Genomic DNA, 56,282 nt, shown 5'->3' on the forward strand with positions numbered 1-56,282 from the left:
GACCGATCTGTTCGGCGACACCGGCGAGATTGGCGCCGAGAACCGGCACACCGCGTAGAATAGCTTCAGCGACCGTGCGCCCGAAAGCCTCTGGCCAGAGTGGTGGAACGATCAGACAATCTATACCGGCGAAGAAACTATCGGCGTCCACGTAGCCGGGAAATTCGACCGGAAGGTTGGCGGTTTTTTGCTCGTAGGCTTCGATGCCGCCCGGCGCGCGACCCGCCATGACCAGTCGCCAGCCCTTCGGCGGCAGGAGCGGCAGCGACTCGATCAGGAGATCTGCACCCTTGGGCGCCTCGATGCGGCCCAGATAGCCGAAAACAAGCGGGTCCCCAGGCGCGCGTGGAATGCGCTGTGTCTGTGAAGCTGGCGGCGCGATGGCATTCCAGATGACCGTGCGGCGGCTTTCCGGTACATGGGTGAAAAAGCCGGCCTGCACATGGCGCTCGACAATATCGTGGCCGACACCGGCGACAGCGTCGACGGCGCATTGGCAACGCCGGTGCAGGTAAGAGAAGGCGCGGCATTTTTTGCTGGTGCCGTCGCAGATGTGCCCGTCGTGAAACAGGGAGCCGTTGGTGCACATGCTGGTGAAATCGTGCAGGGAATGGACGAGCGGAATGCCGCGCTTGCGGATCATCGGCCAGATCAGCGGTGTCAGCTCCGACAGCGAATGGGTGTTGACGACATCAGGCCGGAAATCATCGATGACGCGGGCAAGCCGGCGCACGAGACCAGGATCCAGCTGCACGGCGATCTTGTAGTATTTTCGCTTCCATCCGGGTTGCTCTTCCCAGTCCCCGATAAAAAACGGCGTGGTATGTCCGAGGCGGTAAACGGCAAAATCATCCCGCAGCTCCACGGCCTGTTGTTTGCGTGAGATCGCCGCCACCGCTACCGTGTGTCCATTCTCCGCCAGCCCGCGCGCTAGGTCTTCCACGAATATCTCCGCGCCGCCGACCCGGTCCGGAGAAAACAGCGACGTTATTTGCAATATCCGCATGCCCAAATTCTCGCGTCTTTGTGTGGTTTGTAATCGTTACAACTATTGCGCATCAGCGAAATGATGGCTGCTGCCCATCCGGACTGATCTAGGCCGGCATTGCGGGATCGCTTGGAGATGGTTCGCGCCGCCGCGAACGGTCCCGTCCAACCCCTGGGGGGTTGAGACAAAGCGTGACGACGGGCGCAAGGAATACGGCGTAAGCCATTGCGAAGCCGGGGATCTGCAGCGAAAAATCGAGTGTCGAATGCAATGCGACGAGCAGCAGCCCGGCAAGCCCGAGATGGGAGGCGTAACGGTAGTTTTTGCGTTTGCGCGCCCCGCGAATAAAAATGGCGAGTTGGACGAGCACGAAAAAAGCCGCATAAAATGGAAATGCGAGGCCGAGCGTCAGCAGTCCCTCGGCATAGACATTGTGGGCGTGGGTGACGATGGCGTCCACCCCGCATTGCGCCGCATGATAGGGCGCGTAGGTTTCCGTAAAGCTTGCAAGGCCGGTTCCCCAAGGCCAGCTGTCAGAAATGGCACGCGCGATGCCCGGCATGTAGCAGAAGCGCATGTCGTCTTCCAATCGCGTTTCCATGCGAAGCGCCACGCGATTGGCGAAGAGCAGGAACAGGCCAAGCGTAATGGCGAGCACGATCGCCGCGCGGCGCTTCGTGCCGCGCCGCTTGCGCCGCAGGGCAGCCGCGTTGCGGCCTGTTTTGATGGGTGAGTTGAAGACGGTCAGAAGAATGAGGAAACTCAGTGCCGCAAAGCTTGATGCGATGCCGGCGCGCGATCCGGTCAGCATCAAGGCGATGAAGCAAAAGGCAGTGAGCACGCCGGTGAAGGCGGCCTTGCGGATGAGGCGTTTCTGGCCGACTGGAACGGTCAGGCGATTTGCCACCAGCGCCCTGATCATTCCCCAGTCTGGAGCTGTCAGCCGTTTGTGCAGCATCACGACGAGGGTCAGGAGAATGAGACCGAAGAAGGTGGCGGCGGTATTACGGTTGACGAAAAGGCCGGTCAGGCTGCCGAGATAGAAGCGCTTCTGAATGAAGCCGAGTGTTTCTGGAAAAAGCAGAAATTGCACGATTGACAACAGTGCCAGCCATCCGCCGGCAATTGCGAACCATCGCAGCGCTTTTGCCGCGCGCTCGTCGGTATCGAAAATGACGAGGCCGGCCATGAAGGCGCCGAAGGGCAGGGCGGCGCTTAACAGGCCGAGCCGATCATCCGCCGGGGTGAGCGAAACCGTGGCGTCGGGGGCGAACTGCACAAACATGGCGGCGGTCGACCAGGCGGGATTGGGTGGAGCAATACCCGGCACAGATGATTGCAGCCACATCTGGATGATGAGTGCCCCCAGCAAAAGGCAGGTCGCCACAAGCGCCACGCTTGCACCAGCCCGGGGCGGCCCGAACAACAGGATGGCGGGCACGAGCAACAAATAAATTGAAACGGTGACGACGATACGGCTCTCGATTTCAGTTGCGCCGCGATTGAGAAGCGCAAGCAGGAAGATAGCCCAGAAGATGACTATGGCGGCCGTCCGAAAATAGTCTGGAAACGCAACCGGTCGCGGTGGCGATAAGGATAGCGGTTCTGATTGGGCTTCGATGGACGACATTGGCTTTCGGCTTTGCAATAACTGTTGCTGCGACGATGTCTAAGGTAGAAGGACGAGGCGGGCCGCTATGTCACGGAAGCGGCAGGGTACGTTTCATGCCGGCCTGCGGCTGCTGCGGACAGATCTTCCGCAGGGTCCAGCGCAGGATTTCCCCCTCCTTCCCGCAGACCACTGCCGTGTCCGCATTGCGGGCCGCATCGGCCTGAGGCAGTGTGTCTTTTGGAAATTGCTGCCACATCACGAAGCGCCCGCGTATCAGGTTGGCGTCTGCAGGCCCGTAAAGTTGGGAAAAATTCATCAGAACGGCGATTTCCATTGGCGAGGCGTTACGCAGCGAACGAACCATGGCAAGACGCAGCCACACATCGCCATTTGCAGGCAAACAGGAGAGCGCGTGACGAATATAGCTTTCGGCAAAGCCGAGACGCGCCGCACCGGCCTCCGACGTCGCATCTTGGCCATTTGCATCGAGATCTGCGAGAACGAGCCGTAACCCGGCCTTGACGATATCCGAACGGCAGATTTTCTCCGCAACGACGGGGTGCAGCCCATCGACCGTCTTCGCCAGAAGATCGTGCGCCAGGCCGCTTTTGTCGTCGGCAATTCTTGCCAAGGCGACGACATCGGAAAACCGCCGGGTTTCGGAAAACGCCTGTGCGGCGACGGATAAAACAAACACGGAAAGGATGAGAACCGGCACGACCGCGAAGAATTTACGCAGGCCCGCCATTCCGTCCCGCCTAATCATGGTAATATCGCGTGTAGCGCGCGTGATAATATTCGCTTGAACCGTAAGCCCGGTAAAGCTTCAGCTTTTCCGTGTCCACCTTGTTGAGGATGACACCGAGACACTTCTTGCGGATCTGGACTTCGTTTTCAATCGTATTGCGTACCGCCCTGCGGGCGGTTTTGCCCCATTCTGTGACGAAGACGAAACCGTCGATCCGGCCGGCCATCGCGCGGGCATCCACCACCGGCCCGAGAGGCGGCAGGTCGACGATGATGTAGTCGAAGAGACCGCTCGCTTCGGCCAGCAGTTTGTACATTTGCGCCGATGTCAGCAGCTCGGAGGAGTGCGGTACGCGCTGCTTGACGACCGTTGGCAGGAAAGCGAGCCGCGTCTTTTCGTCGTGCAGCAGCACATCGCGCATATTGCGGCCTTCTAACAGCACTTCGAGCAGGCCTTCTGCAGCATGGCGCCCCAAAGCGCGCGTGGCGCCCGGGTTGCGAATATCCGCATCCAGCAGAAGAACCCTTGCTCCCTGTCCGGCCAGAAGCTGAGCCAGATTGATGGAGATCGTCGATTTGCCCTCGCTCGGCAACGCCGATACGACGCCCACCACCCGCGCGCCGGTTTTCGGGGGAATGCCGAGATCTATCGCAAGACGCGTGCTGCGCAGCGTTTCGGCGAAGGATGACAGCGGGTGATCGACAGTGTAGCGGGCAACGCTGGACGGGCGTGTGGCGGTAGGCGGCCCCTCCTGTCCCTTTGGCAACACATCCGTGCCCGGCTTGCTCTGGACGAGCGGGGTGTTGCCCAGAAATTCCAGCCCGAGAACGTCGCGAACCTGTTCTCCGGTGCGGAAGAAACGGTCGCGGAACTCGCGAAACATGGCGATGCCGCCGCCGGCCGCGGCGCCCATGATCATGAACAGCGCCAAAAGTAGCGGTTTGTTCGGTTTGCTTGGAATGTTGGGCGGAACTGCCCTCGAAATCACGCGTGCTTCCGTTACGGGGAAGGATTGCTGCTGCATCGCTTCCTGATAACGCTGCAGGAAGGTCTGATACATGTTCTTGTAAGTTTCCGCTTCACGCTGCAATTCGCGAAGCTGAACCTGGGTCTGGCTGGCCGAGTTGCTGACGCTGGTAGCCTTGGCAACGCTCTCCGCAAGTGATTTCTCTCTTGCTTCTGAAACCTCCAGATCGCTCTTGTAACTTTGCGCAATACGGCTGATTTCCTGGAACATCAGCCGGCGGTATTCCTGCATTTCGTTGCGCAGACGCACCGCCTGAACATGGTTGCTGCCAAGCCTGCGGGTGATTTCCGTTTCGATCTTCGAGGATTCGAGATATTTCTTGCGCAGATCGTTTGCAACCGAGCTCTCGAGAATATCGGTGACGACGGCGTCGACATCATCCGTGGCAAGGATATGTTCGATGCGTTGTACCCGCGCTCGCGACCTGGCTGTTTCCGACTGCGCCAGAATAAGCGCGCTGTTGGACTCGGCCAGTTGCTGATCGGAAAGCAGGCCGTTATTGCCGGTCTCGATCAAGCCGTGTTCGGCGCGAAATTTCTGTACGGCAAGGTCGGTGTCGAGTGCCCGCTGACGCAACTCGGCAATACGGTCGGACAACCAGTCGCTGGCCCGCTTCGTCGCCTCGTATTTGGAGTTCAGCTTGTCCACCAGATAGGCCGACGCCACCGCATTGACGATCTGGGCGGCGAGAACCGGTGATGTCGAGTTGTAGGTCAGTTCCAGCGCGTAGGTCCGGCCGATACGCTTGACGCTGAGACCGTCCAGCAGCCGGTCCGACAGCGCCCGCTTCAGGGTGCCGTCATCGATGACGGTCTCTTTCGCCGGTGAGAACCATTGCGAAACGTTGACGAGCGAACGGATGGTGCCGAATATCGAACTCAGAAGCGAGGCGCGGTTTGCCCTGAATTCCTGATTTTCCGTCAGGTTCAAACTGTCGACGACGGCAATCCCGATGGTTTCCGATTGCAGGACCTCGACCTGGCTGAGAATGGAAGCCTCGTCCTCCACGACGCCGCCGATCGTCGAAAGCTGCTCGACGACTTGGCTGTTGTTGCGGTCGATCAAAAGGGTAGCCGAAGCTGAATAGATCGGAACGGCCGTCGCGGCGTAAGCGAGACCGATTGTCCCGGCAATGGCGACTGCCGCGAGAACGACGCGCCACTGTCGGCGGACCGTGGCAAGAACGGCGTCTATATCGATAAAGTCGGCTGTAAATCCGCTTTTGTCGATATCGGCCATAGTCAGGGGATCGTGCCTTTGCAACAACTGTCAGCCTCGCTCTTTTTGGCGGGCGTGGCACCCGCCAAGTCTCGGTTGCATGGTAGGACAGGCGGCCGCCATTCCCGCAGGAAGGGCGGCAAAACCGGGTTCAAACGGGACTTGTGCTGACTGGCGTGCTGGTGCTGCCGGTTGAAAGGGGCGCGGCAAAGAAGTTGTTGGTTGTGGTGGTTCCGCCGCTGCCAGTGCTGCCACCGCTGCCGCCACCGCCAACCGGTGCGGCTCCGCCGCCGGCCTGTGCCGTACCGGCTGGTGAGCCCGCCGCTCCCGAGCCGCCAATGCTGTTGCCGCTTGCAGGTGAAGAGCCTGCGCCACCGATCGGTGAGGCAGCAGCTGCAGCTGCCGCAGGCGCTGCCGGACCGGCCGCCGTTCCCTGAACATTTTCGCTAAAGGCGATCAGAAGATCGGAGGGCACGCCGACACCCTTGGTCTGCAACTGGATTGCGGCGGCAAGTATCGTGTTGCCCCTCTGCATCGCCGTAGAATAGGCGAGTGCCAGACCTTCGCCGACAACTTCGGAGAAGTCCTTGTTGCCGACCTTCTGGGCCAGTGCGACGATGGTGGGCAACTGGCTGGAGTCGCTCAGGATCAGGCCAGAAAGCTGTTCGGAGAACTGCGCCGCGCTGGTGGAAACGGCAATGATCGGAAAGCCGTTCGTCACCTTTCCCGTCATGTCGGCGTTTGCCGCATCGGTGCTGGAAGCGATGCCGGCCAGATCCTTGACCGTTGCCTGCGTCGGAGACTGCTTGAACAGTTCCGCGGCAGCAAGGGAAACCGTGTCCGGATTGGAGCTGTTAACGCGAGCCAGAAATGCGGCGTTGGTTTCGTCGGCGGCCTTCACGGGTGTGCCAGTTGTCGCAGTCTGTACCGGCGGCGTCTGCTGCCCGGCAGCTGGCGGCGCTGGTTCCACGTTCTGGGCGTTGGCGACTGTGGAAAAAAGACCGAGGCTGGTGATCAATACCGCACCAGTGAGCGTCGAGCCAATACGAAGGCGGGACATCACAACTCTCCAAATTTTTAAAAAATACGATTTTAAGTAAGCTGAAATGCTGAATATGGTTATCCAACATCTAAAATTTTCTTTTTAAATCGCACAGCCCTAGCTAACGATCAAGTGCTAAAATAAACTTGTGAACGGAACTTCGGGGTATACTTAACAGCAGAAACGAGGACTTTTCTCTGGGCGTCAGGACACGGCGACTTTTCGCCGGGGTGTTATCAGCCGGTTGGCCGGAAATTTTCGCCCGCACGCCGTTCAGAAAACCTCCAGCACCGTAAGCTGGTCGCTGATGGAAAGCCGGTATTGCCCACCTTCCTTTGCGATCACCCGCTGGCTTACGGAACCGTCATCGCCGAACCGGTGCGCGATGACTTGGCTATGCGGGCCGGTTACCGAAAAGGCCGTTGCACGTTCGGCTGGCGGATTTTCGATCCGCGCCGGCCATTGCCAGCCGCGTATGCCAAGCCACACCGGGGCGAGCAGCGCGCCGTCTGGTCTTGTCAAGCGCAGGGAAAACCTTTCGGAATCATCGTTGAGGAAAGCGAGGCTGCGTTCCGCTGGCTCTGTTTGTCGACTTGCCTTGCAAAGTGCAAGAAGGGTACGAACGGCCCCGTAAGCAGGGGTCCGGCTCAGATCGTGGCGCAGCAGGCCGAAGGACGATTCCGGATTTGTTTCGTCTTCGGCAAAGCTGGAGACCATTTCATAGATGTAAGCCCGGCGGATGCCGCTGATGAAGGACCACAGGAGCGTGCGCGGCATGTAGCGCGCCTTGATGCCTTCGGTGACGGGAAAATGGAAGGTTTTCGTTCGCAGTGAGGTGTGGTACCCGATCTCGGTGGCGATCACTGGCCGGCCGGCTGCTATATGCGCCGAGGCGGCGACGGATTTGGAGAGCGCCCCCGGCCCGGTCGTTTCGGGATGTTCCATTCCGGCGTAGGGGTGAATATTGCCGAAGTCACATACGTTCTGCAGGTTTAGCGCCAGCGCCGTATTCGCCTGGATATAGCTTGGCGCGACAAGCGGTACGTTGCTCATGGCCGGAGTTGAGCGGATCGTTGCAAAAAGTGCAGCCTGATGCTCTGCCGAAATGCGCGGCGCATTGACCGGGTCTTTCGTCAGCATCGGTTCATTGCTGCCTTCAAAAACTTCGATTCCGCCGTCGCACCAGTCGTAGAAATCGGCAATCCTGTTCAGTGGTGTTGAGACGTAGGGGTTGAGAGTGTCGTAACAGATGATCGTGAGGCGAACGTTGGCCGCCACAATCCTGCGCAGGCGCTGGAAAGCCGGGCTGTTGCGGCTGTCCCTTGCGGTAATCAGTCCATCGTCACGCAGGTGGCCCACACCAAGCGCTTCCAGTTCAGGCAGGATGCGCTCGAAGCTTTCCGGATAAATGCCGTTCGTGCGGGCGAAATGGCCACACACGCCCACGCTGTCCACAAAAGCTTCTGTTCCTGCCGAAAAAACGGATTGAGTCTGCGCGAAAGCGCGGCGCACACCCGTGGCGGCAACCAGTGCGAAAGGTACAGCGGAAAGCAGGCCGCGCCGTGTCAGGTGGCCCATGGTGACCGGCTGTTTTCCGTTCATCTGCGTCTCCTGGTCATTCCGGCGAGATTATAAAAAGCAGCCGCGATCATATCGGCGGCGCCTCTCAAGATGTCAGATTGTCCTGGAAGTTTTTAGCATCTTCATTCGCCATCAAATCCATGTTTCTGAAATGAAATAAATATATAAATTAATGATATTATCTTCGGACGAAACAGAATTCACCGCTTCCGCCCGTACGTTTTTTCATATGAGAATGAAGCTAACACGGGACAGGTTCTTTTCGCAACACGGCATGACTTTTGTCGCGCCGCGAAAAAAAGCACTTGAAATGCCGTCAGTTCCCGTGCTTTTTGAAAGTGGATTTTTGGTTATTCATATTTTCAAGCGTTAAATCTGCTCTGCCTTTTGTGTTTTTTGCACATGTCTCATTGGTCCCGGAGTATCCGGCAACATGGGCGAGGCCAAGCGGAAGTCATAAATTTTCGATAAGGAAATAGAGCGTATCCGTATGCGAATTCTCCATCTCAGCAGCCTTTATCCGCCGCATATCGTTGGCGGGTGCGAACGCTCGGTCGAACATCTTGCCGAGGAACTCGTCTCCATGGGACATGAGGTCGGTGCCGCCTGCATAGAGCGGCAGGCCGAACCCAAAACGGTGCGCAATGGCGTCAGCGTCTACCGCATGTTCCACAATAACGATTTCTGGCTGGAGGACTGGCCACAATATACGCCGCAGCAAAGGCGTATGCAGAAGATCAAGCAGCAATGGAATTTCAACGTCGAGAAGCAGTTCGAAGCCGTTCTTGACGATTTCAAGCCGGATGTTCTCAATACGCACTCGCTGCTGGATGTGACGACGCTGGTGTGGCGGGCGGCGCATAAACGCAACATTCCGATCGTCCACACGATCTGCGAATATGATCTTCTGTGCGGTAACGCCGCCATGTTCAAGGGTGGCAAGCCCTGCGAACACATCCATCTCGGCTGTCAGGTGGTGAATTTCACCAAGAAATTCACGCAGCGCTACATCGGCGCGGTGGCAAGCGTTGGCACGGAAATCCTTAAAACCCATGTCGATCACGGGCTTTTCCATCACCTGCCGGAAAGCATGCGCCGTGTGATCTTTTATTCCTGCACGGTTCCGGAGGGCGACCCGGTCGCACGCAGGCAGATCGACCGAACCGGCAAGCCGATGACCTTCGGCTATATCGGCCGCATCAACACGGAAAAGGGTGTCGGCAACATGGTCGATGCCTTCAGGGAAATCGGGCACGGTAACTGGCGCTGTCTGGTTGCCGGCCACGCGATGGACGATTCCATCGAACGCTTCAAGGCCCAGGCCGGCGACCTGCCGATCGAGTTCGTCGGCTGGGCAAAGCCGAAGGAATTCTTCGAAGAGATCGATGTGCTCATCGTTCCCTCCTTCTGGGCTGAACCTTCGCCGCGCACCATCTACGAGGCTTACGCGATGGGGGTGCCGGTCATCGGCGCTGCCTCGGGCGGCATTCCGGAACTGATCGGCGAGACCAACCACGACTGGCTGTTCGAACCGGGCAACGCCACAGACCTTGCCGCACGCATTCGCCGGGTGTTGACGCTTTCGCGCGAGCAATTGCCGACGGAGGCCGATTTCGGAAATATCGTCGAGGAATCCACCTCACGCCGGGTGGGCGAGAACTATGTGAAGCTCTACGAGGACGTACTGGCGAAAAGCAAGGCCGCGGCTGCATGATGAGCTGGCGGTGGCCAAGCCCGGATTTCGCGGCCCGGGGCGAAGCGCGATCCAGTAGGCCTGGGCTCAGCAAATGGTGAGGTCGGACGAAAGCTCTCCCCGTCTGGAAAAACGCTCTATTACAAGCGCCTTGTGGAGTGCGGTTGGTAGCTATGGCAATGTCTTTTTGTCCTTCATTGTCTTTCTTATTCTCGCACGCCTCTTGGCGCCGGATGAGTTCGGCCTTGTCGCAATAGCTACGGTTTTCGTGGATATTATCCTCGTCATTGCTCGCGGCGGCCTGCCAGAGGCAGTGTTGCAGCGGCCCCAGCTTGACGAGGACTATGCCGATACCGCCTTCTGGTTCTCACTCCTATGGGGCGCTGTCCTGTGTGCCCTGCTTTCACTGGCGGCGCCGTTCCTTGCGGACTTGTTCAGAATTGCCGAACTCAGCCCGGTCTTGATGGCGCTTTCCAGCGCTCTCTTCATCATGGGCGCCGGCGCCATCCATGAGGCCAGGCTTCAGCGTGAGTTCGCTTTTCGCAAGCTTGCCATGCGCGCGCTTCTGTCCAATTTTCTTGCCGGTGTGGTCGCAATCGCGCTTGCCCTGAACGGTTGGGGCGTATGGGCCATGGTCGTTCAAAGGCTGATCGCCAGTCTTGTGACCACGGTTATGAACTGGATAGCCAGCGGGTGGGTGCCGCGCCTGCGTTTCGTGCGAGCATATGTCGCCGATCAATGGAGTTTCGGGTCGCGCATCTTTGCTGCAAACTTTTTGATGGGTCTGAATGTCCGTCTGCAGGAGTTGATCGCCGCGGCTTTTCTCTCCACTGCGGCTGTGGGATATATCCGTTTGTCATGGCGATGCATCGACCTCGTCAGTCAGCTGGCTGTCATTCCCCTGACATCTGTGGCGTTGACGAGTTATGCCCGCATCAATGCCGAGAACAAATCGCTCGAAAATGCCTATTTCGGTTTCATCCGGCTGTCGGGTGTCATCGCTTTTCCTTGTTTCCTCGGCCTCGCAGCCACGGCGCCGGTTCTTCTTCCCGTCGCCTTCGGCGAAAACTGGGCAGATGCAGCGCCGGTGACGCAATTATTATGTCTGACGGCTCTGCCATTTGTAGCAAATTCATTTGTCTGGCCGCTTCTAACCGCCATACGGCAGGGTGGTAGTACGCTCTTTCTGTCGTTTCTTCAGGTCGTTGTCGGTTGCGCTCTCGGTATCGCGGCTGCACCTTTCGGGTTGCTGCCGGTTACCCTGGCCCATGTCGTCAGGGCTTATCTGATATGGCCGGTCGCCTTGGTCAGTGTCAGAAACAGGACAGGCATATCGATAGGCGGCACCTTCCGCACATGCTTGCCGCCACTCGTTGCGGCTGTCACCATGGCGGGTTTAGTCAGCGGCCTCTCATGGCTAATGGGTGAACGTTTCTCCAGCCAGGTAAAGCTGTGCCTGCTGGTCTCCGCAGGGGCGGTGATCTATCCGGCTCTGCTTTTTGTCACCATGCCGCGGGATGTAAGAGGTGTGCTCAAGGAAGTCAGAGCGCTCTTTCCAAGAAAATAAAACCACAGAACGGCTTAATTTCAGGACGAGGTTCTTATGAAGACGATCACAATTCTCGATACAACCGTAGCCTCGGACAATCTTGGCGATCAGATAATTCTCGATGCCGTCAAGGATGTGTTGATTGAGGTGGTTCCTCAAGCCTATCCCTATCATGTGGCGACTCATGAATATATGACGAATGTCTCGAAGTCGCTGCTGCGTAAGAGCGAAGCCGCCTTCGTGGCCGGCACCAATATTCTCGCGTCGAACATGGAAGCCCGCGTGTTGTGGAAGTTGCTGCCATGGGACGCGTTTGCTTTCGGCGAGACCATTCTTCTTGGCTGCGGCTGGATGAATTACATGAAACAGCCGAACGGCTATTCACGTTGGATTTTAAAGAAAATCCTCTCGGATAAATTCACACATGCGGTGCGTGACAACTATACGGCCGAAAAGCTGCGATCCATGGGGAAACAGGTTCTGAACACCTCATGCCCCACCATGTGGAGACTTGACCCGCAACATTGCAAATCCATTCCCACTGGCAAGGCTTCCTCTGTAGTCACCACGCTGACCTTCTATCTCAATCGGCAGGAGGAAGACAAAAAAATGATCGAAATTTTGAAGGATCGTTACGACACCGTCTATTTCTGGCCGCAGCAACGCGAAGATACGGCCTATCTGGCCTCAATGAATATTTCCGGATTGAAGTTCATTGATCCGACTCTTGCAGCCTATAATCATTTTCTGGATAATGAGGATGTGGATTTCGTAGGCACGCGACTGCATGGTGGTATTCGCGCGATGCAGAAATTTCGACGCGCCCTTATCGTCAAAGTCGACAACCGGGCCACGGAAATTTCCAAGGATACCGGTTTGCCGACAATGGATCGCAAGGATTTCGACAGAATGTCGAACTGGATTTCCGGGAGCGACGCGCCGCCAATCAAGTTGCCTGTTGACGCAATCGAAACATGGAAACGGCAATTCAAGGGCGCGTGAAAACGTGCATTACTGTGCGGCTTCTTTCGGACGCACGACGTCCGTTTCCGGAACAATAGACCGATCGCTTACCTCATCCGATCAGGTGCAAGCCAGCATCCGAAAGTCTGAGGACAGTCAGCCTGCCCGTCGTAAACGCGCCGGTGTCGATGCCGATCCGTTGCGGACCTGTCTGTGGTTCCGGCGCCGGCGTATGGCCGTGAATGATGAGAAGGTCCAGTCCCGCCCCTTCCGACAGGAAGGGTTCCCGGATCCACAACATGTCCTCATCGGTCTGCGCCTCAAGCGGCACCCCGGGTTTAAGGCCGGCATGAACGAAAAAATAGGGTCCCATGCGGACGCAGATAGGCAGGCTGACTAGAAGTTGCCGATGGGCCTGCGGGATCGCGCCAATCAGCGCATCCCTGAACGGCTGGAGCCGCAGACGGCCGTTGTTCATGAAGTAGCTGATATCGACCCCGTAGGACAGAAGCGTCTGGCGGCCGCCGAAATCCAGCCAGTGCATGTTGTCTTGCGGATTTTCGAGGAAATCGCTGAAGAGCTGTTCGTGATTGCCGCAAAGCGAGATGCGGCGCAGGGGCGCCGGCGGTGGTTGCATCAGATGCTGGAGAACACCGCAGGAATCCCGGCCACGATCGACATAGTCGCCCAGAAGAATAACCAGAGCGGGGGATGGATTGCTTGCGAGATCGGCAAGGATTTTCTGTTCCGCCTGCAAAAGCAGATCGAGGCTGCCATGGACGTCGCCAATGGCGTAGATCGGAAAAGACGGAGATTTGTCGCCGAGGTCTATTCTGCGCCGCCTCCGGTCGTCGCGGGGGGCTGGCTGTTTACGACCGCGAATCCAGTTGAGCACTTTAGGCATAGATGCCGATACTGTCTCTCTTGCACGAGGTCAAGAGTGTTGAAAGCCAACGCCACAGAGCCCGTAAATCCTGGGTCCATGCAACGGCTGCGGCATCCGCCAAAGCCCTGCCGACAAAGCTATCCGGGGCAGGGAATTGCGAAAGCCGGTGTCGATTTTCGCAAGGCGCGCCGCGGCAATTGAAGAGGAACGGATCGCCCCTTTCCTGTTCGAAAATGACTATCCTGTGCGCGATAGACCTAGAGTTTCAGCCAGACACGCGGGTTTTCGTGTGACTGGATCTTGATCCATTTCAGGTCAACCGCTTTCCAAGGCTTGACGACGTTGGTGCGGTTGTCCAGCACCAGATCGCCCTGGCTGGTGCTGACGACCAGAACGGCGTGGCCTATGCCGGTGGGGGTGCGGGCGGTGGCAATGCGCAGGGCGCCCGAGGGCCAGCCGGCGCGCAGAAGGCGTTGCCGCTTGGTCACCGCGTAGTCGTCACAGTCACCGCTTGCGGGGTTCAGATTCCATTCGTCCTGTCCGTCCGCTTCGCTTGTATAGATTATCGATGTGTTGATCTCGGCGTTGATGCGCTGGAGTTCCGTGCGCTTCTGCTTGGTCAGTTCAACCGTGTCGCGATCGCCAATCCGGACACATTGGTCGGCGGCGTCGTCGCAAAATTTTGCGAAGGCGATGGGTGCAATTGTCGGGCGGCTTGTCGTCATGAACAGGCCGGGGCGCGATGCGGTCGGGTTCTGCGCCAGGCCGGCAAGCGGGGCAGCCGATGCCATCGTCGCGATGCTTGCCGCCACGCTGACGGCAACTGCCATAGTCTTTGCCAGACGGATTTGTCTCTTCGCCATGTCTCTGCCTCTGCCCGGTTGTTGTCTCTTGTGCATGGCAACATAGCGACCCTTCGTTGCGGGCCGTTTAAGTCGATAGATTGCTTTTTAGCGAAATCCAATTTTATTAAAGCGAGATAGAACAGCGGGGAAACCGGTGAGTTTTCGCTTACTTGCAGCGGGTGCGGCCCTCGGCATCTATGATACATGTCTGCTGTGGCACAGCGTTTCGGTACTCACGCCGCGTATCGGTTGAGTTGCTGCGATTTGCCGGCGGCCGGTCGTAATTGCGGTAGACCTCGAAATTGCGCCCGCCGATCGTTCCCTGCGCACCGCCACGGCCATCCGGCGTGACTTCGAAATTCTGATATTGCTGGGCAGAAGCGGAAGCGGGCAGGCCCATCAGCACGGCAAAGGCGCCAGCCGCCAGGCCCTTCCATAACGCTGCCGTTTGGTGCCTGCGCAAGATCATGGCCGTTTCCTTCCCTCGACAGAACGACAGATACGCATTCTGCTTTCCCAATCGTTCGTCGCGTTGACTATATCACTGATCTCGCATTGAGGGTGAGAACGAATATAGCGTTCGTCGGCAGGCGAATCGCTTCGGTACCGCTGGGGGCATCACCAGATAGTGGCCAGACGACTATCTCGCCGCCCGATTGTCCGGAACGCAAAAAAGACGTTTTTAGAGCTGAAAAATTAAGCTCTTCTCCGCTGCATTTATGGGCTTCACAATCCTGTAACAACGGACCTAATATACAAGTGCAGATGCCGAATCGATCAGGAGAAGCCCTTGACGATTGCAGTTTCACCACAGGCCCTGCCGGCGCTCGTTCTGAACGCAGACTACAGGCCACTGAGTTATTATCCCTTGTCGTTATGGTCCTGGCAGGACGCGATCAAGGCCGTCTTTCTAGACCGTGTGAACATCATTGCAGAATATGATCACGCGGTGTCGTCACCCAGCTTTTCCATGCGGTTGCCGAGCGTCGTCAGCCTCAAGACCTATGTCCAGCCCACCCGCAACCCGGCCTTCACACGCTTTAACGTGTTCCTTCGGGACAAGTTCGAATGCCAGTATTGCGGCACGCGGGACGACCTGACCTTCGATCACGTGATTCCCCGCGCCCATGGCGGCGAAACCACGTGGCACAATGTCGTGGCGGCCTGCTCTCCCTGCAATCTTAGAAAAGGCAGCAAGCTTCCCAAGCAGGCGGGCATGTTCCCGGCGCAGAAGCCCTTCCAGCCGACGGTTCAGGACTTGCACAATAACGGGCGGCTGTTCCCGCCCAACTACCTGCACGAAAGCTGGATGGACTATCTTTACTGGGATACCGAGCTGCAGCCCTAGTGCTTTGAGGACTGCAACGCGGCTTTTCCGTTTAACGGCTTTTCCGGCTCGCGCCAAAAAAGGCAACGGCCGCAAGCGCAACGCTTGCAATGACATTCCAACCGGCAAACGAAAGGCCGAGCACCCGAAGTGCAGCGTCGTTGCAGGAGGGTGCCTTGATGGCATTCAGATTGCCAAGCAGGTCACCGGCATTGGTGGTGATGGATGGCGCACCCGTGGCGCAGGTGATAGGCCCTGCCCAGAAACCCCATTCCACACCAGCGTGATAAACACCAAGCCCGGCGCCGATCAGCATCGCCACGCCAATGAGGGCGAGAAGCAGCCGCGTGATCTGAACCGGCAGCTTGAAGATGCTGGTCGCTATGGCCAGAATACCCAACGGAATGGCGTAGTAATAGGGATCGCGCTGCAAAAGGCACAATGCGCAGGGCGTATAACCGCCGATATGCTGGAAACCGAGGGCGGAGCCGACAGTAAAGATCATTCCCGCCGTTACACCAAGAGCGGCGAGCGTGCGGCTGTTGTCGGCGGTTGTTGCAGTGGCCATGATGTTTTCCCCAAACTTCACGAAGAAGCAGATATCCCGAACGGGCTTTCAAAAAGGCGGGCGTGATGGCGAAATTAAGTCGCCGGTTCAACGGTGTATTCCCGGATTCGTCTAATCCAGTCCTTTGCATCTGGCAAATGAAAGCCCGGTAATATTCGGGGGGCGAATGAGCAAAGTTTCGTGAGTGTCTCGATGGCCGCGAAGCAATCGACCGGTCTTTTTGAAAGACCGGAATAAAACGAAGAAAATCAATGCGGTTTTGGAAATGGTACCCCAAGCCGGGATCGAACCAGCACTCCTTGCGGAACCGCATTTTGAGTGCGGCGCGTCTACCAATTCCGCCATTGGGGCAACGGTGGTAATGCCACGGCGTCTATCACGGCCAATGGCATGCGTGCAACCCCAAAGCTGATTTTTCCTGTCTAATGACGTGCGTTTGCAGCCTTCATTTCAGAGCTTTTACCGGGCGGGGAATGAAAGGAGAGTGGCGTTTGTCCGTCCCGTATCGGTACACCGACGGTTGTGGCGTTAAAGCAATATTAGATACCACTAATAAATTAGAATATACACAATTGCTAATTGAATTATGATGTCTGCGTGGAGTTTCCACGCGGGGCGGGAGAAGCCAGAACTCATAGGAGGAAATTATGAGGGCGCTTTCTCGCAATTTGTTACTGTCTGCCTGTCTGATTTTACCGGTCAACGCCCACGCGCTGGATATCGGGATTGGCGGTGAGAACGGGGTGAATGCCAGTGTGGGCGGCAATGGCAGCGGTGGGCTCGGTGTCGACGCTTCCGTTGGTGGCAGCAATGGCGTCAATGCCAGCGCTGATGTCGGCGGCAGAAGCAGTGGCGGACTGGGCGCGGATGTCAACGCGTCGGTCGGTGGTAGCAGCGGGGTCAATGCGGATGTCAACGCATCCGTTGGCGGCTCGAGCGGTGTCAGTGCGGGCGCCAATGCTTCGGTTGGCGGCTCCAGCGGCATCAATGCCAATGTTGGTGCGAATGTGGGCGGATCGAGCGGTCTCGGCCTTGGTGTCGGGCTTGGCATCGGCGGCTCCAGCTCGCCAGGCAATCCGGGGAACCCCGGTAATCCGGGCAATCCTGGAAACCCCGGCAACACGGGCCCGGTATCGCCCGGTGGCATGCGCAATGCCATACAGGCCTATAACGACATGTCGCGAAACGAGCAGATCAAGCTTGCCCGTCGTTGTGTCGATATTCTCGGCGGCGGATATGACGCAGCACTGACGCAATTGTGCAAGATGATCCGGACGGCCTCGCGCTGACGCAGCGTCAGCCCCGTGGATAGTCCGATACCAAACCGAAGGATGCTGCGGCATCCTTCGGGATTAACTGTTCTTGCGCCCGAAGGAGAGGATTTTCTGGCGCAGGCTGCGGGCGAGGTTGCGGGTGTTGCGATACATGTCCACCTGCGTGGAAACCTGTCGCACGTCACGGTCGCTGTTCTGCGCAAGCCCGACGACCAGAGTGCCCATTTCCTGCCGTTCCTGCCAGAAGCGGCTCATGATCGGATGATCGGGCACTGCGCAGCTGTCGCTGCGCAGAATATTGGCGTCGTCCAGCTGCCAGTCGGTCAGTTTCTGCACCAAAAGTTTGCCGGGTGAAAACCGCGAGTAGGATTCGTCAAAGGCGGTCTTCCATGTATAGGCCTCGCCAGCCGTCATGAAGACGATCATGGAGGCGATGGCGCTGCCATTGAGATCGATGGTGTGAATGCGCACTGCATCCGCTTCGGCCAGATTGGTGATTGCCTCGCGGGCGAAGGCGGCGCGATAGCGGTCGTTCACCAGCGCGCTGCGTTTGCGGCCTTTCCAGCCACTCGCTTCCAGCGCCAGGAATTCCTCCATGCGGTAGCGTATGTCCTTCGGTTGCCGGGTAACGGTGTAGGAAAGGGCCCCGAGTTTTTCGAGCTGTCGCCACTGCCTGCGCATTTCCCGCAAATGATGCGGCGCAAGTGAATTGCGCAGATAGGCTTCGCCGTCCAGAAGGCTCTCCAGCATCGGCCGCTGATAGTTACCAGTCGTCGTCACCGGCAGGTTGCGGCTGATTGCTATGGCCTTGAACATCCGGGCAAAAGGCCCTTCAAGCCGTACATCCGGCAGTACCAGAACATTCGGCAGGCGCATTTCCCGGTCGGAAAGCGCATCGAAAAGATTGTCGAGCGTTTCTGCGGCACCTTCGGTATCGACCAGCGGCGTGCCGAGAGGGCCGAAGGGGTTGGCCCAGCCACGGATGATGGAGGGACCGATGGAAAAACCCGGCTTTTCCACGGTGAAGGGCATCAGAAACCGCATGCGGCTTCTAGCGCCGTTCTCGTCGCGAATAAGGGCGAAGCGCACGGACTTGTCATCGATACGCGGCATGGCGGGTGCAAGAAGCCGCCCTGTGAAGAAGACATTTGCCTCCATGACGCGGTTGGACAGGAAGTCGAGTTCTTCCTGCATGTCGTAACCGAGCCGGCCAGGATAGATGCAGAATTCGCGGCCGTCGCGTCCCACGCGCCGGCTGCTGTCGGCCACGGGGCGGTCACGCTCCGTAGACGCAATCAGCGCAGCGATGCGCGGGTCCTGAAAATCCGGATTCTTTGGGTCGCTGGACATGCTTATCGTTACACCGCCTTCCCAGTGTCTTGACCCGCCCGGGGATCGTTGAAGGCAAAAAGGACGATCCCGAGTGTGCGGCGAATGGCAACATGCAATAGCACAGCTTCTATGCACATTGCTATCGCGACAGCTGCCGCAGCGCCTGTCAGACCATAGACCGGAATCAACACCATGTTGAGTATAATGTTACAACCGAAGATAATAATATAAAGAGCTACGCACAATTTTTGTTTGCCGGCCATATTCAGCAGCGTTTCTCCCGGGCCGATCAGTGCTTTTGCGAGGAAGCCGGCAAAGAGGAAGAACATCAGCTTGTAACCCTGTACGAAGCCGGGACCGAACAGGGACAGCAGAAACGGCCCTGCCAGAAGCACGAGACAGCCAACGGCAAGCGATGGCCAGAAGGCCCAGCGCGCCGCCTGGCTGGCGAACCCGGCCAGCCCCTGCCTGTCATTGGCAGCAATGAGCGCGGCCAGACGTGGGGCCGCAGCCGCCTGCACGGAAAAAAACACGAATTGCATCAGCACGATGGTTTTTGCCGCGGCAAAATAGATGCCGACCTGATCCGGCGGCAGATATAGACCGACGATTACTACATCTGAATTGGTCATCAAAAAACCGATGCCGTCGATCAGGAACATCGGAAAGGCAAACCGTATCCACGGACGGAAATGCACCCTGCGGGCAACGCTGCGGAAATGCCGGTTGAGCCGGCGGTTCATGAACACGAAGTGGAAAAGCGTTGTGGCATAGGTGGCCAAAAGGGCCGCAAGCATCGCTGTCGTCGCGGTTTTCTCCGCGCCGAGACGGATCGCCACCAGCATGAACAGCAGGATCAGCACCGGGCGGATGATATAGGTGGGGCTGAGGGCTGAAACCGCCCAGCCGTTGGCACGAGCTGTCCCGTTCAGCACATCGCCAAGCGCCACCATCGGCAGGGTGAAAAGCGCCAGCGAAACCGGAATGAGGTAATAGGCGGAGATGCGCTCGCCGAAGAAATACAGGAAGACGAAACCGAAAAATGCAAGCGCGCTGGCCGAAAGCATGGCGAAGAGGCGCGCTGTCGAGGTTAGACCCATGATCTTGTCATGGGCATCCTCCAGGCGGTAGCCGGGCAGAAAGCGGATGACGGTGGTGTGAAAGCCGAGACAGGAGAGGTTGCCGAACAGGATGACCAGAACCCAGACAAAAGCGAACAGGCCATATTCGAATTCGCCCATCAGGCGGGCAAGGATGATCTGGGAGATGAAAGCGATACCGGCGCTGATGATGCGCACCGCAAAGGCGACGAGCGCCATGCGCTGGGCCCGTGAGACATCGTCTCTGCCGGAAACGACGACGGCGATTTTTGCCCCCAGCGGCGCCAGTTTAGCGCGCAGGCCTGCGGGTAAGGCTTTTTCCGCCGTGTTGAGGATAGCCATAATCCACACGCCATCATTTCCAGTTGAGTAGGCAACTGGATTATAAGCACCTTATCATTAACGAAGGGTTTGGGAGACAGGCACCTGTGTGCCGATATTGGCCACCTGCCTCGGTTTGCGGATCCCGTTGAAGAGAAAAAGGGCAAGCGGACTACGGCGTGTCGCCTGATGCAGCAGATAGGCCGTTATCGTGGTGGCGACGACGATGATGGCGAATTCCAGGATCGGCGGCAGCGAGATCAGGATGAAGAGGGTGCCGAAGGCATAAATCAGCGGGTGGTGAACCAGGTAAATGGTGAAGGAAGCGTCGGTCATTCTCCTGACATGCCGGCTTGGCCGGTCGAAAAAGCGGCAGGCGATATCGATCAGCAGGCGGCTTGCCGCCACGGCGGCGATTGTGGAGACGAGTACCAGCAGGGCCGAGTTCGAAAAAGGATATTCCAACCGCAGCGTGACCGCTGCCGCGATCGCGGCAAACGCGATGACGCCCGTGAGGATGCCCGTCTGGCGGAAGCGGTGAAAAAGAGCCCGGTCGCGATGAAGCAAAGCCCCGATAAGGAAGAACGGTACGTAACGTGCGTAAGGGTCGGAGGCCCGTTCGTAGAGAACGAGAAGGCTGTTCCCATTTTTGCCAGCAAGCAGGCCCGAACCGTAAACCGTCAGCTCCCATAAAACAGGGAAGGCGCAGAGCGCTGCGAAAAACGCGGCTGGATATTGACCCCGCATCCTGCCGAACCAGTCTCTTGCATAGGCGAGGGGCGGGCGCCCCGCCAGAAATAGCAGGCCGGCAAGCAGACCCGAATAGGCGATAAGGGCGGGTAGGAACCATAGATGCATGATCCATTGCTCACCCGGCAGCAGCAAATCCGGCAGGTTCGCGAGCAGCCGCTCGGCGGGAATATCACCTTTGGCGATACCTGCCAGTTTCAGCAGGAAAAGCTGCGATGGCCCAAGCAGGAGTACGGCCACGATGAAAGGGACGCCAAGGCGAAGGAAGCGCTTTCTGAGCCATGGCATCTTGCCCTTCCTGCCGATGACCATGGTGGAAAAATAGCCGGCCACCAGAAAAAACGAAGGCATGCGGAAGGTGACGAGCGCTGCCCCAAGCGCGGTCAGGACTGGGCTGGTCTCGAAATCCTTGATGTCCCAGGGCAAAGCATAGCTGTAGAGCAGGGAGGCGTGATAGGGTATGCCGAGCAGCATGAGGAGTGCCCGCAACGGGTCCCAATAATGCTCATAGTCTGATTTGCCCGGTTGCATTTTCCCCTCGCGTGACGAACGCGATCTCGCCTGATCCGTAACGATCAACACGACTATTGGTGGAAAACGCTAATAAACCCTTCATGCACCCGACGGGGTGGGCGGGGCCTTTTTCTTGGGCATGAGGTCAAGCACCAGTGCGCAGCCCAGAATGATGATGCCGGCACCGAACAGCTGGGGAAGCGACAGGGGTTCGTCGAGCACCAGGGCGCCAACAAGCACCGCCACAACGGTGACGGCAAATTCCACGCTGATCGCCTTCGTTGCGCCGATCGAGGAGACCAGCTTGAAATAGGTGATGTAGGTCAGGCCGCTCATGACGACCGCCTGTATCAGAAGATAACCGTAATCGACGAGATCGGGCGTTCCGGGCAAGGGCACCGCGAAAAGAAGCGGCAAGGTCATCAGGCCGCCTGTCAGGAAGGACCCGATGGTTATTTCCCAGGATCCAACCCCTTTGAGGTGCAGGCTAGCAAAATTGCTGCCATAGGCGGCACAGATGCAGGCGGCGACAGCGGCAGCACAGCCAATGACAAAGCCGGATGTGACAGGAACAGCGGGAAAACCAACGAGCAGGACGATGCCGGCAAAGCCGATGACGAGACCGGCAATACCCTGCCGCGTCAGGCGTTCCAGACCCCAAATCTGCGAGATGAGCATTGAAAAAAGCGGAATGGTCGCCACCAATATGGCTGCCATCGCAGTACCGATCTGAGGCGTCGCGTAGGACAGGCCGATCAGTTGCCCGGCGACCGTCGTTGCGCCGACGATTGCGAAAGCGCGCCAGCTTGCGGAGAATGCAAGCTTCCGGCGTGCCGCACGCGCAATGAGAAAGAGTGCTACAGCGGTTATGAGCGAGCGAAGCGTGACTGCGCCAATCCAGCCGAAGGCTGCGACGACATGTAGAAGCAGCAGGAAAGACACGCCCCACGTAATCGCGAGAAAAATATAGGCGGCAAGATCGCGAGGGGCCATGAAAGCAGTTTCCGCAGGATGATCCGGCTCCCATATGGAAAGTGCCGATACCAGTCAACACCCCGACCAGCAGCAATGATCCTGCCCAAACAAAATCGCCCGTAACGCAGGTTACGGGCGATCGATTGCTGGCATAAAGCCCTGGCCTTTTACGCCTGTTCGTAAACGCCGTGGCAGTGCTTGTACTTCTTGCCCGAGCCGCAGGGGCACATTTCGTTGCGGCCGATACGGCCCCAGGTGGCGGGGTTGTTCGGGTCGCGGTCCTCGGCCGGTACGAAAGCGACCGGCACGCCCTGCGCCATCTCATCTTCCCCGGTGACGGGGTCGAGGTGATGCGCGGTCATTTCCGGCAGCTCCGGCTGCTGCGGTTCCTGCTGCACCAGTTCCACGCGCATCAGCTGCGCGGTGACGGCTTCACGCAGGTTGGTAAGCAGCGACTGGAACAGCTCGAAGGCTTCCGCCTTGTATTCCTGCAATGGATCGCGCTGGGCGTAACCGCGGAAACCGACGACGGAACGAAGGTGATCGAGGTTGACGATGTGTTCGCGCCACAGATGGTCGATTGTCTGAAGCACGACCGAGCGCTCGACATAGGTCATGATCTCCGGGCCGAAACGTTCCGCACGTTCAGCGGCGTACTTGTCCGCGGCCTCGGTAACGCGCTGAAGAATGTCGTCCTCGGCGATGCCTTCTTCCTTCGCCCATTCCTCCACCGGCAGGTCGAGGTTCAGGAACTGGGCGATACCGGCCTTGAGACCGGCGATATCCCACTGTTCGGCATAGGCATTTTCAGGAATATGCTTGGTGACGAGCGCTTCGATCACTTCGTGGCGCATGTCGGCTGCGGTTTCACCGATATTGTCGGATTCCATCAGCTCAAGGCGCTGCTCGAAGATGACCTTGCGCTGGTCGTTCAGCACGTCGTCATATTTCAGCAGGTTCTTGCGGGTCTCGAAGTTACGGGCTTCGACCTTCTTCTGGGCGCGTTCCAGCGCCTTGTTGATCCACGGATGGACAATGGCCTCGCCGTCCTTCAGGCCGAGCTTCTGCAGCATGCTGTCCATGCGCTCGGAACCGAAGATGCGCATCAGGTCGTCCTGAAGCGACAGATAGAATTTCGAGCGGCCGGGGTCGCCCTGACGGCCGGAACGGCCACGCAGCTGGTTGTCGATACGGCGGCTTTCGTGGCGCTCGGTCGCGATGACGTAGAGACCGCCAGCGGCAAGCGCCTTTTCCTTGAGAACCTTGATCTCTGCGCGGATGGCCGCTTCCTTCGCATCACGCTCCGGACCCGGCTCCATGCCTTCCAGCTCGCGCTCCAGACGCATCTCGACGTTGCCGCCGAGCTGGATGTCCGTACCACGACCGGCCATGTTGGTGGCGATGGTGACCGCACCGGGAACACCGGCCTGCGAAACGATATAGGCTTCCTGCTCGTGGTAACGGGCGTTCAGAACCTGGAAATCGGTAAAGCCGGACTGGCGCAGCATGTGGGCCAGAAGCTCGGATTTCTCGATGGAGGTCGTGCCGACGAGAACCGGCTGACCACGATCATGCGCCGCCTTGATCTCGGCGATGATGGCGAGGAACTTCTCTTCGCCGGTACGATAAACCTCGTCGTCCTCGTCGATACGCTGGATCGGCAGGTTGGTCGGCACCTCGATGACATCGAGACCGTAGATGTTGCCGAACTCTTCCGCTTCCGTCGACGCCGTACCGGTCATGCCGGCAAGCTTTGCATACATGCGGAAGTAGTTCTGGAAGGTGACGGAAGACAGCGTCTGGTTTTCCGGCTGGATCTGCACCTTTTCCTTGGCTTCCAGCGCCTGGTGCTGGCCTTCGGAATAACGGCGGCCCGGCATCATGCGGCCGGTGAATTCGTCGATGATGACGATTTCGTCGTTGCGGACGATGTAGTCCTTGTCGCGGGTGAAGAGCTTGTGGGCCTTCAGCGCATTGTTGATGTGGTGAACGATGGCGACGTTTTCGATGTCGTAAAGCGATTCGCCCTTGAGCAGGCCCGCCTGCCGCAGCAGGTTTTCGAGCTTCTCGGTGCCGTCTTCGGAGAAGTTGGCCGAACGCTGCTTCTCATCGATTTCGTAATCTTCCGGCGACAGAAGCGGAATGAAGGCGTCGATGGTGTTATAGAGATCGGAGCGGTCGTCCAGCGGGCCGGAGATGATAAGCGGCGTGCGCGCCTCATCGACCAGAATGCTGTCCACTTCGTCGACGATTGCGTAGTTGTGGCCGCGCTGCACCATCTGGGCGCGATCATATTTCATGTTGTCGCGCAGATAATCGAAGCCAAGCTCGTTATTCGTGGCGTAGGTGATGTCGCAGCCATAGGCCTCGCGGCGCTGGTCGTCATCTAGCCCGTGCACGATCACACCGGTCGTCAGACCGAGGAAACGGTAGAGCTTGCTCATCGTGGCCGCGTCGCGCTGGGCGAGGTAGTCGTTGACGGTAACGACATGCACGCCCTTGCCGGCCAGCGCATTGAGGTAGACCGCAAGGGTCGCCACCAGCGTCTTGCCTTCACCGGTCTTCATTTCAGCGATGGCGCCCTGGTGCAGGATCATGGCACCGGTCAGCTGCACATCAAAGGGTCGCATGTGCAGAACGCGGCGCGACGCCTCGCGGGCGACGGCAAAAGCCGGGATCAGCAGATCGTCCAGCGATTTGCCGTCCGCAAGCTGCTGGCGGAACTCCGCCGTCTTTGCCGCCAGCGCGTCGTCGGAAAGAGCCTTGGTGGCTTCCTCCAGCGCATTGATGGCTGCGATCTTGCTTTTATAGGAGCGGACGCGGCGTTCATTTGCCGAACCGAACAATTTGCGGGCTATTCCGCCGAGGCTGACCATCTTACTGGCCCTTTCTGAAATTCCGTTTTCGCAGGCGGTTTTTTCCATCACGCCGATTTCGGCAACAAATGACGGACTTCGCCCTTCAACGTATCTGGACGCGAGGTTGCGTGACAGATAAGAGGGGGGGCAAATGATGTCAACGGTTCTGCCCGTTACAGAATGGCCACAATCCGGTGTTTGGAAGTTTTTTCAGAGCCGGAAACCATGTCTGGAGCCGGCATTGTCCCCGAAAGGTTCAAAATGTTGCGCTATAATAAAATTGCGGCTGCGGTGATTGTGGCCACGCTCGGCCTCCAGTTTCCTGCCTTTGCACAGGAAGACAAGGTTGTCGCCAAGGTCGGCGATCTGGAAATCCACCAGTCCGAACTCGACCTTGCCATGGGCAATCTCGATCCGCAGCTCGCACAGCTTCCCGACGAGCAGAAAAAGGTCGCAGCCCTTTCCGGCGCGATCGACGTCAAGCTCCTCGTGAAGAATGCCAGCGCCGAAGGTCTGGAAAAGACCGAAGACTTCAAGAAGCGCATGGAGTTCATTCAGGACCGTGAGCTGCACAACGCCTATTTCCGCAAGCATGTGGTTGATGCTGTCACCAATGAAGAGGTGAAGGCGCGCTACGACAAGGAAGTTGCAGCCTTGCCGAAGGAAGAAGAAATCAAGGCAGCCCATATTCTGGTTGCAAGCGAAGACGAAGCCAAGGACGTCATCAAGCAGCTTGATGCGGGCAAGGATTTCGCAGCACTCGCCAAGGAAAAGTCGACCGACTCCAACAAGGATGATGGCGGCGATCTCGGCTGGTTCGGCAAGGGCCGCATGGTTCCGGAATTCGAAGAGGCCGCTTTCGGTCTCGAAAAGGGTGCCTACACCAAGACGCCTGTCAAGACGCAGTTCGGCTTCCACGTCATCAAGCTGGAAGACAAGCGCATCGCACCGCCGCCGGCTTTCGAGCAGGTCGAGCCGCAGGTTCGTCAGCTTGTCATGCGTGACAAGTACGTTGCCCTCATCGAGAAGGCAAAGGCTGACCAGAAGATCGAAATCATGGATGAGACGCTGAAGAAGGGCTACGACGAAGCCACGAAGGAACAGCAGGCACAGCCGCAGCACTAATAAAACCATGTTACGGGGCGGCCACAGGCCGCCCCGCTTCATCTCAGGCACTTTCAAACCTTCCCCGTTTCCAGAATCTCAGGCGCTTTCCCATGTCCGTTGCCGTTTCCCCGCTCGCTCCGAAATCCTATCCCGACATGCCCGCGCTGCGTGGTGTTCGCATGGCGACGGCTGCCGCCGGCATCAAGTACAAGAACCGGACCGACGTTCTGTTGATGGTGTTCGACAAGCCGGCAAGCGTGGCTGGCGTTTTCACAAAATCGAAATGCCCCTCGGCCCCCGTTGATTTCTGCCGCGCCAATCTCGGCGGTGGCGTGGCGCGCGCCGTGGTGGTCAATTCCGGTAACGCAAACGCCTTTACCGGCGTCAAAGGCAAGGCCGCGACCGAATTGACGGCGAAATCCGCAGCCGCTGCAGTCGGCTGCTCTGAAAATGAAGTGTTTCTGGCATCGACCGGCGTAATCGGCGAGCCGCTTGATGCCACCAAGTTCGCCGGGGTTCTGGGCGACATGCAGGGCATGGCCGAAGCCGATTTCTGGCAGGAAGCCGCCAAGGCAATCATGACGACCGACACTTATCCCAAGGTCGCGACCCGCACGGCCGAAATCGGCGGTGTCGTGGTCACCATCAACGGTATCGCCAAGGGTGCCGGCATGATCGCGCCCGATATGGCGACGATGCTTTCTTTCGTGGTTACGGATGCCGATATTGATCCGGCCGCGCTGCAATCACTGCTTTCCGCCGGTGTCGGCCCGACCTTCAATTCCGTGACTGTTGACAGCGACACCTCCACCTCCGATACGCTGATGTTGTTTGCGACAGGTGCGGCGGCTGAGGACGGTCAGGTCAAGGTGACGCGCGCCGATGACGAGCGGCTTTCCTCCTTCCGCGCCGCCTTGAACGATCTCCTGAAAGATCTGGCCCTGCAGGTGGTTCGCGATGGCGAAGGCGCACGCAAGATGGTCGAAGTCACCGTTACCGGCGCGGAAAACGATGTCGCTGCCAAGAAGATCGCCCTTTCGATTGCCAACTCACCGCTGGTGAAGACCGCGGTTGCCGGCGAAGATGCAAATTGGGGTCGCGTCGTCATGGCTGTGGGCAAATCCGGTGAAATGGCCGACCGTGATCGCCTTGCCATCTGGTTCGGCGGCGTGCGCGTTGCCGTCAATGGCGAACGCGATCCGGATTATTCGGAAGCGGAAACCACCGCCGTGATGCGGCTGGAAGACATCCCGGTGAAGGTTGACATCGGTCTCGGTAAGGGCAAGGCCACCGTATGGACGTGCGACCTGACCAAGGAATATGTTGCGATCAACGGCGACTACCGGAGCTGACCGTTGGAGCCGAAGAGAATGCAGGACAATAAAATCGTCAATCTGCCGCTGGTTCGCCGTCTGGAAGCAGTCAGCTTTCGGGCATGGCCGGCCTCGTCGGTGATTTATGACGGTAGCTGGCAAATCCGCCTGACGGGGTCGCATCCATCCAAACGCATCAATTGCGTGGTGCCGCTCGATCCTTCCGATTATGGAAACTGCGCGGTGCGGCTGGAAAAGGCGCGCAAGCGCTTCGAGGATTTCGGCCGTCCGCTGGTGGTGCGCGAAACGACGCTGATGCCGCCGCAGCTCAAGGATTTTCTGGTAAAGGACGGCTGGTCCATGGTTGAGGAGGTCAAGGTCATGACGGCCGATCTCGCTGGCATGGAACTGCCGGAAACGCTGGTCAGCCTGCCGAGCCACGATATTGGCCGTTTTGTCGAGGCGAGCATCAAGGTCAGCGATGGCGACCCGACCCTGCGCCCGGCGATCGCTGAAATCCTCAGTTCGATCAAGCCGACCCTTGGCCTGTTCATCAACGAAGAAGCAGGGGGCAGCGCACTCGCCACCGTTATCTGCGTGCAGGATAACGATCTTGCCGGCATTCTTTCCCTCGATGTCGAGAAGTCGCAGCGGAAAAAGGGCCTCGGCACGCAGCTGCTGGCGTCAGCACTGCGCTGGGCCCGCATCAGCGGCGCCAAAAGCGCCTGGTTGCAGGTCGTCTCCACAAATGCGCCCGCGATTGCACTTTATGAAAAATTCGGCTTCACCGAGGCCTATTCCTATCGCTACTGGCGCAAGGCTGGTGAAGAATGAGCGAAGCGGGCAAAAAAATCCTGCTGGTTGCCGCCTGCGCCCTTCTCGATCAGGACGGCCGTATTCTTCTGGCGCAACGACCTGAGGGCAAGTCGCTTGCCGGCCTGTGGGAATTTCCAGGCGGCAAGGTGGAACAAGGCGAAACACCGGAGGACACCCTTGTCCGCGAGCTCGACGAGGAGCTGGGTATCAAGACCAAGATAGCCTGCCTTGCGCCGCTGACGTTCGCCAGCCATACCTACGAGACTTTTCACCTGCTGATGCCGCTTTACGTGTGCCGTCGTTATGAAGGCATGGCCCATGGGCGCGAAGGACAGGCAATTAAATGGGTAAAGCCGCAGGCTCTGCGTGATTATCCGATGCCGCCGGCCGACGAGCCGCTCATCCCCTTCCTTCAGGATTTGCTTTAAAGCGAACTTCCTGGCGGGTTCGATCCCCTCGCGCAGCCTGTTGAAAACATCCCATAACTCCGCTTTACCGTGCCAAAACGAGGCTGTGTTAACAGATCGTTCAGCACCCTCTGGCAGATTGTTAAGCTAAAGAAGCGGTAAACTGCGCGTATGAGGTTGGCTATGAACGAGGATTTCTGGAAGACGGTGGAAGGTCGTCAGTCTTACTCCAACAAATCCCGTCGCACCGGCGTTCTTAATGTCGCGCTGCTTTTCGGGACGGCTGTGATTGCTCTTTCCTTGATCGTCACCCCCATGCTTGCCGGAAAATCATCAACGCGCGTCGCGCAGTTCTCCGACAATTACGACATGATAAGCACCGGCTCCATCAAGAAGACCGATGCTGGCAAGACCTATTCCATCCGCCGCAGCATAACCCAGCCGATGCCCGAGATGCCCTGTGTCGTGACGGGCTATAGCAGCGAGAGCGGTTGCTGATCGTTTACCATCATCGGTAACGGATTCCTCAAGCCATGAGTATAGGGTGAGTGCGGCTTAGTAATTGTGCCGGCTCACTCATGGCGCGCTGAAGATAGGGACGCTCCTTTGCTGCATTCTCTTGTCAATCTTTGGAAGAATGAAGACGGTGCTACCGTAGTCGAATATGGCCTCGTTATCGCGGTAATTTCAGCAGCTATGATTGGCGGAGCAACTCAAGTCAGCAGCAGCATCAACGCTGCTTTTCAGGTTATCATTGATACGTTTAGCAATATAAATATCTGAAGCCGCTCCGAGGCTGGCTCAAGACAGCTTAACCTCTGTTGTCTTCAATGCATCCGCCAGCCGCATTTTGGCGGAACCAGGTTTCAGCGGTTTCTGCTGGCTCTCGTGCGGTGCCCAGCCTGAGACATAGATGATGGAAAACGTGGCTCTGATCCGCCCGTCCGGATCGGAATAACGTTCGGCGTAAAGCTCCGCTGCCCGCAGGAAAAAAGCGCGATTGAGCGGTTTTCTGCTGCGGCTTGCCAGCGGATTGGCCATGCCCATGGCGCGCAGATCGCGCATCAGTGGAAAAATCGAGTCGTAACGCACCGTATAAGTTTCCGCGTCGGTGACGGGAAGCGCAAAACCGGCACGCTGCAACAGTGCGCCAACATCGCGCACATCGGCAAAGGGAATGACGCGCGGGCTGGCGCCGCCGGTCAACTCGGCTTCTGCCGTCAACAGCACATCGCGCAGTTCCTGCAATGTGCCGCTGCCGGGGATGGCTCCGAGAAACAGCCCGTCCGGCTTTAGCGCCCGCCTTATCTGGATCAACGCACCGGGGGTGTCGTTGGTGAGGTGGAGGGCAAGCGGGGAAACAATGAGATTGGCGGAGGCTTCTTCGAGCGGCAGATGCTCCATGGAGGCCACCTGCGGCAGATTCCCATCCGTCGCAAAGGAGGTATCCGTCTCGATACGACGGATAGCATCCACCTTGCCCGTCTCGGTCAAGCGCTGGGCGGTGATGCCCGTCCCGCCGTGCAGTTCGATTGCGGTCTCGAAACGGCGCTCGACGATGGCGAGCCTGTCGGCAAACTCGTCGGCGGCCATGTCGAGAAGAAACAGGGCCTTGTCGTCACGCCGGTTCCACGCCCGGCGGCGATTTTGTTCGATCAGGGCCTGGTCAAAGAGAATATCCATCGTCGTGCCTGCTCGGCCTGTAGCGCCTTTGGGATCGGCGGGCCGCATCGTTGCTGTCATGCCGCTTCGGGCATTGTTTTTCCGGTCAGAGGCCGAAACATATCTCTCTCGCAAAGGCACCCGTTCGGCGCTAAAGTCAACCTCATGGGCGCTGGTGAAGATCTGTTTTCGGGATTGCTGTCGAAGTCCGCGACGGTGTCGATGGCGGCACGCAGCGTGTTGCACTCGGCCTTCCGCGTGGTCTATCCGCCCACTTGCGCAGGCTGTTCCCGCATGACCGGCGGCGAGGGTGCCATGTGTGCGGATTGCTGGCGGGATGTGGCCTTTATCGATCGGGCTTTTTGCGAGGTTCTGGGCATTCCCTTCTCCCGGGATCACGGCGCGGGTATTGTGAGCGCACAAGCCATCGCCGACCCACCGCCTTTCGACCGTTTGCGTGCTGTTGCCAGCCATGAGGGAACCGCGCGTAAACTCGTACACCGGCTGAAATATCAGGACCGGACCGATCTTGCGCGTTTCATGGCGCTGTGGATGCTGCGGGCAAGCGACGGAACGGTTGATAGCTGCGACTGTATCGTGCCGGTTCCGCTGCATCGCCACCGCTTCTGGCGTCGCCGTTTCAACCAGTCCGCTGAGCTCGCACGGCATCTGGCCAAGGCCACCGGCAAACCGCTGCTTGCCGGCACGCTGTTGCGCGTGAAGCCGACCGAGCGGCAGGTGGGGCTTTCAGCGCTTGCCCGGCAGGACAATGTGCGGGGTGCTTTTGCAATAGCGCCCGGCCGAAAAACCGATGTTTATGGCAAGCGAGTGGTGCTGGTGGATGATGTTTATACCACTGGTGCGACGGTGGGCGCGGCAAGTCGCGTCTTGCGGAAGGCGGGTGCTACGGATGTGACCGTTTTGACCTTTGCAATGGCCATTTCCGGCCCTATATGAAGCCTGAATGAAACGAGGATATCGTGCGTTTCAGCACACGTTTGCGAGGCTTCGAAATACATGGCACCGGTAACGATCTATACACGGGATTTTTGTGGTTATTGCGCGCGCGCCAAGGCGTTGCTGGACAGCAAGGGCGTCGATTACGCCGAATATAACGCGACGACGACGCCGGAATACCGGCAGGAGATGATCGAGAAATCCGGCGGAACCACCTTCCCGCAAATCTTCATCAACGGCCAGCATATCGGCGGTTGCGACGATCTGCATGCACTGGAGCGTGCTGGCAAACTCGACGTTATGCTGGCCGCTTAATCGGCTCGATTTTCGATACGGAGGACGTGATGATTTTCAAGGCTGCCGCCATTCAGATGCGCTCGGGTGTCGATACGGTGAAAAACGCCGCCGATATGGAGCGCCTGGTGCGTGTTGCTGCGGCTGCGGGCGCTGTCTATGTTCAGACGCCGGAAATGACCGGCGCTCTCCAGAAGGACAGGCAGGCGCTTCGCGCCCAGCTGCGTGACGACGATGGCGATATCATCGTTGCGACCGCCGCGCGGCTGGCACGCGAACTCGGCATCCATGTCCATGTCGGCTCGACAGCGATTGCCCGCCCGGATGGCAAGATTGCCAATCGCGGTTTTCTGTTTGCGCCTGACGGTTCGCGTATCTGCAGCTATGACAAGATCCATATGTTCGATGTCGATCTGGACAATGGCGAAAGCTGGCGCGAAAGTGCGGCTTACGAACCCGGTGCTGTCGCTCGCGTTGCCGAACTGCCGCTGGGGAAATTCGGCTTTGCGATATGCTACGATGTGCGCTTCCCGCAGCTTTTCCGGGCGGAGGCACTCGCCGGCGCCGAGGTTCTGACGGTTCCGGCCGCCTTCACCCGCCAGACGGGTGAAGCCCACTGGGAAATTCTGCTGCGTGCCCGCGCCATTGAAAACGGCGCTTTCGTCATTGCCGCCGCACAGGCCGGCCTGCATGAGGACGGGCGGGTCACGTTCGGCCATTCCATCATCATCGACCCCTGGGGCAAGGTGCTGGCAATGGCCGGCGGCGCCGGGGAAGAGATCATTTTCGCAGAGATCGACACGTCTCTCGTGGCTGCCGCGCGCGGAAAAATCCCCAATCTGCGCAATGCCCGCGAGTTCGGACTGGACACGGTTATTCCTGCTGGAGGTGAGGCGGCGTGATCCGTTATGCGTTGGCCTGTGAAAAGGGCCATGAGTTCGAAGGCTGGTTTTCCGGGAGCGACGATTTCGACAATCAGTTGCAGCGCGGCTTCCTGTCCTGCCCGATGTGCAATTCCCCGCAGGTTTCCAAACTTCTGATGGCGCCCTCGGTCTCCACCGCCCGCAAAAAAGACGAACGCCAGTCGCTCGCCATGGACACGGCCAGAAAAGAAGCTATCGCAAAAATCCGCGAGGCGGTCGCCAATATCCGCGCGAATGCGGAAGATGTCGGCGATAAATTTCCCGAAGAAGCCCGCAAAATCCACTATGGCGAGGCCGACGAACGCGGCATCATCGGCCACGCGTCTGCCCAGGACGCGAAGGCCTTGATTGACGAGGGCATCGAGATCGCACCGTTGCCAGTGCTGCCCGATGATGTGAATTGAGTTTGCCTACGATTTTGATGACGTCCACCACTTAGGGCGACGTCATCCGTCGTTCATGACCGGCGAATTGGGTGCGCTGGCTTTATGCGGGTCTTTTCGCCAGCATCATGTAGTTGACTTCCATGTCCGGCGAGAGGTTCCAGCGGTCCTGCAATACGTTGTAGAAGACGCCGGTACGGTGGACGATATCCATGCCGCTGGCCACCAGCGGCCGTTCAAGCTCATCCGGGCGAACCAGCTTCTCATATTGGTGGGTGCCGCGCGGCAGCCAGCGCAATACGTTTTCGGCGGCGAAGATCGCGAGCGCGCGGGCTTTCAGCGTGCGGTTGATGGTGGCGGCGAACATCAGCCCGCCGGGGCGCACCATTTTCGCGCAGGTGGTGACGAAGAGATCGACATTGGCCACATGCTCGACCACTTCCATGTTGAGGACGACGTCGAAGGTTTCGCCCGCCTCCAGCAACTGTTCGGCGGTCACGGCGCGGTAGTCGACGCTGACACCGCTTTCACGGGCGTGGGTGGAGGCGATGCCGATATTCTTTTCTGAAGGGTCGGCGCCCACCACGTCCGCGCCCATGCGCGCCACGGGTTCGGAAAGCAGGCCGCCGCCGCAGCCGATATCCAGCACACGCAGCCCTTCAAGCGGGCGGTGCGCCTTCGGGTCGCGGCCGAAATTATCGCAGATGCGGTTGCGGATATATTCAAGCCGCACCGGGTTGAATTTGTGCAGCGGCCGGAACTTGCCCGTCGGGCTCCACCATTCCGCAGCCATCGCGGAGAAGCGATCCACTTCGCTCTGGTCGACGGTCGTCTGTGCGGTTTCGCTCATGGTTATGCTCCATATTGCTGTTGCATTGAAGTCGGATGATTGATCCCCGAAGTCAAGACCGGCGGCACATTCCGTCGGCAAATTCCCGGGTGCTTCATTGCCGCAGGTGGAACTGAAACGGGTTGCAATTTGTTTCATGCTGCGTTCATGGAACACGGCGTATTTTCCAGTCATGGCAGTATGTGGAACGCATGCTCGTCCATCGAAATCGATGGACGCCGACAAGGGCAAAGCGGGCTTTTGCTTGAGGAGAAGTAAGTGAAGAAAAAACTGTTTGGCGCAATTGCGCTGGTGGCCATGCTCGCCGCGCCGGCCCTTGCCGAAGCTGCGACTCGCGGCTTTGCCACCGCGAATGTGAATATGCGCTCCGGTCCGAGCACAGCCTATCCGGCCGTGGTCGTGATCCCGGTCGGCGCACCATTGACGGTACATGGCTGCCTGTCCGATACGCCGTGGTGCGACGTCTCTTTCGTCAGCGGTCGTGGTTGGGTCGCCGGTCGTTACATCCAGACGACGTTCAGGCAGAACCGGGTCTACGTTGAGCCGCGTTATTACCGCGATCTCGGCGTTCCCGTGATCACCTTCGAAGCCGGTCGTTATTGGGACCGTTATTATCGTGACCGTGACTTCTACCGCGAGCGTGACCGCTGGCGTCGTCCGCCGCCATCAGGCGGTTACTGGAATGCTGCGCCTCCGCCGCCGCGCGGTGACTGGGAACGCCCGCGTCCGCGCGACGAATGGCGTGATGGCCGCCGGGATGAATGGCGCGATCCGCGTCAGGGCGGTGGACCGAATGATGGCCGCTGGGAGCGCCGTTACGGCGACTGGAACCAGGGTGACAGAAACCGGGGCGATGGAAACCAGGACAGGCCGCGTCGAGATGGTGACCGTCCTCGGTTCGAGGAAGAAAATCGCGACCGCAATCGCGATCGCCAACCAAATCAGGACGAAGGCCAGCGTCGTCCGGAGCGCCGCCAGTGGGATGATCCACGCCGCGCGCCCGCTTCGGAAAACTTTCAGGGCGGTTGCCGGGTCGGTGATCCCGGTTGCGATCCGCGATAAACAGACAAAGCCCGGCGAGATTTCGTCGGGCTTTTCATTTGCCGGTTCAGATTGTCACGAGAGTACTTTTATTTCGCGGTTGCGGCCTTGCGTGCGCGGGCCTTGGATTTTGCGGGGGCTTGTGCCTCCGGCTCCGCAGCAGCGGTCTTCGGCGCTGCTTTCTTGCGCTGGGCAGGCTTGGTCGCCTCCGACGTCTTCAGCAGCGAAAATTCATGCTTTGCCTGTTCCCAATGGTCCGCGTCACGGCCATGAGGATGGCCTTCCTTTTCCCAAAGTGTATAGGCCCGTTTGCTGATCCACTCTTGTTCCGAAACCTGCATGCTCGTCTCCCGTTGCTGTTGACAACGCCTTTGACAAGGCGACATTCCGCTTGGTCCGGCACACGCTCGACAGGAATCAATGCCGGCATTTCAAACTCCATTACATGCCATGATTTTCCGGGCGTCAAGCAAACATGCTGCATTGCGAAAGCGGATTTCAGGCATTTTACGCGGGTGAAAGCGGTTTGAGCGAAAGACGTTCCTGAAGGACAAGATCAACGTTGCGTGATCGCGCCCGGACCTCCAAGATGGGCTGGTGAACGGTAGCGGAGGAGGCGACCTTGGAAGTTGCAACGGAAGCGGAGACGCAGGTCGTCATCGAGAGACGGGTAGGGGCGGGCATCATCCACCTGAACCGTCCGAAAGCCATCAACAGCCTGACGCTGCCGATGGTTCGTGCCATGCTCCAGGCGCTTCACCGTTTCGAGGATGACCCTGACGTTTCCTGCGTGGTGCTGACAGGAGAAGGCGACAGGGGGCTGTGTGCGGGGGGTGACGTTCGCATCATTCACGATCTCGGCAAAGCGGGCGATCCGCAGGTGCTGGATTTCTGGCGCGAAGAGTTTCCGCTGAATTATCACATTGCCCGCTTTGGTAAACCTTATGTCGCGTTGATGGACGGCATCGTCATGGGTGGCGGCGTCGGCATTTCCGCCCATGCCAGCCACCGCATCGTCACCGAGCGGACGAAGCTTGCCATGCCGGAAACCGGTATCGGCTATTTCCCTGACGTCGGCGGTTCCTGGCTTTTGCCCAGAGCGCCGGGCGAATGCGGCACCTGGCTGGGGCTGACAGGCAATGCGGTCTCTGCTGCCGATGCGATCTATGCCGGTTTTGCCGATTATTTCGTCCCTTCTGCGCGCCTTACAGATTTGGTGCAGAATCTATCACAAGCGCTCGATCCTGATGGTGTCGAGGCGGTAATCGGAACTTATACCGTCGAAGCTGGTGAGGGGGGCCTGTCGGCACACCGTGAGATCATCGACGCGGCATTCCGTTTCGACACGGTCGAGGAGATTTTCGCAGCACTTTCGGAGCGTGACGATACGTTTTCGCGCGAGACTCTGGAAATTCTCAAAAAACGCTCCCCTACCAGTCTCAAACTAACCCTGAAGCTGCTGCGTCTGGGGCGGGAAAGCGCCAGCCTCATCGAATGCCTCGAACGGGAATTTGCCGCCGGCACGGAGATATTGCGGGGTCATGATTTTTATGAGGGCGTGCGTGCGGCCCTGGTCGACAAGGACCGCAATCCGCGCTGGCGACCGGCACAGCTGGAAGAGGTGCGTGAAGAAGACCTTCTGCCATATTTTACCAAACATTCCGGTAATCTCTTTCCCGAGCACCGCCTTTAGATTGCGCAACGCAAAAGAAATCCGGCTTGCGGAGATATATGAAATCATCACCTTTTGAATTGCTGTTGCTTGGGTGAAATTTCTAATACGCTTCTGCTTAACGCACGGCTGTTGCTCGCAGGCGTTGTCGCCCCCCGTTATGTTGACGACCATTCGATTTTCCGGGGGTATTCATGAAACGTCTTCTCATCGTCGGCACTGCCATTGCCGCTCTTTTTGCAGGTGCGGCGCAGGCGCAGTCTCCGACCACCATTCTCAACGCCTCCTACGATGTTGCCCGTGAGGTTTTCGCAGCCGAGAACGAGGCTTTCATCAAGCTGCATCCGGGTATCACGGTTGATCAGTCGCACGCCGGCACCTCCAAGCAGGCGCGTGCCATCGTTGAGGGTCTGGAAGCCGATGTCGTCACCTTCAACCAGGTAACGGATGTCGATTTTCTGGTGAAGCAGGGTTTCGTTTCCGCCGACTGGCAGAAGGATTTCGCAAACGACGCCTCGCCGTTCTATTCCTTCCCGTCTTTCCTCGTGCGTGCCGGTAATCCCAAGCACATCAAGGACTGGGACGATCTTGCCCGTGACGACGTGAAGGTGGTTTTCCCCAATCCGAAGACCTCGGGTAACGCCCGTTACACCTATCTCGCCGCCACGGCCTATGCCAAGGAGAAGTTCAACGGCGACGAGAAGAAGGTTCAGGAATTCGTCAAGAAAATCTTCGACAACACCCCTGTTTTCGACACCGGAGGCCGCGCCGCCACCACCACCTTCGTGGAACGTGAAATCGGCGACGTGCTGATCACCTTCGAAGCCGAGACCCGCGGCATTGCCAAGCAATATGGCGCCGACAAGGTTGAAGGCGTGGTGCCTTCCGTCAGCCTGCTCGCCGAATTCCCGGTCGCCGTGGTGGACAAGGTGGTCGACAAGCGCGGCTCGCGCGAGCTGGCGAAGAGCTACCTCGATTTCCTCTATACCGAAGAGGGCCAGCGCATTGCTGCCGAATTCGGCCATCGCGTTCACAACGAAAAGGTTGTCGGCGAGTTCAAGGACAAGTTCCCGGCCATTCGCCTCGTCAATGTCAATGACGTCTTCGGCGGCTGGAATAAAATCCAGAAAGAGCATTTTGCGTCCGGCGCGACGCTTGATACGCTCTACGGCAGCCGTTAATCACGACGATATGCAACAGGTAAAAGACCCGGCGGGAAACTGCCGGGTCGCTTTATGATGAATTGGGGGCGGGGTTTGAAGCGGAATGTTCTGCCGGGGCTTAAATTGTCCCTCGGCGTTACCCTCACTTACGTCGCCATCATCGTGCTTCTGCCGCTCTCGGCGCTGGTGTTCAAGGCGGCGAGCCTCGGGCCAGCCGAATATTGGGCCATTATCTCTTCGCCGCGCGCTGTTGCGAGCTATCGCGTCACGGTGCTCTGCGCTCTCGCCGCGACCTTGTTCAACGTCGTTTTCGGACTGGCGCTCGCCTGGGTGCTGACGCGTTACCGTTTCCCCGGCTGGCGCCTTGTCGATGCCATTGTCGATCTGCCTTTTGCGCTTCCCACCGCCGTTGCCGGCATTGCGCTGACGACGCTGTTTGCGGGTAACGGCTGGTTCGGCTCGGTGCTTGCGCAATTCGGCATCAAGGTTGCCTATACGCCGCTCGGCATCATGGTGGCGATGGCCTTTACCAGTCTACCCTTCATCGTGCGCACCGTGCAGCCGGTGCTCGAAGACCTCGATCCGGCATTGGAGGAGGCGGCGCAATCGCTCGGCGGTTCCGATCTAGAAATCTTCCGCAAGGTCATCCTGCCGCTTCTGACGCCAGCTCTGCTGGCCGGTCTCTCGCTCTCTTTCGCGCGCAGCCTCGGTGAGTTCGGCGCCATCATTTTCATTGCCGGCAACCAGCCGTTTTCAACGGAAATTACGGCACTGCTGATCTTCATCCGGCTGGAGGAATATGATTATCAGGCCGCCGCCGCCATCGCCTCCGTGCTGCTCATCGCGGCCTTCGTCATGTTGGCGGTGACCAATTACCTGCAGGCGCGTGCGCTTCGTTATACGGTGAGGAGCTGAGACATGAGCGCCATTTCCTCGCATCGCAAGCCACCGCGCGTCGGTGACGCGCCCTGGGTTCGCCGTAGCCTGATCGCTTTTGTGCTCGTCATCGGCGCGTTCCTGGTTGTCGCTCCTCTGACCATCATCGGGGTCGAGGCTTTTTCGCAGGGGTGGAAGGTCTATTCAGCGACCATCACCCACCCCGATACCCGCCACGCCATCATGCTGACGGTGCTGACGGCGCTGATTGCGGTGCCGATCAACACGGCCTTCGGCGTCGCAGCCGCATGGGCGATCACTAAATTCGATTTTCCCGGCCGGCGCTTCCTGCTGGTGCTGATCGAGATACCCTTCTCCATCTCGCCGATCGTCGCCGGTGTCGCCTATCTCTTCGTTTATGGGCTGCAGGGGCTGTTTGGGCCGTTCCTCGATGCGCACAATATCAAGATACTCTTTGCACTACCCGGCATCGTCATCGCGTCGATGTTCGTCACGGCACCCTTCGTGGCGCGCGAGCTGATCCCATTGATGCAGGCGCAGGGCCGCGATCTGGAGGAGGCGGCCACCTCGCTTGGCGCATCCGGCTGGCGCACCTTCTTTTCGGTGACGCTACCGAATATCAAATGGGCACTGCTCTACGGCGTCGTTCTGTGCAACGCCCGCGTCATGGGTGAATTTGGCGCGGTGTCGGTCGTGTCAGGCAATATTCGCGGCCAGACCAACACGCTGCCGCTGCATATCGAGCTGCTTTATCACGATTACCAGACGGCGGGCGCCTTTGCGTCGGCCTCCATCCTCGCTCTGCTCGCTGTCATCACCATCATCGCCAAGGTGGCGCTGGAACGGCGCGGCGCCGGGCGCGGGGCCAAGAAGACCAGCGGCGGTGCCGCCATCGCCACGGAGACCTGATTCCCATGAAAATCCGCCTCGAAAATGTGGTGAAGACTTTCGATACCTTCCGCGCGGTGCGCGATGTTTCGCTCGATATTGAAAGTGGCGAGCTTCTGGCGCTGCTCGGCCCCTCCGGTTCAGGCAAGACGACGATCCTGCGCATGGTCGCCGGTCTCGAATATAGCGATGGCGGCCGCATCTTTTTTGGAGACGAAGACGCCACCAATATTCCGGTGCGCGATCGCGGCGTCGGTTTCGTGTTCCAGCACTACGCACTTTTTCCGCATATGACGCTGCATGAAAACATCGCGTTCGGCATGAAGGTGTCGAAGGTGAAGCGCGACAAGGCCGCGATCGATGCGCGGGTCAGGGAACTGTTGAACTTGGTCAAGCTTGACGGTCTGGGCGACCGGTTCCCGGCGCAGATTTCCGGTGGGCAGCGGCAGCGTGTGGCGCTGGCCCGTGCGCTTTCGGTCGATCCCAAAGTGCTTCTACTGGATGAGCCCTTCGGCGCGCTGGATGCCAATGTGCGCCGCGACCTGCGCCGCTGGCTGCGTGAAATTCACGGCGCGCTGGGCATTACCACGATTTTCGTGACGCATGATCAGGAAGAGGCACTGGATCTCGCTGACCGCGTCGTCATCCTCAATCAGGGCGAGATCGTGCAACAGGGCACGCCGAAGGAAGTCTGCCGCCAGCCGAACAGCGCCTTCGTCATGCGCTTTCTCGGCGATGCCAACCGTGTGTCCGGCGTGGCGCGCGGCGGAAAGGTCTATGTCGGTGACAACGAACTGCCTTTCTCCTACGGTCAGGCAGATGGCGCCGTCGAGATCTATGCCCGTCCCTCCGACCTGGAATGGGAAGATCTGCACGAGGGCATTCCAGCCTCGGTTTCGCGGGTTCTCGACCGGGCAGGCGAGCGGCGGGTGATCGCCAGCACAGATGGCGGCGATCTCCTGGAATTCGACGTGCCGCCGGAAAATGATGTCGCGGCAGGCGATCGCGGTTCCGTCATCATCCGCCGTGCGAAGATTTTCCCGGCGGCTTGAGGGACGCTCTCGCCAGCTTCATATCAGCAGTTCGAAAGAGGCCTCGGCCGCCAGCCTGCCGTTGACCATCAGGTCAACCTTGTGAACACCCGCATAGTGCTTGCGGGTGGTGAAATCACGCATGGCGCGGCTTATCGAGAGCGCGCATGTTTCGCCCGGCTGCAACTCGATTTCTTTCCACTTGAAGACTTTCGCGGAGGCGTCACCGCTCTTTTTCACGTAATGCACGGCATAATCGATCACCAGCTTCTGCGGGCTTTCTGCCGTCGAGGTGAAAGAAGCTGAAATCCGCACCGGATTACCGAGAGCGACCCTTTCAGGAGAAACCTGAAACGCCGAGAGTGCGATCTGAGCCTCCTTATGGGCACCGAAATGGGCGAGCGCGGCAGCGTCACCTTTCTTGACCAGAGTGCGCAAGGCCTGCCGCACGATCCAGCGTGTATGCGGGTTTTCCTTCGGCCATGTGTCGATGAGCGCCAGCACGAAAGCGGGATTGTCCTTGGTGATGTCGTTCAGATGATTGGCGACGGATTTGCGCACGTAAAGCGCCTCGTCAGCTTTCATGGCATCAAGGATCGCGGTGACCGGTGAGGGATCATCGATCAGGGCTTTGAGCTGGAACGACCAAGGCAGGCGCGGCCGGCAGCCTTCGCTCGCCAGCCTCCGCACATGCTCGTTGTCATGTTGCGACCATGTTTCCATCACGGCAAGTGTTCGGGCCAGATCCCTTTGCAGGAAATGGCGGATGGCAAATTCCGAGGAGCCGAAACGGGTGAAATATTGCAGCGCCTGCATGGAAAGATCGAAATCGTCGAGACCGTAAAGCGCCACATATTCTGGCAGCGAAATGGATGCGAAACCGTTGCCTATTCCGGGTGCTGCGGCTGTCAGAATTTCGATGTTGCGGGCATAGTCGCCGGGAAGCGTGGCGTGCAGGCTGGTCGCCACCTGCCGCATGCGCTGCATGATGCCCAGCGCTTCGAGATTTGTCGTGGCAAGCGCCATGAAGGCGGGAACATCGAAAGGCGCATGAACGGCTTTGGTCTGATCGGCGATGTGTCGCAGTTTTTCGTGGTTGAAGATTTCCTTCAACGCGGGTGCCGCTGTCTCGCTCATAGTACCTCTCTAAGTTCACTTTTTGTTCTTTTAGGGCATGATGAGGACGGAGGCAAGGGAGGTGGTACTACCGAAGAAAAGACATAGCAGATCTTGCTTCTTCACAGATTGACGAAGGCCTTTCACTCCGTCATTCCGGGCTTGACCCGGCATCCGGCCACTGGGCGCCTGCGCGGTGAATAGTCTTTTGCGGTCAATGACTTGATCGCGCTGGACCCCGGATCTAGTCCGGGGTGACGACGCGTGGAGATTCCGAGTTCGCCAAATTCAGGCTCAGGGCGGATATTGTCATCCGCCCTGAGCTTGCATCCAAAGCTTCAGCTCATCTGGCTGACGAATTTCGTCTCCAGATAGGCCTGAACCGCCTCCGAACCGCCCTCCGTGCCATAACCGGAATCCTTGACGCCGCCGAAGGGGACTTCGGGAAGCGCAAGGCCGTTGTGGTTGATGGTCAGCATGCCCGCCTCGACCTGGTGGCCGAGCGCATGCGCTGTCTTGACCGAGCTGGTAAAGGCGTAGGATGCAAGGCCAAAAGGCAGGCGGTTCGCTTCGTTGATGGCATCATCGAATGTCGAGAAGCGGTTGATGATGGCGACGGGACCGAAGGGCTCGTCGTTCATGATCTTGGCTGTCACGGGCACGTTGGCGAGTACCGTGGGCTCGAAGAAGTTGCCCTTGTTGCCGATGCGGCGGCCACCGGTCTTCAGTTCCGCGCCATGGGAAACGGCGTCGTTGATCAGGCCTTCCAGCGCTGGGATGCGGCGCTCATTGGCGAGCGGCCCCATGACGACACCTTCTTCCAGGCCGTTGCCGACCTTGATCGCCTTCGTGGCTTCCACGAAACCTTCAAGGAAGCGATCCGCCACACCCTCCTGCACGAGGAAGCGGGTGGGAGCGACGCAGACCTGACCGGCATTGCGGAACTTGGCAAGCGAGGTCACCTCGATCGCTTTTTCGATATCGGCATCGTCAAAGATCATCACTGGCGCATGACCGCCGAGTTCCATCGTGGCGCGCTTCATGTGCTTGCCGGCAAGGGCTGCCAGATGTTTGCCGATCGGCGTGGAGCCGGTGAAGGAAATCTTGCGGATGACCGGATGCGGGATCAGATATTCCGAAATCTCGGATGGCACGCCGTAAACGAGACCGATGACACCCGCCGGCACGCCCGCATCCACAAACGCTCGGATCAGTTCCGCCGGCGATGCCGGTGTTTCTTCCGGGGCCTTGACGATGATGGAGCAGCCCGTGGCAAGGGCAGCCGAAAGCTTGCGGACGATCTGGTTGATCGGGAAGTTCCATGGCGTAAACGCTGCGACGGGACCAACCGGCAGCTTGATGGCAAGCTGGGAAACGCCGGTTGCGCGCGCCGGGATGACCTGGCCGTAGGTGCGACGTGCTTCTTCGGCGAACCAGTCGATCGTATCGGCGGCGCCCATGATTTCGGTTGCCGATTGCGACAGCGGCTTGCCCTGCTCGCGGGTCATTATATAGGCGATCTTGTCCTTGCGCTCGCGCAGGATATCGGCTGCCCTGCGCATGATCTTGGAACGCTCGAAGGGCGAGGTGTCGCGCCAGACCTTGAAGCCACGCTCGGCGGCGGCAAGTGCCAGATCGAGGTCCGCCTTTTCGGCATGAGCGATCGCGCCGATGATTTCGTCGGTCGCAGGGTCGGATACGGCGATCGTCTTGCCGGAAACGGCGTCTCGCCATTCGCCATCAATGAGAAGTTTGATGTCGGGATAGGTGTGCATAGGGACTACCTTCATGATGCGGCCGATACGGCAGGGTGCCGTCCAGCCCGGAGACGTGAACAGAATTTTCCTGACCGGACTATATCCGGTATCGCCGCTTGCGCTGCGCGGAACGGGCGTCTGGGCATTTCCGGCAAGAGGAAGCTGAAAATGCCGGAAACGGAAATGACAGCTCTTATATTAAGTTGCGTACGGTATGTTTCAACCGTTCGCTCTGGCAATCGCCATGATTTTTCTGTGATGCGAAACTTGTCTCTCGGCTTTCCTGCCTGACAGGCAGGCGGATGCCGAACGCGCATTGGTCTTGTCCGATACGCGCGAATCATGTGTTGCTGTTGTTAAGCAATCACGCATATGCCGCAATTTGGCCTTTGTCGCACCAGACGGATTGATACGAAGACGTAACTTGTAGTGTTGCTTGCGTCATAACAGGGCGTGAAGTGTAAAAAAGTACAATAAGACGGAAAAATTATCCAAACGGTTTACTCAAAACCTAGAGAAAATACGGATAAAATCTCACTAAGGATATAACATTCATTCCTGATATATATTGCGAGCGTCGGTTCCCTTGACCCTCAGAGGTTGGCGAAAACCCCTCGACCTGAACGCTAGATGGAGAAAGAGTATGAGTTTCGCCCGGGTACTTCTCAGTGCGTTTCTGTCGCTCATGTGGCTTTCCTGTGCCGAGGCCGGGACGATCGCCAAGCCGCAAGGCAAGCCGATATTGACCATCTCCGGAAACATCACCAACACCAATGCCGATGGCGCTGCGGTATTCGATCGCGACATGCTGGAGGGATTGGGCATGGTGACGGTGGAGACCACGACGCCTTGGCACGATGGCCGCGTTCGTTTTGACGGCGTGTCACTGGCAAAGTTGATGGATCTCGTCGGTGCAAAAGGCACCAGCGTAACGGCAGTTGCACTCAACGATTATGTGAGCACCATACCGGTTGAGGATTTTAAGAAATTTAACGTTATCCTCGCGATCAAGCTGGATGGCAACTACATGACAGTTCGCGAAAAGGGTCCGCTGTTTGTCATCTATCCCTATGATAGCGACCCGGAATTGCAGAAGCAGACCTATTATTCGCGGTCCGCATGGCAAGTTGCCAAATTGATAGTGGAATAAAGGTGCCGTTTGCGAAAACTTGTGGCGGTGATCATCTGTTGCTTCGTCCTGGCAACGGGCTATATCGCTTTCGTCATTGCCGAGCGTCAGACCGCTCTGCAGAAATTTGCCCGCTATAACGATTCGTGGGCGGTCAGTCAGACCGTGGCGGAGTATCTCCGCCTTCAGAACAAATTGGCCGTTTTTGCGCTCAGTCCCGGTGTCATAGACCGGGACGAATTGCAGCTGCGCATGGACATCATGCTAAGTCGCTTGGAGCTCTTGAAGCAGGGTAACCTCGGCGCTTTCATCAATGAAAAACAGCAATGGCGGGATCTTGTAACCCGCCTTGACGCGGTTCTGGCCCGCCTGGAACAGCAGATGAACACCCTGGAGCCAAGGGATGTTCCGGATCTGCTCTCCGAGATGAGCTCGCTCGATGCGCCGATGACGACGCTGGCTTCGTCGTCGGTCGCCTATGACGTCAATCTGATCGATACGGCCCATGAGGACGTGCGCAAGCTGCATATCGTCTACACCGCGCTTGCGGGCGGATTGATCCTGTGCGGCATCGCGCTGGTGATATTGCTGCTTCGCCAGAACGATCTGTTGAACCGCGCGCAGAAAAGCATGCGCGGGCTGACGGATGATCTGCGCGCCGCCACGCTTGAATTGCAGGCCAAGAATGTCCGGCTGGAGCATGATGCCTATCATGATGCGCTGACGGGCCTTCCGAACCGCTCGCTGTTCCGGCAGGAACTTATCGAGCGGTTGCGCCGCTCTTTCGGCGGCAATGGAACGACGGCCATTCTTCTGCTTGATCTCGATGGGTTCAAGGACGTCAACGACACGCTTGGCCACGATTCGGGCGACGCCCTGCTTCAGGCCGTGGCACAGCGCCTTTCGGGGATCGGCGGTGATTACGACATGGTTTGCCGCCTTGGCGGCGATGAATTCGCTGTCGTGTCCGATGATCTCAATGAGGACACGGCGCGCCGTCTCGCCTCCAAGCTTATCGAGCAGATCAGCCGGACCTACCAGCTCGGCGAGCAGGAGGTCAAAATCGGCACCTGCATCGGTATCGCCATATCGCATGGTACCGTCGATGCGGATGAATTGTTCAAGCGCGCGGATTTGGCGCTTTATGAAGCCAAGGCCATCGGCCCTGGCCGGGCGAGTGTTTTCAAAGTCCGCATGCAAAAGCAGCTGACCGAAAAGAAATCCTTCGAGGCTGATCTGCAGACTGCGCTGCAGAACGACGAGATGGAGGTCTATTACCAGCCGCAGGTGGCGACGCAGACCCGCAAGCTTTGTGGCTTCGAGGCACTTTTGCGCTGGAAACATCCAGTGCGCGGCGATGTTCCGCCCAGCGTGTTCATTCCCGTTGCAGAACGAACTGGCCTTATCCATTCGCTCGGAAAATGGGTGATGGAGACTGCCTGCCGCGAGGCGATGCGATGGGATGAGGACATGAAGGTGGCGGTCAATCTCTCGCCGGTTCAGTTCCACAGTACCAACCTCATTCAGAACGTGATGGGTGCCCTTGATAAAAGCGGGCTGGAGCCGAGCCGGCTCGAGCTTGAGATCACCGAATCGATCCTGCTGAACAAGAGCGACCAGACGATCAACACGCTAACGCGGCTAAAGGCCGTCGGCATCCAGATCGCCATGGACGATTTCGGCACCGGTTACTCCTCGCTTGCGAATTTGCGCGGCGTGCCGTTCGACAAGATCAAGATCGACCGGTCATTCCTGCGCGATATCACCAGCGACCGCGACGCGCTGGCGATCGTCGAATTCGTGGTCGGCGTCGGGCGCAGCCTCCGAATGACCACCATAGCCGAAGGCATCGAGACGGAGGAGCAATATGAGCTGGTCAAACGTCTGGGATGCGATCTGGTACAGGGCTATCTGATCAGCAGGCCGTTGCCGGCCAAGGAGCTTGTGGCCTGGAGTTCCGTTTGAACGGGTTTGCTTTCGAACAGGGCAAGCCATGTTAAATTTCAGTGGGATACATCGTTGACGGCGAAAACCAATACCGGTTGTCGCACCGATACTGTAGAGCATTCGCGGTCTATGCGGGATCGTTCTGTTGACGAGACCGGGTTTTGAGAAAGGGCTTGGGAAATATGGAAATTCTGGATGTGCATGGAGTAGCCCTGCCTCTTTCTTCCGATGAGGTATCGCCCGTCATATGGCAGGCGCTGACCGACGGCAGCTATGAGGCGAAAGAGGCCCGCAGCGTCCTGAAAGCCATCAAGCCCGGCGACCGCGTATTGGAACTGGGGTCCGGCATCGGCATCATAACCTCGATCATTGCCGGTATTCAGGATGTTTCCGTTTGGGCATTCGAGGCCAATCCGTCCACAGCGGCACTGGCGGAACGGGTGATCAAGGCAAATTGCCGTGGCAATGTCGTGTTTTCCCAAGGACTTCTCACGGCCGACGAGCCGCGTACCTATCCCTTCTATGTCCGCAAGGATCTCTGGATGTCGTCCATGGACGAAAATCAGGGTCCTTATGAAAGGCGCATCGAAATCTCGTCCGAGAATATCGATGCGTTTGTCGCCAGCCGGGGCATCACGGCGCTCGTGATGGATATCGAGGGCGCGGAACGCGATCTGCTCGGCAATGCCGAGCTTGCTGGCGTGGAGCGGATATTCGTCGAGCTGCACGATCACCTTTATGGCCTCGAAGGTGTTCGCGACATCATGCAGGCACTGACCGCCAAGGGATACGCCTATGATCCGCGCGGTTCACGCGGCCCTTGCGTGTTGTTTTCCAAGGACGACAGCCCGAGGGAATACGATCCCGACGTGGATTGAGAGTTCGAACAACTTAGCGAGTTTCGTTTCCGGCGGTGTGCAGTCGCGACCGCGCCCGTGCGCCGTTGATTACAATTTAAAACGCAACTTATCCGGTTTGTTATTTCAATCCGTTTGCGTCTTCTGTCGCAACTTTTCGGTCGCGGTGCCGTTTAGCGCCGGTACCGGGGCGTAAGACAGCGGGCGGCACGGCCATTATTGCCAGATCAGCAATTCATTCAGAATTATTGTTGCAATTGTTGCGGATGTTTTCCTGCGTCATCATCCCTCCATCAAACCGGCGCACAACATAGATCGCACCGGAAGATGCCAACGCAACCGAAGGAGAAACGATCATGGGCTTTGTTAAGACGACAGATGGAACAGACATCTTCTACAAGGACTGGGGCCCGAAGGATGCTCAGCCCATCGTGTTTCACCACGGCTGGCCACTCAGCTCCGACGACTGGGATGGACAGATGCTGTTTTTCCTCTCGAAAGGGTATCGTGTCGTCGCCCATGATCGCCGTGGTCACGGCCGCTCCGCGCAGGTTTCCGAAGGTCACGATATGGACCATTATGCCGCAGACGCCTTTGCGGTTGCAGAAGCGCTGGACCTGAAAAATGCCGTGCATATCGGCCATTCCACCGGCGGTGGCGAAGTGGCGCGTTATGTTGCCAGACACGGTGAACCCGCAGGCCGCGTCGCGAAGGCCGTTCTGGTTTCCGCCGTGCCGCCGCTGATGCTCAAGACCGAGGCCAACCCCGAGGGCCTGCCGATGGAGGTTTTTGACGGCTTCCGTTCAGCACTTGCCGCAAACCGCGCGCAGTTCTTCCGCGATGTGCCCTCCGGCCCGTTCTACGGCTTCAACCGCGATGGAGCGACCGTTCAGGAAGGCGTGATCCAGAACTGGTGGCGGCAGGGTATGATGGGCAGTGCCAAGGCGCATTACGATGGCATCAAGGCATTCTCGGAAACCGACCAGACCGAAGACCTGAAGGCCATCAGCGTGCCCACACTCGTGCTGCACGGTGAAGATGACCAGATCGTGCCGATTGCGGACTCTGCGCTGAAATCGGTGAAGCTCCTGAAAAACGGTACGCTGAAGACCTATCCCGGCTTCTCGCACGGCATGCTGACCATCAATGCAGACGTGCTCAACGCCGATCTCTTGGCCTTCATCAAGGCTTGATCCTTTTGCAAAACGGAATGCGGCTGGATACCCGGCCGCATTTTGTCGTCTTGCGTCAAGCCAGACGGGCCTGCCATTCGCTGCGATAGGCGGGAAGCCCTGCAATGGCATCGGGAGCGAAATGACGCTCGCGGCCGGCAAGTGGTTTAATACCGGTGAGGAGTGCTGCCCCGGCACTGGTGCCCGTGGAACCGCTGACGGCGATGACCTCAGTTTCGGCTAAACCTGCCAGCGCCTTGAGATAAAGCGCATTGCTGGCGAATGGCCCTTCGACCAGTATCGGGCCTTTCCGCCCGATGAGCGATAGGCTGAACTCCGTCATCAGGGCGAGATAAAGCGCCGCTGCCGCGTGCCGTTCAGCAACAGTGGCATTGTCGTCGGCAATCCAGCGCGCTGTTTTGCCGGGGAAGGGGCCGGAACCGCTGACGACGCTGGGCAACAGCATCATGCCTCTGGTGAGCACGCTGCCGAGAGCGGCTTCGGTTTCTTCGCCCGGAGCAGGCCCGAATTGGTGCGTCAGCATTTCATATTCCCTGCCGCCCATGAAGCGGGAGGAGGGAACGGGACGCCCGAGGGCATCGACATTCAAAAGCGTATCATGGGCGGGATCCAGCGCCTCCGCCGTACCGCCGATGGCGAAATTCACCACCCAGGTGCCGGTGGAGACGACCGAAAAATCACCCTGCCGCCGCAGCAGATGCGGGAGGAGCGAGGCGTTGGAATCATGGATGCCGCAATAGACCGATATATCCGCCGAAAGCCCGGTTTCCAGCGCCACCGATTCGCGGACTGACCCGAGTACATCGAAGGCGGAGCGCACCGGCGCCATCAATTGCGCAATGCCCAAGCGCTCGACCAGCGATGAAAACGCCTTCAGCCGCGGATTCCACAAATCCGTATGGCAACCGAGCGAGGTCGTCTCGGTGGCCTGAACGCCGGTCAGCCGCCCCGCCCAATATTGCGCGTAGGTGACGATGCTGCGCACCCCAGCGAATTCCTGCGGAAAGGCGGTTTTCTGGAAATGGATTTGTGCGCCAAGGTTCAATCCGGCTGGAAGCGAGGGCGAGCCGGTTTCAGCAAAATCTGGCCTGATGCGGAGATAGGCTTCCGCAACGCTTGCGGGGTAGCTGTGCTCGTAATCCAGCACAGGCATGGCAAGATCGCCGTTTTCGTCAAGAAGTGCGGCAGACGCGCCATGGGTCGTGATGGAAATCGCGTCGAAACCCGGCTCTTCCGCGAACCGCCGCAGAGAGGTGAGAATGAAGCTCCAGAGCATCTCCACATCGTAATGCGGATAGATGCCGTCACGAAGGACAGGGTTGGAACGTCTGTCACCGGTTATCTCTTCGCCGCTTCGGGTGTCGATGACAACGACCTTGGCATTGGTCTTGCCTATATCGATGACCGCGACGCGGCGTGGCTTTGTCATGTCATTCATGGCAGGTGGAACACTGTCACAAGGTCAGTCGCGACAGGCGAATTATCGGGGTTGCTTTCCATGATGTCAGCCATATGCGCCCACCATTTCTTCATCACGGGATGCTCGGGCAAAGCTGCCATGCTGTGGTTCTTCGGGCGGGTCAGCACGCCGAACAGGATGTCGGTTTCCGGGTCGAGGTGGATTGAATAGTCGCTCACACCCGCTTCGTGCAGTAGAGCAACCAGTTCCGGCCATATCTCGTCATGGCGCCGTCTATATTCGGCTTGCTTGCCGGCGAAGAGTTTCATCTTGAAAGCGTGTTTTTCTAATTCCGGCATGGCTTAGCCTCTGATGGCGCGAAGGCGGCGCACAACGATGGGTATGGCGATGGTGATGATTAAAAGCAGGCCGACGAAGATCGACATGACGATGCCAGGCACGTTCAGAAGACCGAGGCCGAAGGTGACGAGGCCCATGACGAAGGCAGCGATGACGACACCTGCAATGGTTCCGGAGCCGCCGAGAATGGACACGCCGCCGAGCACCACCATGGTCACGACTTCAAGCTCCCAGCCTTGAGCAATCGAGGGGCGGGTGGAACCGAGCCGCGAGGTGAGGCAGACGGCGGCGATGCCGCTCATCAGGCCAGTCAAAAGGAAGAGGATGAATTTCACCCGCTCGACGGGAATACCGGAAAAACGGGCGGCAAACGGATTGTTGCCGATCACGTAGACCTGCCGGCCGAAATTGGTGGCGTGCAGCAGAATGGCGAAGATGACGGCCATGGCGAGGAACAGTACGAATTCGAAGGAGATGACCGAGTATACGTAACCCTGACCGAAATAGGCGAAATCCGCCGGATATTTGCCATAGGCCTGATCACCCAGCACCATATAGGAAATACCGCGAAACAGGCTCATCGTGCCGATGGTGACGACGATGGATGGCAGTTTGAGGCCAGCGACGAGAAAGCCGTTGAACGCCCCGCAGAGTAGCCCGGTTCCGATGCCGATGGCGACGAGCCCCGGCGTGCCAACACCCATCTGCACCGCCGCACCCATTGCGGTGGAGGCGAGAGCGATGATGGCGGCGACTGAGAGATCAATCTCGCCAGCGATGATCAGAAGCGCCATCGCAAATGCGATGATCGCCTTTTCGGTGAAGTTAAAGGTCGCGTCGGACAGGTTCCAGGCATTGAGGAAATAGGGAGAGGCAAACGAATTGGCGATGAAGATGAGGATCGCGACGCCGAGCAGCAGCACTTCCCAGCTCGCCAGAAGACGGCGCAACGGCGTGCCGAGCTTGTCTGGAATGATGCGTGGCTTCTGCGCGGGTTGAGAATTCGTACTCATGTTGCGGCCTCCTTGGCCTGATCGCTTGCCGCCCGGTCGCGCAGGATGATGCGCCCTTTTCGAGCTTCGGCGCGGGCGTTGAAGACGACGGCGAGCACGATAACCACGCCGGAAATCGCCATTTGCGCGAAGGGGGAAATGCCGATGACGGGCAGGGCGTTCTTGATGACGCCGAGAAACAGTGCGCCGAGCACAGCGCCTGCCACCGAGCCAATGCCGCCGGCAATGGAGATGCCGCCAATCACATTTGCCGCCACGCTATCGAGTTCGAAACCGGCGGCGATATCCACATAGGCAACGGCATAACGCGACACCCAGAGATAGCTGGCAAGTCCTGCCAGTGCACCCGACAGAACGAAAGCCAGAAAGCGTGTGCGGCCCACATCGATGCCGGCATAGACCGCAGCGCCCGGATTGCCGCCGGAAGCGTAGGCGGAGCGGCCGAAAGAGGTCCGGCTGAGCACGAGCCAGGCGCCGGCGATGATGAGGATGGCGACCCAGGATAAAACCGGCATGCCGAGGATCATGGTGCGCGGCACGTTCAGGAAGGTCGGCGAAAGCTGGTGCGCATTCACCCAGCCGCCGCCCGACAGCACGAAGGCCATGCCGCGATAGATGGTGAGCGTGCCGAGCGTGACGACGATGGGCGGAATGCCGAGCCACCAAACGAGAATGCCGTTGATCGATCCCAGAAATGCGCCGATGCCGACCGCCATGGCGATGAGAAGCGGCAGTGGAATTCCCGGGAAGGCGGCATTGGTCATCGCCACTGCCATGCCGGTGAAGGCGAGGTTGGCGGCAACCGAAAGATCGATGGATTTGGTGAGAATGACCGCCATCTGGCCAAGCGCCAGGATGATGAGGATGGAGGTATCGTTGAAGATATTGACGAGATTGGCCGGCTTGCCGAAACCGGGCGCGCGCAGCGCAAAGCCTGCGATCATGATGACGATGATGCCCGCCAGCAGCCATTCGCGATTTTTGAGAAAACGTTGCATGGTTTTGCCCCTCTCAGGCGTTGCCGGTGGCGGCGCGCACCAGCTTTTCCGGAGAAAAATCGGCGCGTTCGAACAAACCTGCCATCAGGCCTTCGCGCATGACGATGGCGCGGTCGGACATGCCGAGAATTTCGGGAAGTTCGGATGAAATCATGATGATGGAGAGACCTTCGGCCGCCAGCTCGCTGATGAAGCCGTGCACGGCGGCCTTGGAGCCGATATCGATGCCCTTGGTGGGTTCATCGAGAATAATTACTTTCGGCTGCGTGGCGAGCCATTTGCCAATCACCACCTTCTGCTGGTTGCCGCCGGAAAGCGTGCCGACGGGCACGGACAGGGCGGCGGCGCGCAGGTCGAGGCGTGAGGCATACTTGCGCGCCAGAGCAAATTCGTTTGCGGCGGCGAGAAAGCCCTTGCGAGAGGTGCGGGCAAGAGAGGGCAGCGACATGTTCTGGTAGATCGGCATGTCCAGCGCCAGCCCATGCCGTCCGCGCTCTTCCGGCACATAAACGATGCCGGCGCGGATCGCATCCTCCGGCGAACGGATGACGAGCGGTTCGCCGTTGAGGGTAATCTGTCCTGAGGCTGGGCGCGTGATGCCGAAAAGCGACTGGCACAGTTCCGACCGCCCGGCGCCGATCAGCCCATAAAGGCCAAGAATTTCGCCTTTGCGCAGATCGAGAGAAATATCGCGAAATTCCGTCTGGTGTGAATAATTTTGCACCGAAAGAACCGTCGGACCGAGCGCGACCGCCTGCTTGGGAAAGGCGTTGGTTACGTCGCGGCCAACCATCAGGCGCACGATCTCGTCCTGCGGGGTGGCGGCGAGATTACCCGCGCCGACCATCTTTCCGTCCCGGAATACGGCGTAATTTTCAGCGATTTCATATACTTCATCGAACTTGTGGCTGATGAACAGGATGGCCTTGCCCTGCCGCTTCAGGTTTTCAACGATGCGGAACAGATCATCGATTTCCTTGCGGGAAAGGGCGGCTGTCGGTTCGTCCATGATGACGATACGTGCCTCGACGGAAAGCGCTCTGGCGATTGCCACGAGGTGGCGCTGCGCGATGGAAAGGTCCTTCAGCCGAATGGACGGATCGATGGTGCTTTCGAGCTGTTCAAGCAGGACCCCGGCGCGCGCATTGATGGTCTTCCAGTCAATGAGGCCGAAACGGCCTTTGGGCGCATGACCGAGGAAGATGTTTTCGCCCACGGAAAGCTCGTCGAAAAGCACGGTTTCCTGATGAATGGCGGTCACGCCGGCATCGATGGCATCCTGTGCGCCGTGAAAGGTGACGGGCCGGCCATCGAGAAGGATTTCCCCTTCATTCGGGCGGTAGATTCCGGTGAGAATTTTGACGAGCGTGGATTTTCCAGCACCGTTCTCGCCGATCAGCGCCGTGACCTTGCCGGGATAAAGCGCGATATCGACGCCATCCAGCGCCTTCACGCCGGGGAATATCTGGCTGATGCCGCGCATTTCCAGAATGGGCGTCGCGCTGGAAGTCTCGGTAACGTCTAAGATTTTGGTTTCAGCACGCATCATTCCGTCTTACCGGTTGGTTTTGAGTGTAGCGGCGAGAGGCACCCCCCCTCTGCCCTGCCGGGCATCTCCCCCCAAAGAGGGGGGAGATCGGCAAGCGGATACACCCTGCCTATGGAACGAGCGGGTGCGGCATATCGATCTCCCCCCTTGAGGGGGAGATGCCCGGCAGGACAGAGGGGGTTAGCCTCCGCACTGCCGGAAATTATTCAGATCAGAAAATCTTCGAGAACTGATCGATGTTCTTGGCGTCATAAATGAAGGGATCGGCCATGGCCGCTTCGCTATTTTCGCCGACCTTGATCTTGCCCATGCGGCCGGCTTCGATTTCCGAGCCCGGTTTGCCGTCTGCTTCACCCTTCACAAGGCGGTAGGCAATCTGGGTGGCGGAATAACCGAGGTCGATCGGGTTCCAGATGGCGAATTCCTTGGTTGCGCCTGATTTGATGGCGCCAGCCATCTCCGAGGGCAGGCCAAGGCCCGTCACAAAGACCTTGCCGATCTTGCCCGCATCCTTCACGGCCTGAGAGGCCGCAAGAACGCCAACCGTCGTCGGTGCGACGATGACCTTCACATCAGGATGGGAGGAAAGCAGGCCCTGTGCTTCGCGGTAGCTCTTGTCGGCAAGGTCGTCACCATAAACGGTGGTAACGAGGTTGAGGCCGGGGAAGTCCTTCAGCTGCTTCTTCATCTCATCGATCCAGATATTCTGGTTCGTGGAGGTGGTGGTGGCCGAAAGGATGGCGAAATCGCCCTTGCCGCCTTCCAGGTGCGATGCGGCAAGCTGCAGGCACATCTTGCCGATCAGCGCGTTGGACGAGGGGTTGAGCTGCAGAATGCGGCCTTCAGGTGCCACGCCGGAATCCCAGGAGATGACCTTGATGCCGCGCTGCGCCGCCTTTTTCAGCGCCGGAACTACGGCGTCCGGGTCATTGGCGGAAATGGCGATGGCATCCACGCCCTGCGCGATCAGCGAATTGATGACCTCGATCTGGCCTTCCGCGGTGGTGCTGGTCGGGCCCGTATAGATGATCTCGACGCCACCGAGGTCTTTTGCAGCCTCCTGCGCGCCCTTGTTGGCGGCTTCGAAAAAGCCGTTGCCAAGTGATTTTACCACCAGCGCGATCTTCACATCGGCTGCCTGGGCAACGCCGCCAAGACCCGCGACGGAGAGCGCCGCGCTAAGTGCCAGGACGCTCGTCAATGTTCTGCGTGTAAGTTTCATGTTCCTTTTCCTCCCGTTTTTGAACCTGTTCCTCTCTTCGGTGCTTCCTCAAGCGACCGAAGAGGAATCCTCCTCATCAGGCGGGTTGGCTATCTTGCCATCCCCCGCTGCGCCGGCGATCAGCAATTCGACGCCGGCATTTTCAACCATCCGCGCCGCCTCATCCGAAATCCCGTCATCGGTGATGATGGTCGAGACGTTTTCGAGTGGGCATAAAATCAGGCTGGATCGTTTTTTGAATTTCGAGGAATCGACCATCACGATCAGCTCTTCCGCCTGCCGCATCAGCTTCTGCTCGCTCTGGATCACCAGCGCGTCCGATTCCATGATGCCGAGTGCGCCGATGCCCTGCGCGCCGAGAAAAATTCGCCTTGCGTAAAAATTGCGGATGGCATCGTTTTCGAAGGGCGACAGGATAAGGCTTTGATCGCGATAGATCGCGCCACCAGGCACGCTGACATTGCATTTGGAATGTTTGACCAGATGCTCCGCAATCGCGAAGGAATTGGTCATCACCTGCAGCCGTCGCGCCGCCATGTAGTGCACCATCTGGAATGTGGTCGTGCCGCCATTTAAGATGATCGCATCACCGTCATTACAGAGATCAACCGCCTTGCGCGCAATTGCGCGTTTCTTGTCGATGTTGACCGATTCGGACACGCGGAACGGTCGCGCGGCCAGATTGCCCAACTGCGGTGGATGCACCGCTTCGGCACCGCCACGCACGCGCCTCAACTTTCCCTGAACATGCAGGGACGCGATATCCCGGCGGATCGTTGCTTCCGACGCATCTGTCAGTTCGGCAATATCCTGCACCGTCACGACAGCTTTTTCCTGTGTGGCGCTCAAGATGATGCGATGGCGTTCGCGTTCGTGCATGTGGTCCTCCTGATTGTGATTATTCGCAATCTCTTTACGTTGTCAATCAAGAACGATCAAATTAATCAATATCGCGCTGCAACATGAAAATTTATGATCGTTTTTGATTGACATTCTGCTTTTGTATGCGCGATATCTGCCTTCAACGGAGGCGGGCCGATATCGGCACCGCGAATGCAGACTTGACTTGGGAGGAAGACATGACGGGAAAATCCCGCCTTCTCGAAAGCCGTTGGGACGATGCCTATGCCAAAACGCTCGATGAGCCTGGCAAGCTGCTTTATCGCTC

The 56,282-nt window shown here is 58.5% G+C and carries 53 protein-coding genes and 1 tRNA gene (2 of these 54 running past the window's edge); 26 read left to right on the forward strand and 28 right to left on the reverse strand.

The features are described 5' to 3' along the window. The 6 genes from ACQZ63_RS08270 to ACQZ63_RS08295 form a co-directional block, all read right to left on the reverse strand. Positions 1 to 1,006 carry the 5' portion of a glycosyltransferase family 4 protein gene (locus tag ACQZ63_RS08270; protein WP_113555424.1) on the reverse strand. 200 nt of this gene lie to the left of the window's left edge, so the window shows 1,006 of its 1,206 coding nt (coding positions 1-1,006); its start codon is at positions 1,004 to 1,006; the stop codon falls past the left edge of the window. Between the two features lie 88 nt (positions 1,007 to 1,094). Then, positions 1,095 to 2,618: an O-antigen ligase family protein gene (locus ACQZ63_RS08275; protein ID WP_113555423.1), complete on the reverse strand. Its 1,524-nt coding sequence runs from the start codon at positions 2,616 to 2,618 to the stop codon at positions 1,095 to 1,097. A 70-nt stretch (positions 2,619 to 2,688) separates the two neighbouring features. Then, positions 2,689 to 3,348 (reverse strand): hypothetical protein, encoded by a 660-nt coding sequence (locus ACQZ63_RS08280; protein WP_113555422.1) that lies wholly within the window; start codon positions 3,346 to 3,348, stop codon positions 2,689 to 2,691. A gap of 10 nt (positions 3,349 to 3,358) precedes the next feature. Continuing rightward, positions 3,359 to 5,614, reverse strand: coding sequence for a polysaccharide biosynthesis tyrosine autokinase (locus ACQZ63_RS08285; protein ID WP_065659645.1), 2,256 nt, complete (start codon positions 5,612 to 5,614; stop codon positions 3,359 to 3,361). A 130-nt stretch (positions 5,615 to 5,744) separates the two neighbouring features. Then, on the reverse strand, positions 5,745 to 6,653 hold the full coding sequence (locus tag ACQZ63_RS08290; protein ID WP_065659644.1) for a hypothetical protein: 909 nt from the start codon (positions 6,651 to 6,653) through the stop codon (positions 5,745 to 5,747). Between the two features lie 255 nt (positions 6,654 to 6,908). Further along, positions 6,909 to 8,237 (reverse strand): hypothetical protein, encoded by a 1,329-nt coding sequence (locus ACQZ63_RS08295; protein WP_113555421.1) that lies wholly within the window; start codon positions 8,235 to 8,237, stop codon positions 6,909 to 6,911. Between the two features lie 469 nt (positions 8,238 to 8,706). Between ACQZ63_RS08295 and ACQZ63_RS08300 the strand changes: the two genes are divergently transcribed. The 3 genes from ACQZ63_RS08300 to ACQZ63_RS08310 all read left to right on the forward strand — a co-directional run bounded on the left by ACQZ63_RS08300 (position 8,707) and on the right by ACQZ63_RS08310 (position 12,460). Further along, complete coding sequence (locus ACQZ63_RS08300) at positions 8,707 to 9,930, forward strand: glycosyltransferase family 4 protein (RefSeq protein WP_111803426.1); 1,224 nt, start codon at positions 8,707 to 8,709, stop codon at positions 9,928 to 9,930. A gap of 73 nt (positions 9,931 to 10,003) precedes the next feature. Continuing rightward, positions 10,004 to 11,476 carry a lipopolysaccharide biosynthesis protein gene (locus ACQZ63_RS08305; protein ID WP_113555419.1) on the forward strand — a complete coding sequence of 491 codons (1,473 nt, stop codon included), beginning with the start codon at positions 10,004 to 10,006 and terminating at the stop codon, positions 11,474 to 11,476. A gap of 36 nt (positions 11,477 to 11,512) precedes the next feature. Further along, on the forward strand, positions 11,513 to 12,460 hold the full coding sequence (locus ACQZ63_RS08310) for a polysaccharide pyruvyl transferase family protein (protein ID WP_113555418.1): 948 nt from the start codon (positions 11,513 to 11,515) through the stop codon (positions 12,458 to 12,460). Positions 12,461 to 12,533: 73 nt separating this feature from the next. On the opposite strand, the gene ACQZ63_RS08315 is transcribed toward ACQZ63_RS08310, so the two are convergent. The 3 genes from ACQZ63_RS08315 to ACQZ63_RS08325 all read right to left on the reverse strand — a co-directional run bounded on the left by ACQZ63_RS08315 (position 12,534) and on the right by ACQZ63_RS08325 (position 14,621). Further along, positions 12,534 to 13,325 carry a metallophosphoesterase family protein gene (locus ACQZ63_RS08315; RefSeq protein ID WP_113555417.1) on the reverse strand — a complete coding sequence of 264 codons (792 nt, stop codon included), beginning with the start codon at positions 13,323 to 13,325 and terminating at the stop codon, positions 12,534 to 12,536. Positions 13,326 to 13,564: 239 nt separating this feature from the next. Next, positions 13,565 to 14,170, reverse strand: coding sequence for a transglutaminase-like cysteine peptidase (locus ACQZ63_RS08320; protein ID WP_065659641.1), 606 nt, complete (start codon positions 14,168 to 14,170; stop codon positions 13,565 to 13,567). A 148-nt stretch (positions 14,171 to 14,318) separates the two neighbouring features. Next, positions 14,319 to 14,621 (reverse strand): hypothetical protein, encoded by a 303-nt coding sequence (locus tag ACQZ63_RS08325; protein WP_065659640.1) that lies wholly within the window; start codon positions 14,619 to 14,621, stop codon positions 14,319 to 14,321. A 321-nt stretch (positions 14,622 to 14,942) separates the two neighbouring features. Between ACQZ63_RS08325 and ACQZ63_RS08330 the strand changes: the two genes are divergently transcribed. Next, complete coding sequence (locus ACQZ63_RS08330; protein ID WP_003511248.1) at positions 14,943 to 15,500, forward strand: HNH endonuclease; 558 nt, start codon at positions 14,943 to 14,945, stop codon at positions 15,498 to 15,500. A 31-nt stretch (positions 15,501 to 15,531) separates the two neighbouring features. Here the strand turns inward: ACQZ63_RS08330 and ACQZ63_RS08335 are convergent, their stop codons facing one another. Together ACQZ63_RS08335 and ACQZ63_RS08340 are read right to left on the reverse strand one after the other, a co-directional pair. Continuing rightward, entirely contained in the window at positions 15,532 to 16,047 is a 516-nt protein-coding gene (locus ACQZ63_RS08335; RefSeq protein WP_013761732.1) for a disulfide bond formation protein B, read from the reverse strand. Between the two features lie 266 nt (positions 16,048 to 16,313). Next, positions 16,314 to 16,398 (reverse strand) — tRNA-Leu (locus tag ACQZ63_RS08340). Positions 16,399 to 16,694: 296 nt separating this feature from the next. On the opposite strand from ACQZ63_RS08340, the gene uppQ reads away from it, so the two are divergent. Continuing rightward, the gene (gene uppQ, locus ACQZ63_RS08345) at positions 16,695 to 17,336 is read left to right on the forward strand and encodes a polysaccharide biosynthesis GNAT family N-acetyltransferase UppQ (protein WP_003511246.1); all 642 of its coding nucleotides are present in this window, start codon (positions 16,695 to 16,697) and stop codon (positions 17,334 to 17,336) included. 63 nt (positions 17,337 to 17,399) lie between these two features. On the opposite strand, the gene ACQZ63_RS08350 is transcribed toward uppQ, so the two are convergent. The 5 genes from ACQZ63_RS08350 to secA form a co-directional block, all read right to left on the reverse strand. Further along, on the reverse strand, positions 17,400 to 18,671 hold the full coding sequence (locus ACQZ63_RS08350) for a GNAT family N-acetyltransferase (RefSeq protein ID WP_113555416.1): 1,272 nt from the start codon (positions 18,669 to 18,671) through the stop codon (positions 17,400 to 17,402). An 8-nt stretch (positions 18,672 to 18,679) separates the two neighbouring features. Continuing rightward, the gene (uppV, locus tag ACQZ63_RS08355; protein ID WP_113555415.1) at positions 18,680 to 20,095 is read right to left on the reverse strand and encodes a Wzx-type polysaccharide biosynthesis protein UppV; all 1,416 of its coding nucleotides are present in this window, start codon (positions 20,093 to 20,095) and stop codon (positions 18,680 to 18,682) included. Positions 20,096 to 20,152: 57 nt separating this feature from the next. Then, the gene (locus ACQZ63_RS08360; RefSeq protein WP_113555414.1) at positions 20,153 to 21,355 is read right to left on the reverse strand and encodes an acyltransferase family protein; all 1,203 of its coding nucleotides are present in this window, start codon (positions 21,353 to 21,355) and stop codon (positions 20,153 to 20,155) included. An 81-nt stretch (positions 21,356 to 21,436) separates the two neighbouring features. Then, a complete protein-coding gene (locus tag ACQZ63_RS08365; protein ID WP_013761727.1) occupies positions 21,437 to 22,330 on the reverse strand; it encodes a DMT family transporter in 894 nt (297 codons plus the stop codon). 149 nt (positions 22,331 to 22,479) lie between these two features. Then, positions 22,480 to 25,188: a preprotein translocase subunit SecA gene (gene secA / locus ACQZ63_RS08370; protein WP_038495808.1), complete on the reverse strand. Its 2,709-nt coding sequence runs from the start codon at positions 25,186 to 25,188 to the stop codon at positions 22,480 to 22,482. Positions 25,189 to 25,431: 243 nt separating this feature from the next. Here secA and ACQZ63_RS08375 point away from each other — a divergent pair, with 243 nt between their 5' ends. The 6 genes from ACQZ63_RS08375 (at position 25,432) to ACQZ63_RS08400 (ending at position 29,596) form a co-directional block, all read left to right on the forward strand. Continuing rightward, positions 25,432 to 26,295 carry a peptidylprolyl isomerase gene (locus tag ACQZ63_RS08375; protein ID WP_448799119.1) on the forward strand — a complete coding sequence of 288 codons (864 nt, stop codon included), beginning with the start codon at positions 25,432 to 25,434 and terminating at the stop codon, positions 26,293 to 26,295. A 92-nt stretch (positions 26,296 to 26,387) separates the two neighbouring features. Beyond that, on the forward strand, positions 26,388 to 27,629 hold the full coding sequence (gene argJ / locus ACQZ63_RS08380) for a bifunctional glutamate N-acetyltransferase/amino-acid acetyltransferase ArgJ (RefSeq protein ID WP_113555413.1): 1,242 nt from the start codon (positions 26,388 to 26,390) through the stop codon (positions 27,627 to 27,629). An 18-nt stretch (positions 27,630 to 27,647) separates the two neighbouring features. Further along, entirely contained in the window at positions 27,648 to 28,424 is a 777-nt protein-coding gene (locus ACQZ63_RS08385) for a GNAT family N-acetyltransferase (protein WP_013761724.1), read from the forward strand. Continuing rightward, positions 28,421 to 28,834, forward strand: coding sequence for an 8-oxo-dGTP diphosphatase MutT (gene mutT, locus ACQZ63_RS08390; RefSeq protein WP_013761723.1), 414 nt, complete (start codon positions 28,421 to 28,423; stop codon positions 28,832 to 28,834). The genes ACQZ63_RS08385 and mutT overlap by 4 nt, the downstream gene beginning before the upstream one ends. A 162-nt stretch (positions 28,835 to 28,996) precedes the next feature. Next, a complete protein-coding gene (locus ACQZ63_RS08395) occupies positions 28,997 to 29,311 on the forward strand; it encodes a hypothetical protein (RefSeq protein WP_003511234.1) in 315 nt (104 codons plus the stop codon). Positions 29,312 to 29,419: 108 nt separating this feature from the next. After that, entirely contained in the window at positions 29,420 to 29,596 is a 177-nt protein-coding gene (locus ACQZ63_RS08400; RefSeq protein ID WP_111789708.1) for a Flp family type IVb pilin, read from the forward strand. Positions 29,597 to 29,614: 18 nt separating this feature from the next. On the opposite strand, the gene ACQZ63_RS08405 is transcribed toward ACQZ63_RS08400, so the two are convergent. After that, on the reverse strand, positions 29,615 to 30,496 hold the full coding sequence (locus ACQZ63_RS08405; RefSeq protein WP_111795556.1) for a methyltransferase domain-containing protein: 882 nt from the start codon (positions 30,494 to 30,496) through the stop codon (positions 29,615 to 29,617). A gap of 201 nt (positions 30,497 to 30,697) precedes the next feature. Between ACQZ63_RS08405 and ACQZ63_RS08410 the strand changes: the two genes are divergently transcribed. The 4 genes from ACQZ63_RS08410 to ACQZ63_RS08425 are packed head-to-tail and all read left to right on the forward strand — an operon-like array spanning position 30,698 to position 33,053. Then, the gene (locus tag ACQZ63_RS08410) at positions 30,698 to 31,432 is read left to right on the forward strand and encodes a ComF family protein (protein WP_448799145.1); all 735 of its coding nucleotides are present in this window, start codon (positions 30,698 to 30,700) and stop codon (positions 31,430 to 31,432) included. Between the two features lie 60 nt (positions 31,433 to 31,492). Continuing rightward, the gene (gene grxC / locus ACQZ63_RS08415) at positions 31,493 to 31,747 is read left to right on the forward strand and encodes a glutaredoxin 3 (protein ID WP_003511229.1); all 255 of its coding nucleotides are present in this window, start codon (positions 31,493 to 31,495) and stop codon (positions 31,745 to 31,747) included. 29 nt (positions 31,748 to 31,776) lie between these two features. After that, complete coding sequence (locus ACQZ63_RS08420; RefSeq protein ID WP_003511228.1) at positions 31,777 to 32,628, forward strand: carbon-nitrogen hydrolase family protein; 852 nt, start codon at positions 31,777 to 31,779, stop codon at positions 32,626 to 32,628. After that, positions 32,625 to 33,053 (forward strand): DUF1178 family protein, encoded by a 429-nt coding sequence (locus ACQZ63_RS08425; RefSeq protein ID WP_003511227.1) that lies wholly within the window; start codon positions 32,625 to 32,627, stop codon positions 33,051 to 33,053. The genes ACQZ63_RS08420 and ACQZ63_RS08425 overlap by 4 nt, the downstream gene beginning before the upstream one ends. A gap of 82 nt (positions 33,054 to 33,135) precedes the next feature. Here ACQZ63_RS08425 and ubiG read toward each other — a convergent pair whose 3' ends face one another. Beyond that, on the reverse strand, positions 33,136 to 33,882 hold the full coding sequence (gene ubiG, locus ACQZ63_RS08430) for a bifunctional 2-polyprenyl-6-hydroxyphenol methylase/3-demethylubiquinol 3-O-methyltransferase UbiG (RefSeq protein WP_026330704.1): 747 nt from the start codon (positions 33,880 to 33,882) through the stop codon (positions 33,136 to 33,138). 258 nt (positions 33,883 to 34,140) lie between these two features. On the opposite strand from ubiG, the gene ACQZ63_RS08435 reads away from it, so the two are divergent. After that, on the forward strand, positions 34,141 to 34,944 hold the full coding sequence (locus ACQZ63_RS08435; RefSeq protein ID WP_003511225.1) for an SH3 domain-containing protein: 804 nt from the start codon (positions 34,141 to 34,143) through the stop codon (positions 34,942 to 34,944). Between the two features lie 68 nt (positions 34,945 to 35,012). Here the strand turns inward: ACQZ63_RS08435 and ACQZ63_RS08440 are convergent, their stop codons facing one another. Then, a complete protein-coding gene (locus ACQZ63_RS08440) occupies positions 35,013 to 35,264 on the reverse strand; it encodes a DUF2934 domain-containing protein (RefSeq protein WP_065704340.1) in 252 nt (83 codons plus the stop codon). A 281-nt stretch (positions 35,265 to 35,545) separates the two neighbouring features. On the opposite strand from ACQZ63_RS08440, the gene ACQZ63_RS08445 reads away from it, so the two are divergent. The 5 genes from ACQZ63_RS08445 (at position 35,546) to ACQZ63_RS08465 (ending at position 40,595) form a co-directional block, all read left to right on the forward strand. Beyond that, complete coding sequence (locus ACQZ63_RS08445; RefSeq protein ID WP_065704338.1) at positions 35,546 to 36,616, forward strand: enoyl-CoA hydratase/isomerase family protein; 1,071 nt, start codon at positions 35,546 to 35,548, stop codon at positions 36,614 to 36,616. Positions 36,617 to 36,789: 173 nt separating this feature from the next. Next, on the forward strand, positions 36,790 to 37,776 hold the full coding sequence (cysP, locus tag ACQZ63_RS08450; protein ID WP_065704336.1) for a thiosulfate ABC transporter substrate-binding protein CysP: 987 nt from the start codon (positions 36,790 to 36,792) through the stop codon (positions 37,774 to 37,776). Between the two features lie 54 nt (positions 37,777 to 37,830). After that, positions 37,831 to 38,673, forward strand: coding sequence for a sulfate ABC transporter permease subunit CysT (cysT, locus tag ACQZ63_RS08455; RefSeq protein ID WP_083211639.1), 843 nt, complete (start codon positions 37,831 to 37,833; stop codon positions 38,671 to 38,673). A 3-nt stretch (positions 38,674 to 38,676) separates the two neighbouring features. After that, the gene (cysW, locus tag ACQZ63_RS08460) at positions 38,677 to 39,564 is read left to right on the forward strand and encodes a sulfate ABC transporter permease subunit CysW (protein WP_065704334.1); all 888 of its coding nucleotides are present in this window, start codon (positions 38,677 to 38,679) and stop codon (positions 39,562 to 39,564) included. A gap of 5 nt (positions 39,565 to 39,569) precedes the next feature. Further along, the gene (locus ACQZ63_RS08465; protein ID WP_003511215.1) at positions 39,570 to 40,595 is read left to right on the forward strand and encodes a sulfate/molybdate ABC transporter ATP-binding protein; all 1,026 of its coding nucleotides are present in this window, start codon (positions 39,570 to 39,572) and stop codon (positions 40,593 to 40,595) included. 18 nt (positions 40,596 to 40,613) lie between these two features. Here the strand turns inward: ACQZ63_RS08465 and ACQZ63_RS08470 are convergent, their stop codons facing one another. Further along, positions 40,614 to 41,711 carry a DNA alkylation repair protein gene (locus ACQZ63_RS08470; protein ID WP_065704332.1) on the reverse strand — a complete coding sequence of 366 codons (1,098 nt, stop codon included), beginning with the start codon at positions 41,709 to 41,711 and terminating at the stop codon, positions 40,614 to 40,616. Between the two features lie 317 nt (positions 41,712 to 42,028). Next, entirely contained in the window at positions 42,029 to 43,465 is a 1,437-nt protein-coding gene (locus tag ACQZ63_RS08475) for an NAD-dependent succinate-semialdehyde dehydrogenase (RefSeq protein ID WP_065662517.1), read from the reverse strand. 625 nt (positions 43,466 to 44,090) lie between these two features. On the opposite strand from ACQZ63_RS08475, the gene ACQZ63_RS08480 reads away from it, so the two are divergent. From ACQZ63_RS08480 to ACQZ63_RS08495, 4 genes are all read left to right on the forward strand, one after another. Next, entirely contained in the window at positions 44,091 to 44,597 is a 507-nt protein-coding gene (locus ACQZ63_RS08480) for a putative pterin-binding protein (RefSeq protein WP_003511212.1), read from the forward strand. Between the two features lie 21 nt (positions 44,598 to 44,618). Continuing rightward, positions 44,619 to 46,541, forward strand: coding sequence for a putative bifunctional diguanylate cyclase/phosphodiesterase (locus tag ACQZ63_RS08485; RefSeq protein ID WP_236742517.1), 1,923 nt, complete (start codon positions 44,619 to 44,621; stop codon positions 46,539 to 46,541). Positions 46,542 to 46,705: 164 nt separating this feature from the next. After that, positions 46,706 to 47,401, forward strand: coding sequence for an FkbM family methyltransferase (locus ACQZ63_RS08490; RefSeq protein WP_003511210.1), 696 nt, complete (start codon positions 46,706 to 46,708; stop codon positions 47,399 to 47,401). A 335-nt stretch (positions 47,402 to 47,736) separates the two neighbouring features. Continuing rightward, a complete protein-coding gene (locus ACQZ63_RS08495) occupies positions 47,737 to 48,573 on the forward strand; it encodes an alpha/beta fold hydrolase (RefSeq protein WP_065659631.1) in 837 nt (278 codons plus the stop codon). Positions 48,574 to 48,628: 55 nt separating this feature from the next. On the opposite strand, the gene ACQZ63_RS08500 is transcribed toward ACQZ63_RS08495, so the two are convergent. The 7 genes from ACQZ63_RS08500 to ACQZ63_RS08530 form a co-directional block, all read right to left on the reverse strand. Then, a complete protein-coding gene (locus ACQZ63_RS08500; RefSeq protein ID WP_111801071.1) occupies positions 48,629 to 50,011 on the reverse strand; it encodes an FGGY-family carbohydrate kinase in 1,383 nt (460 codons plus the stop codon). Continuing rightward, positions 50,008 to 50,331 (reverse strand): L-rhamnose mutarotase, encoded by a 324-nt coding sequence (gene rhaM / locus ACQZ63_RS08505; RefSeq protein ID WP_111801072.1) that lies wholly within the window; start codon positions 50,329 to 50,331, stop codon positions 50,008 to 50,010. The genes ACQZ63_RS08500 and rhaM overlap by 4 nt, the downstream gene beginning before the upstream one ends. A 3-nt stretch (positions 50,332 to 50,334) precedes the next feature. Continuing rightward, a complete protein-coding gene (locus ACQZ63_RS08510; protein ID WP_003511205.1) occupies positions 50,335 to 51,345 on the reverse strand; it encodes an ABC transporter permease in 1,011 nt (336 codons plus the stop codon). Continuing rightward, positions 51,342 to 52,343, reverse strand: a complete 1,002-nt coding sequence (locus ACQZ63_RS08515) for an ABC transporter permease (RefSeq protein WP_113555411.1) — start codon at positions 52,341 to 52,343, stop codon at positions 51,342 to 51,344. Before ACQZ63_RS08515 ends, ACQZ63_RS08510 begins: the two co-directional genes overlap by 4 nt. A 13-nt stretch (positions 52,344 to 52,356) precedes the next feature. After that, positions 52,357 to 53,892: a sugar ABC transporter ATP-binding protein gene (locus tag ACQZ63_RS08520; RefSeq protein WP_025595484.1), complete on the reverse strand. Its 1,536-nt coding sequence runs from the start codon at positions 53,890 to 53,892 to the stop codon at positions 52,357 to 52,359. 211 nt (positions 53,893 to 54,103) lie between these two features. Beyond that, the gene (gene rhaS / locus ACQZ63_RS08525; RefSeq protein ID WP_003511200.1) at positions 54,104 to 55,114 is read right to left on the reverse strand and encodes a rhamnose ABC transporter substrate-binding protein; all 1,011 of its coding nucleotides are present in this window, start codon (positions 55,112 to 55,114) and stop codon (positions 54,104 to 54,106) included. A 48-nt stretch (positions 55,115 to 55,162) separates the two neighbouring features. Continuing rightward, positions 55,163 to 55,993: a DeoR/GlpR family DNA-binding transcription regulator gene (locus ACQZ63_RS08530; RefSeq protein ID WP_003511198.1), complete on the reverse strand. Its 831-nt coding sequence runs from the start codon at positions 55,991 to 55,993 to the stop codon at positions 55,163 to 55,165. A 200-nt stretch (positions 55,994 to 56,193) separates the two neighbouring features. Between ACQZ63_RS08530 and ACQZ63_RS08535 the strand changes: the two genes are divergently transcribed. Continuing rightward, positions 56,194 to 56,282, forward strand: partial view of a bifunctional rhamnulose-1-phosphate aldolase/short-chain dehydrogenase gene (locus ACQZ63_RS08535; protein ID WP_113555410.1) — the beginning only. 2,008 nt of this gene lie beyond the right edge of the window; only the first 89 of its 2,097 coding nucleotides appear in the window; it begins with the start codon at positions 56,194 to 56,196; its stop codon lies beyond the right edge, outside the window.

This window comes from Agrobacterium sp. CG160-95, assembly GCF_053521725.1.

Excerpts from the sequence above, each read along its gene's own strand:
- ACQZ63_RS08275 (WP_113555423.1), bottom strand. The coding sequence starts at position 2,618 with ATGTCGTCCATCGAAGCCCAATCAGAACCGCTATCCTTATCGCCACCG.
- ACQZ63_RS08280 (WP_113555422.1), bottom strand. The coding sequence starts at position 3,348 with ATGGCGGGCCTGCGTAAATTCTTCGCGGTCGTGCCGGTTCTCATCCTT.
- ACQZ63_RS08285 (WP_065659645.1), bottom strand. The coding sequence starts at position 5,614 with ATGGCCGATATCGACAAAAGCGGATTTACAGCCGACTTTATCGATATA.
- ACQZ63_RS08290 (WP_065659644.1), bottom strand. The coding sequence starts at position 6,653 with ATGTCCCGCCTTCGTATTGGCTCGACGCTCACTGGTGCGGTATTGATC.
- ACQZ63_RS08295 (WP_113555421.1), bottom strand. The coding sequence starts at position 8,237 with ATGAACGGAAAACAGCCGGTCACCATGGGCCACCTGACACGGCGCGGC.
- ACQZ63_RS08300 (WP_111803426.1), top strand. The coding sequence starts at position 8,707 with ATGCGAATTCTCCATCTCAGCAGCCTTTATCCGCCGCATATCGTTGGC.
- ACQZ63_RS08305 (WP_113555419.1), top strand. The coding sequence starts at position 10,004 with ATGGTGAGGTCGGACGAAAGCTCTCCCCGTCTGGAAAAACGCTCTATT.
- ACQZ63_RS08310 (WP_113555418.1), top strand. The coding sequence starts at position 11,513 with ATGAAGACGATCACAATTCTCGATACAACCGTAGCCTCGGACAATCTT.
- ACQZ63_RS08315 (WP_113555417.1), bottom strand. The coding sequence starts at position 13,325 with ATGCCTAAAGTGCTCAACTGGATTCGCGGTCGTAAACAGCCAGCCCCC.
- ACQZ63_RS08320 (WP_065659641.1), bottom strand. The coding sequence starts at position 14,170 with ATGGCGAAGAGACAAATCCGTCTGGCAAAGACTATGGCAGTTGCCGTC.
- ACQZ63_RS08325 (WP_065659640.1), bottom strand. The coding sequence starts at position 14,621 with ATGATCTTGCGCAGGCACCAAACGGCAGCGTTATGGAAGGGCCTGGCG.
- ACQZ63_RS08335 (WP_013761732.1), bottom strand. The coding sequence starts at position 16,047 with ATGGCCACTGCAACAACCGCCGACAACAGCCGCACGCTCGCCGCTCTT.
- uppQ (WP_003511246.1), top strand. The coding sequence starts at position 16,695 with ATGAGGGCGCTTTCTCGCAATTTGTTACTGTCTGCCTGTCTGATTTTA.
- ACQZ63_RS08350 (WP_113555416.1), bottom strand. The coding sequence starts at position 18,671 with ATGTCCAGCGACCCAAAGAATCCGGATTTTCAGGACCCGCGCATCGCT.
- uppV (WP_113555415.1), bottom strand. The coding sequence starts at position 20,095 with ATGGCTATCCTCAACACGGCGGAAAAAGCCTTACCCGCAGGCCTGCGC.
- ACQZ63_RS08360 (WP_113555414.1), bottom strand. The coding sequence starts at position 21,355 with ATGCAACCGGGCAAATCAGACTATGAGCATTATTGGGACCCGTTGCGG.
- ACQZ63_RS08365 (WP_013761727.1), bottom strand. The coding sequence starts at position 22,330 with ATGGCCCCTCGCGATCTTGCCGCCTATATTTTTCTCGCGATTACGTGG.
- secA (WP_038495808.1), bottom strand. The coding sequence starts at position 25,188 with ATGGTCAGCCTCGGCGGAATAGCCCGCAAATTGTTCGGTTCGGCAAAT.
- ACQZ63_RS08375 (WP_448799119.1), top strand. The coding sequence starts at position 25,432 with ATGTTGCGCTATAATAAAATTGCGGCTGCGGTGATTGTGGCCACGCTC.
- argJ (WP_113555413.1), top strand. The coding sequence starts at position 26,388 with ATGTCCGTTGCCGTTTCCCCGCTCGCTCCGAAATCCTATCCCGACATG.
- ACQZ63_RS08385 (WP_013761724.1), top strand. The coding sequence starts at position 27,648 with ATGCAGGACAATAAAATCGTCAATCTGCCGCTGGTTCGCCGTCTGGAA.
- mutT (WP_013761723.1), top strand. The coding sequence starts at position 28,421 with ATGAGCGAAGCGGGCAAAAAAATCCTGCTGGTTGCCGCCTGCGCCCTT.
- ACQZ63_RS08395 (WP_003511234.1), top strand. The coding sequence starts at position 28,997 with ATGAACGAGGATTTCTGGAAGACGGTGGAAGGTCGTCAGTCTTACTCC.
- ACQZ63_RS08405 (WP_111795556.1), bottom strand. The coding sequence starts at position 30,496 with ATGGATATTCTCTTTGACCAGGCCCTGATCGAACAAAATCGCCGCCGG.
- ACQZ63_RS08410 (WP_448799145.1), top strand. The coding sequence starts at position 30,698 with ATGGCGGCACGCAGCGTGTTGCACTCGGCCTTCCGCGTGGTCTATCCG.
- grxC (WP_003511229.1), top strand. The coding sequence starts at position 31,493 with ATGGCACCGGTAACGATCTATACACGGGATTTTTGTGGTTATTGCGCG.
- ACQZ63_RS08420 (WP_003511228.1), top strand. The coding sequence starts at position 31,777 with ATGATTTTCAAGGCTGCCGCCATTCAGATGCGCTCGGGTGTCGATACG.
- ubiG (WP_026330704.1), bottom strand. The coding sequence starts at position 33,882 with ATGAGCGAAACCGCACAGACGACCGTCGACCAGAGCGAAGTGGATCGC.
- ACQZ63_RS08440 (WP_065704340.1), bottom strand. The coding sequence starts at position 35,264 with ATGCAGGTTTCGGAACAAGAGTGGATCAGCAAACGGGCCTATACACTT.
- cysP (WP_065704336.1), top strand. The coding sequence starts at position 36,790 with ATGAAACGTCTTCTCATCGTCGGCACTGCCATTGCCGCTCTTTTTGCA.
- cysT (WP_083211639.1), top strand. The coding sequence starts at position 37,831 with ATGATGAATTGGGGGCGGGGTTTGAAGCGGAATGTTCTGCCGGGGCTT.
- cysW (WP_065704334.1), top strand. The coding sequence starts at position 38,677 with ATGAGCGCCATTTCCTCGCATCGCAAGCCACCGCGCGTCGGTGACGCG.
- ACQZ63_RS08465 (WP_003511215.1), top strand. The coding sequence starts at position 39,570 with ATGAAAATCCGCCTCGAAAATGTGGTGAAGACTTTCGATACCTTCCGC.
- ACQZ63_RS08470 (WP_065704332.1), bottom strand. The coding sequence starts at position 41,711 with ATGAGCGAGACAGCGGCACCCGCGTTGAAGGAAATCTTCAACCACGAA.
- ACQZ63_RS08475 (WP_065662517.1), bottom strand. The coding sequence starts at position 43,465 with ATGCACACCTATCCCGACATCAAACTTCTCATTGATGGCGAATGGCGA.
- ACQZ63_RS08480 (WP_003511212.1), top strand. The coding sequence starts at position 44,091 with ATGAGTTTCGCCCGGGTACTTCTCAGTGCGTTTCTGTCGCTCATGTGG.
- ACQZ63_RS08490 (WP_003511210.1), top strand. The coding sequence starts at position 46,706 with ATGGAAATTCTGGATGTGCATGGAGTAGCCCTGCCTCTTTCTTCCGAT.
- ACQZ63_RS08495 (WP_065659631.1), top strand. The coding sequence starts at position 47,737 with ATGGGCTTTGTTAAGACGACAGATGGAACAGACATCTTCTACAAGGAC.
- ACQZ63_RS08500 (WP_111801071.1), bottom strand. The coding sequence starts at position 50,011 with ATGAATGACATGACAAAGCCACGCCGCGTCGCGGTCATCGATATAGGC.
- rhaM (WP_111801072.1), bottom strand. The coding sequence starts at position 50,331 with ATGCCGGAATTAGAAAAACACGCTTTCAAGATGAAACTCTTCGCCGGC.
- ACQZ63_RS08510 (WP_003511205.1), bottom strand. The coding sequence starts at position 51,345 with ATGAGTACGAATTCTCAACCCGCGCAGAAGCCACGCATCATTCCAGAC.
- ACQZ63_RS08515 (WP_113555411.1), bottom strand. The coding sequence starts at position 52,343 with ATGCAACGTTTTCTCAAAAATCGCGAATGGCTGCTGGCGGGCATCATC.
- ACQZ63_RS08520 (WP_025595484.1), bottom strand. The coding sequence starts at position 53,892 with ATGATGCGTGCTGAAACCAAAATCTTAGACGTTACCGAGACTTCCAGC.
- rhaS (WP_003511200.1), bottom strand. The coding sequence starts at position 55,114 with ATGAAACTTACACGCAGAACATTGACGAGCGTCCTGGCACTTAGCGCG.
- ACQZ63_RS08530 (WP_003511198.1), bottom strand. The coding sequence starts at position 55,993 with ATGCACGAACGCGAACGCCATCGCATCATCTTGAGCGCCACACAGGAA.